A 56,540-nucleotide genomic window follows, 5' to 3' on the forward strand; every position below is an offset into this window, starting at 1 on the left:
TCAATCACCAGATTCGCGGCTTCACGCCGATACTCCGGCGTGTACTTCTTGCGCTGTTGGCTCACAATGAACATCCTCTCCTACGGACACAACATCCGTACAAGTTGGGTGTCCACTAAACGAGGGTAACCTCACCAAATCTTCCACTCTGCTTTTATATCTATTATGTTTGCGCTGGTAAGGACGTTTTGACGTATTCGTCAAAACCGAAAAAATCTCGAAAGTGGAAGATTTGGGACATTCGCCTTCTAGAGGGGAGGGTGGAGTCCGCTGAAGAATTCCACTAAGGCGTATTCGCTAAGGCATACCATGGAATAAAGCGTGTTTCGAAGCGCTGAATATTAAGAAGGTTACGAAAGCTACGTCAAAGAGAGGCGAACGTCATGAGCACATACACCTACAACGTCACTGGAATGAGCTGCGGGCACTGCGAGAACGCCGTCAAGGAGGAAGTTTCCAACCTTCCGGGCGTTTCGAACATTGAGGTCAGCGCAGACAAGGGGCTGCTGACGTTCGAGCACGACGGGGCAGCAGGGGAGCTGACGGATCAGCAGGTCATCGACGCAGTCGACGAGGCCGGCTACGAAGCCACCCGCGCATAGCGCCCCGCCGCTAGAAGGGACGCAGCCCCGCGATGCTGTAGAACTGGTGGCCCAGGAAAAGCAGCGCCGAATCGTCGGAGATCTCCGACACGTCCAGAACCTCCGCCGCCACCAGCGTAGATTCCCCCGCCTGGGCCGTATCTGAAATGCGCGCCCGCATCACGGCTCGGGAGTTCGGCAGCAGCGGCTCGCCCGTCTCGGCGGTCACCCACCCTTGAGATTCCGCGAAGCGGTCCGCGCCCGAGGTGGCGAAGGAGTGCGCTATGGGGGACTGGGCGTCATTAAGAAAGTGCACCAACATGCTGCTCGACCGCAACAGTTTACCTGCCGAGCCCGTGCGCTTCATCAGTGAGAAACTGATTGATAGTGGGTCGAGTGACAGTGAAGCAACAGATGATGCGGTCAGTCCGACGGGCTCGCCGTCGACGGTCGCGGTGATCAGCGTTACCCCCGCCGGATGTCCGCGGAAGACATCTCGAAACGCTGCTTCAAGATCGGTGTTACTCATTAGCATCACTAGACCTTTGGAAAAATTTGGGGTGACTGACGGGACTCGAACCCGCGACACCTAGGATCACAACCTAGTGCTCTACCAGCTGAACTACAGTCACCATTGCTGTTGAAAACAGCGGATTTCATGTTAGCCCACGCCCTGCGCCTTAACCAAAAGGCCAGTTCGCAAGGGGTGAAACTGGCCTAGATAGGGAAGCGCTCCGTCGCTGCCTTCGCCGCGGCTGTCGCGTCCGCGTTCGACGGGTCGGCCTCCACGAGCATCGCGCGGCGGTAGTAATCCAGCTCGCGGATGGATTCCTTGATGTCCGTCAGCGCGCGGTGCGCCATGCCCTTCGCGGGCTGGCCGTTGTACACGTGGGGATACCAGCGGCGGGCGAGCTCCTTCAGGCTGGAGACGTCGATCATGCGGTAGTGCAGGTACTGGTCCAGGTGTGGCATGTAGCGGTTGATGAACTTCCGATCTGCGCTGATGGTGTTGCCGGCCAGCGGCGCCACGCCTGCGGTGGGCACGTGTTTTTTCACGTAGTCGAGGACCTGCTCCTCGGCTTCTTCCAGTGTGATGTCGGAGGCGCGGATCTGTTCCGTCAGGCCGGATTCGCCGTGCATCTTCGTCACGACGGCATCCATGCGGGCGAGGTCGCGTTCGGTCGCGTGAATCACCAGGTCCAGCCCCTCGTCGAGCGGGGTAAGGTCCGCATCCGTCACAATCACCGCAATCTCGACGAGCACGTGCTGGTCCGGGTCGAGGCCCGTCATTTCGCAGTCGACCCACACGAGTCGATCGTTCTTGGCAACTTGATTCGGGGTGGTGTTCACGGATGTTCCTTTCTGTTGTTGATAATTCTATGCCTTTTTGGTGACGCCCCCTCGGGATCAGTCGCTTTCGGTTGCCATTTGGGCGTAGAACTTACCCACGATCGGCGCGGTGACCTTCCGTGGCAGGTACGTGGAGACGAAGTTCATGGCCTTGGACAGCGGGCCGGGGACTACGCGGAGTTTGTTCTTGGACAGGGCAGTCAGGGTGTCGATGGCGCAGTCTTCGTAGGTGGTCCAGAGGAAATCTGGTACGGCATCGTCAACTTCGGTGAGCTGCTCGTCTTCCTTGCGGGCCTCGCGCACCGGGCCGGGTGCCAGCAGGGTGCACTTGATGCCGTGGTCTCTGAGCTCGTAGTGCAGGGACTCGGTGAAGGTGTTGACCATCGCCTTGGTGCCGACGTAGGTGGCGTTTCCGGGGATGGCCATGTTGCCGGCGGCGGAGCCGACGTTGACGATGCCGCCCTCGCCGCGTTCCAGCATGCCGGGCAGCACGGCCTGGGTGAGTTCGTAGAGTGCGGTGGCGTTGAGCTCGAACTGCAGGCGCTCGTAATCCCAGTCGAGGTCCTTGAACTGTCCGAAGGTAGCAATGCCCGCGGAGTTGATGATGATGCTGACCGGGGTGGTGCGCAGCTCCTCCAGCAGCTCTGCGCGGGCGGAGGCATCCGCCAGGTCGACGGAGCGGATTTGCACGTCGCGGTTAGGGAATGCGTCCGCGATCTCTTGCATAGGGGCCACAGTGCGGGCGACTAGAAGGAGGTCGTAGTCGCGCCGGGCGAGCTCCTCGGCGATGGCCTTGCCGATGCCGGAGGAAGCGCCGGTGATCACGGCGTAGGAGCCCGGGGTGGGGGCGGGGAGGTCCAGCTCTACGGACTTCTGGGACTTGCCCAGGGGGAGGGAGCGGAGGGCGTCAATAGGGTTAAAGCGGCTATTCGCAGTCATGGCTACAACCATAGCGGGCGGCTCGGACAGGGGGTCGAGGTTCAGCGGGCGAGCTGAATTGGGCGGTGTTAGTTTAACCGCATGATCCCCGATATTCGCAGAGTCGGGCAGCACGCGACTCTCTACGCAACAGCACGTAACGAGCAGATTATTGACTTCATAATCGACCACACCGGCGAGGGGTGGCAGTACAACATTGAATCCTATGGCGGCATTCACCGCTTTGTGTTCCAGGGGCCTAAGGGGGAGCTAACAGCTAATGCCCACCTGATCGCTTCTGTCGCTGAGAACCCTCCAACGCTTCTGTGGCGATGGTCTGGGCAAGCTCAGGAAGGGAATACAGCCGGTCTGAATGTCAGCAACGCTGCGGAAGCGATGCGAAAGTGGGGCAACAACAAGATCTACCTGGCTTTGTTAATCAGGAGGTTCCATATCAGCCGGGCGAGGATGCTGTTACTTCGGTTGCGGGGGACGTTGGCGATGCCGCGTTTGAGATTTTTGGCCCACAGACCGTTTTCTTGTACGTCCCCATCAATCAGAGCGGCACATTCGCAACCTTCTTGCTGGATGGGTTTAGCATTCCTATACCAGAGATGACTATCGAAGAGATCTTCGTTAAGTGGGATCGCATACTTTCGCACTGCGATGACCCAGCGTGGAGTATCGAAGGTATTTCCCACATGCGACCAGACTGGCGAGTCGAAGAAGTTGAACCCGAGGAGTATCAGCGCGCGTGGAAAATCGTTGACGAAAAGGGCCGTTACTTCGTGGCCGAAATAACGGTTAACAGGGGAGAGCGCTACATGTCCCTTAGTAAGAAGGGACTTTTCACGGAAGAAGGTACCTGACGAGAACTGTCAGGCACCTTCGTGGCCAGAAAAGTGATGCAGTGGTTTAACGCAGGAGGCCAGCCTGCTTTGCAGCGGCGCCGATCAGGCCGATGCCTGCGGCAGCCACGGCGATCCAGGTGAGGGTCCAGCCGAACTGAGTGGCGCCGTAAGCAGTCTTGGCAGAGGAACCTGCCATGACGGATCCTGCAGCCATCTCTCCGGTCGCCTTGGTGTTCGGTGCAGCACCGGTTCCACGGAGGACGAACATACCAACTAGCTTTGCGGCTTCAATCTTCTGAGCGTCAGTGGGCGTACTCGGGGCAGCCTGAGCTGGGGCAGCAGCGAGGCTGAGGGCTGTCGCAGCAGCGACGGCAGCAGTAGCAAAACGCTTCATGGGGTCTCCTTTTGAGGTTTCAAAAACATGCAATTTCTATTGCAATCGCTCTTAGGTTAGACCAAGAAAAGGGGTCGACGCTCAGGAAACGTTAAACCCTTTCTTAGATGAGACGCGTTTCACATCCACGGCAACTCACAAGTAGGGGGCTGAGGCGCCAACGTGTCCACGATGCCGTGGCCGAACTGGCAACCTTGCCACGACTGAAGTGTCAATTATGTCGTGACTCATGACAATGGCGCCCCCGGCAGGACTCGAACCCGCGACACATGGGGTAGAAACCCACTGCTCTAATCCACTGAGCTACGGAGGCATACGAGTAGATGATAATGCACGCGCACGTGCGCTGAATTTGCGGGGCAGCCATACCGTAAGCGTGGCACAGCCGCGCAGGTCGGTACGGGGCAGCGTGGCACTGTCGCGGGGGTTCAGTGCGCCACCACTGTGACGCAACCAACAACACAAAACCGGGAAGTTCACCCTGTCCGGAGCGGAGGGTAAGGTTCCAAACATGTCCTCCCAGGCAGATCAGGAAGCTAAGCAAGCAGCGCAAGCCAAGCCCGCACAGGCGGAAGCGCAAACCCCGACCCAGCCCGCGAAGCTGGGCAACCCCGGCCTCGTGTACCTCATCGGTGCACTCGTCGCCGGGTGTTTCGGCGCGGTCATCGGCTACTCTTTCCTCGGCGAATCGCTCGCCCTGCTGGGCATTCCGGATCCCGGTCCGCTGACCACCATCGGTCTGCCCTTCGTCCGCGGCGCGGCGATTTTCATCGGCTGTCTGGGCCTCGGCGGGTTCCTCATGTCCGCCTTCGGCACGCCCCCGGACAAGCAGGGTTATCTCACCCTCGACGGCTTCCGTGCCGCACGCACGGGCACCTGGGGAATGATCGGTTTCGCAGTCCTGTCGATCCTGCTGATCCCCATGTACATGTCGGACATCTCCGGCAGCCCCCTCAAAGAGGTGCTCAAGCCCGAGTATTGGGGGATTGCGCTGGATCAGGTGTCGGCGTCAAAGGCTTGGCTCTGGGTTGCCATCTTCGCTGGCGTGGCCGGTGGGCTTTCGCTGCTCACGCGCAAGTGGATCTGGCAGCCGATCTTCCTGGCGCTGTCGGTTCTTTCGCTGATCCCGCTGGCGCTGGAGGGGCACTCCGCGGCGGGCGGTAACCACGACTACGGTGTGAACTCGCTGCTCTGGCACATCATCTGCGTCTCACTGTGGGTGGGTGGCTTGCTGGCCCTGCTGGCGCACGCGAAGCGCCGCGGCCCGCACCTGGCCCTCCTCGTCCAGCGCTACAGCACCTTGGCGCTGTTCTGCATCATTGCCGTTGCGATCTCCGGCTTCATCAACGCACTGCTGCGCGTCCACCTGGACGAGCTCTTCACCACCCAGTACGGCCTGGTCATCGTCGCAAAAATGGTCATGACGTTGCTCCTGGCTTGGTTCGGCTGGGAGCAGCGCTCCCGCATCATCCCGAAGCTACGCGAAGGCGAGGGCGAAAGCGGTAAAACCACCAACGCTCAGCGCAAGCCGTTCATCCGCTTCGCTGCACTGGAGATCTTCATCATGGCCGCCACCATCGGCATCGCCGTCTCCCTGGGCCGCATCCCGCCGCCGATCGAGCAGATCGTTGACCTCACGCAGCAGGACGTACTGCTGGGCTACACCCTCACCGAGCCGCCGAGTATCGGGCGTTACTTCACCATGTTCCGCCTGGACCTCATCTTCGGCGTGGGCGCGATCCTCCTCCAAGCCGGTTACATGTGGGCCTGGCTGAGCATCCGGAAGCGCGGCATCGAATGGCCCATCCAGCGCCTGATCTGGTGGACCGCCGGCAACGTCACCCTGCTGTTCGCCACCAGCTCCGGCCTGGGCATGTACTCCATGGCGATGTTCGGCCCACACATGCTGCAGCACGTGATTCTCTCCATGGCCGTGCCCGTGTTCTGGGTCCTTGGTGGCCCCATGACGCTACTACTGCGCGCCCTGCCCGCCGCCGGCCGCGACGGCGTGGCGGGCCCGCGCGAATGGTTGGTCGTGTTCATCAACAACCCGTTCTCGCGCTTCCTGACGCACCCTATTGTCGCCGGAACGCAGTTCGTTGTCGGCTTCTATTACCTCTATCTTTCGCCGCTTTTTGACGCCATTGCGGGTGAGCACGCCGGCCACCTGTTTATGATGCTGCACTTCATCATCTCGGGGTACATCTTCTATTGGGTGATCATCGGCGTGGATGCTGCACCGCGGAACCTCTCGCCGTTCATCAAGATGCTGACGCTGTTTGCGATGGTGACTTTCCACGCATGGTTCGGTATTGCGATGATGCAGATTTCCGAGCCGCTGAATGCGGAGTTTTATAACCAGTTGGACTTCCCATTCCCTGTGGACCTGGATCACCAGCAGTATCTGGGCGGCAGCATCACCTGGGCTCTGGGTGAGATTCCGCTGCTGGTGGTTTCCATCGCCCACGGATTCCAGTGGCTGCGTTCCGACCGGCGCGAGGCCAAGCGTTTCGACCGCCGTGAAGAGCGTACGGGCGACGAAGAGCTGGAGGCATACAACGCGATGCTGGCTGGGCTTTCCAGCGGACAGATTGATACTGGCAACCGCGCATACTACGGCGATGATTACCACGACCAGGACGTTCAGAGCTCCCTGCACTCGGCCAAGCACAAGTCGCAACACAAGGCCCAAAATCGGGGCCAGAGCCAAGCCCAGAGCCAAGCCCAGCGCCAGGCTCAGGAGCAGGGCAAAAAACAGGCTCAGGGCAAGGCCGAAACCAAAGCCGAGGACAAGCAATCCCGCGGAAAGTCGGACTAACACACACCCGGCCGCGAACTGTCAACCCCCTTCTTTTCAACCTGTGGATAAGCGCCTTGGATGGGCGGAGTTGTCCACAGGGTGGCGTCACGAAGAAAAAGAAAAACCCCGAAACGCGCTAACAATAAAGCCACGCGCCGGGGAACAAGCTTCGGTGCGACAACAAGGAAGGGGACAAGTCAGATGAGCAACAATCTGGCGCAGGCATATCTGGTGGGGAACGCGGTTGACCACCCGCAGATTCGGATCAAAGGGCTGGACGGCGGGCCCACACTCACCACGTTCCGCGTGGCGATGAACCACCGCTACCAAGGTGCGGACGGGCAGTGGAAGGACGGCGACCCGTGCTACATGGAAGTGCAGTGCTGGGGAGCGCTGGGCGACAACGTCAGCGCGACGGTGTGCAAGGGGATGTCCGTGATCGTCGTCGGACGCATCGTGCAGAGCACGTGGGAAGCCAACGGCGAAGATGGCCAGCCCGTGACCCGCAGCGTGCTGCGCGTGCGTGCGACTCACGTGGGTCCGGACCTGAGCGCCCGGAACGTGTTGGTGAACGTCCGCAAGGCTGTGGAGCAAAACGCACAGCAGGCCGTGGAACAGAACGTTCAGCAGAACCTGGCGCAGAACACGGCGCAGAACGGTGGCTCGCCGGAGCTGGTGGGAGTCGGCGCGGGCGGCCAGGAAGAGGAAGTGGAACCTGCGTTCTAAGCGCTAGTCTCAGCGCTAATCCAAGCGCTTAATGGGCGCTAAATGGTGAGGCCGACCTGGGCCGCTCGGGGGAGTAGCCCAGGTCGGCCTTCGCACGGTGGCACCACGTACACTGGGTGGGCGAATACATTGGGACACTAACCACGAAAGGTCAAAAGAGTTCACCGTGGGCGAGTTCATTTACACCATGAAGAACGTGCGCAAGGCGCACGGCGATAAAGTCATCCTGGATAACGTCACGATGGCGTTCTACCCCGGCGCCAAGATCGGCGTGGTAGGCCCGAACGGTGCAGGTAAGTCCTCCATCCTGAAGATCATGGCTGGCATCGATCAGCCCTCCAACGGCGAGGCTTTCCTGGACCCCGGCGCAACCGTCGGCATCCTGCTGCAGGAGCCGCCGCTGAACGAGGAAAAGACTGTTCGCCAGAACGTCGAAGAGGGCATGGGCGAGATCTTCGAAATCCGCCAGCGCTACGAAGAGATCGCCGAAGAGATGGCCACCAACTACACCGACGAGTTGATGGAAGAGATGACGTCTCTGCAGGAGAAGATCGACGCTGCAGATGCGTGGGAGCTGGACTCCAAGATCGAGCAGGCCATGGAAGCGCTGCGTTGCCCTCCGTCCGATGAGCCGGTGACCCACCTCTCCGGTGGCGAGCGCCGCCGCGTGGCCCTGGCGAAGCTGCTGCTTTCCGAGCCGGACCTGCTGCTGCTCGACGAGCCCACTAACCACCTGGACGCCGAGTCCGTGCTCTGGCTGGAGCAGCACCTGAAGGACTACAAGGGCGCCGTCCTGGCCGTCACCCACGACCGCTACTTCCTGGACCACGTCGCCGGCTGGATCTGTGAGGTCGACCGCGGCAAGCTGTACCCCTACGAGGGTAACTACTCCACCTACCTGGAGACGAAGGCCAAGCGCCTGGAAGTTGCCGGCAAGAAGGATGCGAAGCTGCAGAAGCGACTCAAGGAAGAGCTGCAGTGGGTCCGCTCCGGCGCCAAGGCTCGCCAGGCGAAGAACAAGGCCCGTTTGCAGCGCTACGAGGAGATGGCTGCCGAGGCGGAGAAGTACAAGAAGCTGGACTTTGAAGAGATCCAGATTCCGACTCCGCCGCGCCTGGGCAACCAGGTGGTCGAGGTCAAGGACCTGAACAAGGGATTCGACGGTCGCACCCTGATCAAGGACCTGTCGTTCACCCTGCCGCGCAACGGCATTGTGGGCGTCATCGGTCCGAACGGTGTTGGTAAGACCACCCTGTTTAAGACCATCGTTGGCCTGGAAGAGCCGGACTCCGGCGAGGTGAAGGTCGGCTCCACCGTGCAGCTGAGCTACGTGGACCAGAACCGCGAGAACATCGACCCGGAGCAGACCGTCTGGGAGGTCGTTTCCGACGGCCTGGATTACATCCACGTCGGCCAGAACGAAATGCCTTCCCGCGCGTACCTGTCCGCATTCGGCTTCAAGGGCCCGGACCAGCAGAAGCCTTCCAAGGTGCTGTCCGGCGGTGAGCGCAACCGCCTGAACCTGGCGCTGACGCTGAAGCAGGGCGGCAACCTGATCCTGCTGGATGAGCCGACTAACGACCTGGACGTTGAGACCCTGTCTTCCCTGGAGAACGCTCTGCAGCAATTCCCGGGCTGTGCAGTGGTCATCTCGCACGACCGCTGGTTCCTGGACCGCACCTGTACCCACATCCTGGCCTGGGAGGGCAACGTTGCCGAAGGCCAGTGGTACTGGTTCGAGGGCAACTTCGAGGACTACGAGAAGAACAAGGTGGAGCGCCTCGGCCCGGAGGCTGCACGTCCGCACCGCGTGACGCACCGCAAGCTGACACGCTAGTCGGGAAACTCGGCGGCGCAGCAGTGCGCCGGCACCGCGCGTGACCACAGCGCGCTGAAGTAGCTCGGCGGCGCAGGCCAATTTGCTGGCCTGCGCCGCCTTTCTCGTTTAAACCGTGTAACTACGTGAACCTGTGTGAACGATGTGGCAGTATTGGTTCACGAAACAAAAGTTATCTGTGAGGTTCTAAGCGAGGTTTGAAACGCAATGCCCTTCATCGAACACGAGGCCACCGGGACTCGCTGGCACACCTGCCACCGCGAGCTCCGCTGGTCTGACTTCGACCAATACCAGCACGTCAATAACGCCAAGTATCTGGAATTCGGCCAGGACGCGCGGATGGTCTTCCTCAAAGACGTGCTGATGGAAATGGACATTGCCGTGCCCCCGATGTTCGCGCGCCACACCACCATCGACTACCCATTCCCGCTGTCGCCGGGGGAGTCGGAAGTGGCCGTGGCCTCCTACTTCATCGACGTCGGGCGCAAATCCTGCACCATGCGCCAGGTCGTCCAGGATTCCGTCGGGCGGATCACCTGCACCATCGACGCGGTCATGGTGGGTATCGACGTGATGACTGGGAAGTCCCGCGAGTGGAGCGAACAGGACATCGACAACATCAACCAATTCTTGATCCCGGAGGACCACGAGGTGGTCACCGACCGCGCCACCACCGCCGCGCGCTTCTAGCGGCGCATGAATACTTGCGCGCTTGCAGTCCGGCGCTGTCCCCGCGGACTCGCTGACCCGCAAGCGCCCAGCCCGCGCGAGCTTCAGCTTTGGGGAGGGCTAAGGTGGGGGAACTATGGGCGTCACAATCGATTTACAGGGAACAATTGATTCGCGATCCGCGACCGCGGCAGTGAGTGCCATGCGGCGCGCGGGGGCGGTGATGAAGCGTGCGCTGGTGATGGATCCGGGTGCGCTGGTGCGGTTGAGCGCTGTGGGGGAGCGGTCGACGGATCTTTTTATTTCGACGCCCCTAGGCTGCGTGGTTTCCGTCCGAGTGCCCGGACAGGTCGTCGGCGCCGGAAGTGCGCACGCTGGCAGTGGCGGCACTGTGGCCTATGCCAGCGACGCGCTGGAGGCGATCGTCGCGTTTGAACCCGGCCAGCAGACCCTCGACCTGGGCGCGGACATGGACCTGATGTGGGTTGGCTCGCCGCCTCCGCAGCAGGGCTTCGAGCTGATCGACACGGTTCCGGGGGAAGTGGTGCGCGGCCTACACGCGGACATGGCCACGGAGAACGAGGCTAACTCCGGGCCGATGGGGATTGCGCGCAGCCTGCTAGAACAGCAGGTTCTCACAGTGCAGCGCGGTAATGACGCCACCGCCTCCGTTGCCCTGGAGGGGCGAACGATCGCGGCGCTCGGCGGCCTGCGACTGGTTCCGGAGCCGGGGGAGAAGCTGCGGGACTATGACTATGTGCGCGTGAGCGCCAGCGGGTCGTGGATTCGGGTGGATGCACTGGTTGGCAGCGTGTACGCGCCACGCCCCGGTGGACTGGCGCGGGTTCCCGGGCCACGCTAGAGGTTTGGGGAGCCGCCGCACGCGGGGGTGCTGCGACGTGAGCGATTTAGGAACCGGCGTACATGTCGTAGCCCAACTTGGTGCTCATGACCACGACAACGACGAGCAGCGCGATGCGGACAAAGCCGGTTCCCTTGGTAAGCACCAGGCGTGCCCCAATTTGCGCTCCCGCCACGTTGAAGACCGCCAGGCCGAGGCCCAGCAGCCAAAGCACGTGACCGCCGATGGCGAACACGGTTAGCGCGCCCAGGTTCGTGGCGATGTTGATGACCTTCGCCAGTGCGGCGGATTCCACGAAGGACCTGCTAAGAAGCGCGGTGAAAACGATAATGAGAAACGTGCCCGTGCCCGGACCGAAGAAGCCGTCGTAAGTGGCGATAGCTCCCACTGCGAACAGCGCGATGAGCCATCGGCGACGGCTCTGCGATGGAGCGCGTTGGGGTGTGCCAAAGCTGGGTTTGAGGGCGACATACGTGCCAACTGCCAGCAAGAGAATAATCACCAAAGGTCGCAAAACCTCGGAGCTGAGCGCCGCTACCAGCAGCGCACCAGAGGCCGAGCAGGCGAAAGCCAGCGGAACCCCATAGGCCACCAGGCGCCGATCGATCTTTTGGCGAATATCAGAGGACCGGAGCATGCGCGTGGCAGCCGATGAAGTGCCAAAAACCGCCGCGAGTTTGTTCGTCGCCATTGCCGAGGCTTCGGGGGTCGCGGGTGCGACGATCAAAATGAGGGGGATGAGGACGAGGCCACCGCCGCCGACGATGGCATCAATGAGCCCGGCGACGAAGGATCCCACTGCGAGGAGTGAAAACGCCTCGGCAGAAAGATCGGCTAACACTTTTAGAACTGATCGGGAGTGTTGACCAGCATCTGCGCGACCCGCTCCATGTGCTCCCACATGGCCGCACGGTGTGCGTCGGGGAGCTGTTCCTTGTCGATGGTGGCCATGGCGTTACCCATGAGCTCTAGCCAGCGGTCGCGGGCGGCCGTGTCGATGCGGAATGGGGCGTGGCGCATCCGCAGGCGCGGGTGGCCGCGGCGAGCGTTGAATTCCGCAGGGCCGCCCCAGTACTGCACCAGGAACCAGCGCAGTCGATCCTCGGCGCCTTCGAAATCCTGTTCCGGGTACATCGGCGCGAGGATATCGTCGGTGCGGACCTGGCGATAGAACTCGTGCACGATGGCGCGGAAGGTCTCTTCGCCAACAGCGTCGTAGAAGCTAGAAGTCATGCCTCCAACCTTATCCGTTCTGTGGAAACCGACGGGGCTAGTTAGGTGCAGCCACGCCCGCCGAAGGGGCGCAGCCCCGGCGATTACTTGCCGGCTGCGTCGAATGCGCGGGCAGCCTTGGCACGTGCCACCCGGTCGCGGCCTTCGGAAAGTACGCGGCGCAGGCCACTCGGGGTGTCCTCCGCCTTCACCAGTTCGGCGATGGCGGAATCCGTTGCGTCGCTGTGATCCCAGGACGGGTAGATGCCCTCCAGGGTGCGCAGCGCCATCTCGGAGTTCAGGGACTTCCACCACTCCACGGCGTGGGCAACGTAATCCGTGCTGAACTGTTGCAACAGGTCGGCGTGGCCGACGTGCACCAGGCCCGCGTTGCGGTGGCGCAGGCTCAGGTTGCTCTGCTGCGGAGCCTCCACGGTGAGGGCACGCCAGACCTGCTGCTTGGTCTGCTCGTCCGGCACGGAGGAACGCGCCTGCAGCGCCAATGCCGCACCGCTGGAGGACTTGTCCTGAGCCTCTTCGGCGGCAATCCGCGCCTCCACCTGATCGGCGTTTTCGCCGGTGGCACGGGCTGCGGCGGTCAGCGCAATGATGATCGCCCAGCGCAGGTCCTGGTCCACGTTCAGACCCGGAATCACCTCGGCGGCATCAGCCTCGCCCAGCAGCGCGAGCAGCACGTCCGCCGACTCCGCGGAGTGCACGCAGCCCACGTAGGCGCGAACGAACGCCAGCTGGGCCGGGCCTTCGGTCTCGCGCGCCGCCGCCAGGAAGGCCTTGCGCAGCTGCGCCCAGCCCTCGTCCGCCCAGTCCGGGTCGGCGTAGTTTGCAGCCGCCGTGCGGGCCTGAGCCAGAATCTGCTCCAGCACCGCCAGCTCGGTTTCCTCAGCCGCGCCGCCGGCAACCAGGCCAATGAAATCGCGCGCCCGCATCTGCGCATTGCGCGTCATCTGCCACGCCGCGGACCACACTAGGGCACGCGCCATCGGGTCCGTAATGCGCACGATGTTCGGCTTGCCGCCCTCGGCCCCGCCGCTATCCCCGCCGCCGATCGCCGTCGCCAGGGATCCCTCATCCAGCGCCATGTTGCCGTAGGCCAGGTCATCGTCGTTGACCAGCACCAGATCGCCGGCGGGCACGCCCACCAGCTCCGGAACTTCGGTGCGCTCGCCGGAAATATCCAGCTCCACGCGCTTGGTGCGCTTCAGCACATCCCCCTCAAAGCTGTACACGCCCACAGCAATGCGGTGGGTGCGGGTCTCGCCCGCGCCGGGCTGCGCGCCGGACTGCTCCACGGCAAAGGAAGTGTAAGCCCCGTCGTTTACCTCAAAGACCGGGGTCAGGGTGTTGATGCCCGTCGTGCGCAGCCACTGGTCCGACCAGTCGGAAAGGTCGCGCCCCGAAGCCTTCTCCAGCGCCCCCAGCAGGTCCGCGAACGTCGCGTTATCCCAGGCGTGCGCCGCGAAGTGCGCGCGGATGCCAGCGAAGAACTCCTCCAGCCCCACGTAGGCCGCCAGCTGCTTCAACACGCTGGCACCCTTGGCGTAGGTGATGCCGTCGAAGTTGGCCTCCACCGTCTCGATGTCGCCCGCGTCGGAGAACACCGGGTGGGTGGAGGACAGCTGATCCTGCGCATACGCCCACGCCTTCTCCTTGCTGTTGAACGTCACCCATGCCGTGTCGTACTTCGTGGCCCCAGCCTGGCTCATGGCGGCCGACCAGGTGGCGAAGGATTCGTTCAGCCACAGGTCGTCCCACCACTTCATCGTCACCAGGTCGCCGAACCACATGTGCGCCAGCTCGTGCAGGATCGTATCCGCACGGCGTTCGTACTGGTAGTGGCTGGCTGCGGAGCGGAAGATGTACTCGTCGCGGATCGTCACCGCACCCGCGTTCTCCATGGCACCCATGTTGTATTCCGGGCAGAAGATCTGGTCGTACTTGTAGAACGGGTAGCCGATGCCGAACTTATCCGCGTAGTAGTCGAAGCCCTGCTTGGTCACCTCGAACAGCTCGTCGGCATCCAGGTACTCCGCCAGCGACTGGCGGCAATACAGCGCCAGCGGTACGCGCATCTCCCCGCTGGTCTGCAGGTTCTTCTCCTTGGCCGCCGCGGACTCGGGGTGCTCGGTGATCGTGCCGCGCCACTCGTCGCGCACCACGTGCCACGGGCCGACGCAAAACGCAATGAGGTAGGTCGACAGCAGGTAATCCACGGTCGCACTGTGCTTTTTCTTATTGACGCCCTCAGCCTCCGCCACGGAAACCTCGTTGTTCGTCACCACGGTCCACTCGGCGGGCGTGGTGAGCTCGACATCATAGGTCGCCTTGATGTCCGGCTGGTCGAAGCAGGCGAAGACCCGCTTGGCGTCCGCCGTCTCGAACTGGGTGTACATGTAGGCCTGGTCATCGCTGGGGTCGAAGAAGCGGTGCAGACCCTGACCCGTGGTGGAGTACGGAATTTCTGCCTCCACCAGCAGCTCGTGCTGGCCACTAGACAGGCCTTCGAGCGGAATGCCCGTAGTGGCGTCATAAGTAAAGTCCCCAAGCTCAGCGCCATCGAGCTCCACCCGCGACAGCGAGTCCGCGCGCAGGTCCAGGAAGGTAGACCCGGCGCCGGAGGTGAAGGTAATGCGGGTCAGCGAGCGGAAGTGCTTGTTTTCCGGCTTCTCGCCGCCGGAAAGATCCAGCTGAATGGTGTAGTGAACATCGCTGATGAGGCTGGCGCGATGCTCGGCCTCGGTACGGGTTAGGTTGATGGAAGTCATGCAGACCACCCTAGTAGCCGCGCCGGACAGGGTTCCCGCGCCATGGCTAGAGTGGGGGACATGACCGATACAAAGAACCAAACCGTAACCATGTTCTTCGACGCCATCTGCCCCTTCGCCTGGGTTACCAGCCGCTGGCTGATGGAGGTCCAGGAGGTCCGCGACGTGGAGGTGAAGTTCCAGCCGATGAGCCTCTCCGTCCTGAACGAGGGGCGTGACCTGGACCCCGCTTACCGCGAGAAGATGGATGCCGCGTGGGCGCCGGCGCGCGTGGCTACCGCGATTTGGCAGCAGCACCCGGAGAAGCTCTCCGCCTGGTACACCGCCCTGGGCACCAAGATCCACAACGAGGAGCGCGCGGATGCAGCCGACCCGCACGGCTACGACGAACTGATCGCCGAGGCTCTGGAAGAAGCTGAGCTGCCCGCCGAACTGGCAAAGGTTGGTCACCTGGCCGCCGACGATGAAGGCTCTGTTGATGCGCCGCTGCGTAAGTCCCAGGACAAGGCGATCGAGCTGGTGGGCGACGAGGTCGGCACCCCGGTCGTGCAGCTGGGCGACGTGGCTTTCTTCGGGCCGGTCATCACCCGCATCCCGCGCGGGGAAGAGGCAGGCAAGATGTTCGATGCCTCCGTGACCCTGGCGGCGAACCCGCACTTCTTCGAGCTGAAGCGTTCCCGCACCGAAGCGCCGGTCGCGGAGTAGCGCCCGCGGTAGAACACTTGCGGAGTAGCGCCCGCCGGCAGCCAGCAACCGGCTAGACTGGCAGCATGCGTATTTACCTAGGTGCAGATCATGCCGGTTTCGAGATGAAGAACGTGATCAAGGATCACTTAACCTCCAAGGGCTTCGAGGTTGTGGACTGTGGCGCCCACACCTACGACGCGAACGACGACTACCCGGCCTTCTGCATCGCAGCGGCCAAGTCCGTGGTGGAGGACGAGGGCTCGCTGGGCATCGTGCTCGGCGGTTCCGGCAACGGCGAGCAGATCGCCGCCAACAAGGTTCCGGGCGCGCGCTGTGCGCTGGCGTGGTCCGTGGAGACCGCGAAGCTGGCCCGTGAACACAACAACGCCCAGCTGATCGGGCTGGGCGGTCGTATGCACTCCGAGGAGGAGGCGCTGGCGATTGTCGATGCTTTCGTCACCCAGCCGTGGTCCGAGGCGGAGCGCCACCAGCGCCGTATCGACATCCTGGCTGAGTACGAGCGCACGGGGGAGGCGCCGGCGCTGCCGGAGAACTAAATAACTACTTCTCCGCGAGATCTGCTCGCGAGAACTACTTCTGCGCGGTGGTGTCCGACGAGGTCGGGGCGCCATCGCGTTTTTGCTGCCATTCCTTGACCACGTTGGAATCCCACAGGGTCAGCCCGTTGTACTTGGCCACTGGCCGGGGTGCGCGACCGCGGCCTGCATAGCTGGTGAAGGTGCCACGAGCTGTGCCGGAGTACTCAGCGCACTGTGATGCTGTCCAGAGCTCCGTGCCGGTATTTTTGTCGACGATAATTGGTTCCATAAAACTAGAATGTACAGCCCATAGGTAACCCATACAATTAGAGTGGCGCATTTGCTACACCTGCATACCCCCGCAACTATGCAGGTTGTGGGCTATTTTCGCCAACTGTGCTGGGGTGATTTTGCTGGATAGCGGTGTGTATGGTGTAACATCGCACAACGTAACGGAAGCTAGCTTCCAGTGGGAATGTCGTATAGTGGCTAATACCTCAGCCTTCCAAGCTGAAGACGCGGGTTCGATTCCCGTCATTCCCTCCAAACTTTTAAGGCAGTTCCCCCCGAGCGCAGGCGAGCGCAACGACGGGGGAGCTGCCGTTTTGTATTTCCCAGCAACCAGCCAGTAAAGTAGCGGGCGCAACGTCCCTTCGGGGCATGCAAAGATCGGGATATGGCGCAGTTTGGTAGCGCACTCGCTTTGGGAGCGAGGGGTCGCAGGTTCAAATCCTGTTATCCCGACATTTTTTATTTTCACTCTTTTCTTTGTGACGCCACCCTGCGGTTCGTCGCATTGAAAAGGTGAAATGGGGGTTCGCAGTCCGGATCGGTGGGGGATTCGGCGATCCGCTTAGTGGCCAGGGAGCCTGAAAACCACACCCCAGCGTGATGCGCCTGGCGATGGTTCTATAAAATTGAGCACCGACCGTAAAAAGCGCTGCGAGATAAACGAGAGACCGCGGTGCCAAAGAAGCTATTAATACACAGGAGTGTGCATTCGTGAAGAGCTCTGTAGAAAAGCTGAGCGCCACCCGCACCAAGCTGACGATTGAGGTTCCATTCGAGGAGCTTAAGCCAGAGTTCGACAAGGCCTACGCAACCCTCGCGCAGCAGGTAAACATGCCGGGCTTCCGCAAGGGCAAGGTTCCGGCGAAGATTCTGGAAGCTCGCCTGGGCCGTGGCGTTGTCCTGGATCAGGTCATCAACGAGATGCTGCCTTCTCGTTACAGTCAGGCTGTCGAGGAGAACGACGTGAAGGCCCTGGGCCAGCCGGAGATCGAGATCTCCGAGCTGGAGGACGGCAAGCACATCACCTTCACCGCCGAGGTCGACGTTCGCCCGGAGATCGAGGTTCCGGACTTTTCCGCCATCTCCGTTGAGGTTGCACCGCTGAAGGCCGACGACGAGGCCATCGATGCGGAGCTGAAGAACCTGCAGGCTCGCTTCGGCACCCTGAAGCCGGCTGACCGCGCAGTGAAGAAGGGCGACTTCGTCTCCATCGACCTGTCCGCCACCATCGACGGCGAGACCGTCGACGAGGCCACCACCGAGGGCCTGTCCCACGAGGTTGGCAACGATTCCCTCATCGAGGGCCTGGATGATGCGCTGGTCGGCATGAAGGAGGGCGAGGAGTCCACCTTCACCTCCAAGCTGGTTGCCGGTGAGCACGCTGACGAAGAGGCTGAGGTTACCGTCAAGCTCGGTTCCGTCAAGGAGCGCGAGCTGCCGGAGCTGGACGACGACTTCGCGCAGCTGGCCAGCGAGTTCGACACCCTGGACGAGCTGAAGAAGTCCCTGAAGGGTCAGGTCGAGCAGCAGCTGAAGAACACCCAGGCCGGCGAGATCCGCGACAAGGTTCTGGCCGAGGCCCTGGAGCAGACCGAGTTTGAGCTGCCGGAGGGTGTTGTTAAGGAGCAGGTCGACGCTCAGATCCAGCAGATCATCCAACAGTTCGGCGGCGACGAGAAGGTCTTCGAGTCCATGCTGGCTGCCCAGGACATGACGCGCGAGAAGTTCGAAGAGGATGCACGCAGCTCCGCTGAGGATTCCGTGCGCACCCAGCTGTTCCTGGACGCAGTTGCGGACAAGGAGCAGCCGGAGGTTTCCCAGGAAGAGCTGATGGATCACATCGCCTTCACTGCAAACCAGTACGGCATGGACCCGAACCAGTTCATCATGCAGCTGCAGCAGGCCGGCCAGCTGGGCAGCCTGTTCGCTGATGTCCGCCGCGGCAAGGCACTGGCGCTGAACATCGCCCGTACCTCCGTGAAGGACACCGACGGTGCGGACGTTGACCCGAAGGAGTACTTCGGCGACGTTGAGGCTGAGGGCGACAAGGCAGACAAGGCGGAGGCTGACAAGGCGGATAAGGCTGAGGAGAAGCCGAAGAAGGCTCCGGCGAAGAAGTCGACCGCGAAGAAGAGCACGGCTAAGAAGTCCACTGCGAAGAAGAGCACGGCGAAGAAGTCGACTGCCAAGAAGAGCACGGCTAAGAAGTCCACCGCTAAGAAGTCGACCGCCAAGAAGTCGACCGCCAAGAAGGCTACGAAGTCTACGGCGAAGAAGTCCACTGCCAAGAAGACCACCAAGAAGGCAGCGGAGAAGAAGGAAGACTAAGAGTTTTCCCTGACCGCCGGGACCTCTACTCGAGGTTCTGGCGGTTTTCTTTTTGCCCCGTCCGCCATGCCTTACTCCGGCTCGCTGTCATACCGTGTGCTTACACACTGGACGCTGCCACCCCGTACGGCTACCAAGCCGTGCGCTGACAGCGAACAACCCCACCGGAAGGCACGCTTTGCCGACGGGTGTGACTAGGCTGGGGCGCATACAAAAGTGAACTTTCGTAAAACTTTCGGCAAGGAGCGAAGTTGAGTTCGGAAACCCCAAACCATAGAGACTCAGTCTACGAGCGCCTGCTGCGCGAGCGAATCATCTTCCTGGGCAGCCAGGTGGACGACGAGATCGCCAACGAGCTGTGCGCCCAGATTCTGCTGCTGTCCGCAGAGGATCCGACGCGCGACATCAGCCTGTACATCAACTCTCCCGGCGGCTCCGTCACCGCGGGTATGGCGATCTACGACACGATGAAGTACGCGCCGTGCGACATCGCTACCTACGGAATGGGCCTGGCGGCGTCCATGGGCCAGTTCCTGCTTTCCGCAGGCACAAAGGGTAAGCGCTACGCCCTGCCGCACGCCCGCATCATGATGCACCAGCCGTCCGCAGGCGTGGGCGGCACCGCCGCCGACATCGCCATCCAGGCAGAGCAGTTCGCCTACACCAAACGGGAAATGGCGGAGCTGATCGCGGAGTTCACCGGCCAGACCGTTGAGCAGATCACCAAGGATTCCGACCGCGACCGTTGGTTCACTGCCCAGCAGGCCAAGGAATACGGTTTCGTCGACCACGTCATCACCTCTGCGAAGGAGAGCTAAGACATGTCAGAGATGCAGATGCCAGAAATGCGATACATCCTGCCGTCGTTCGTGGAGCACTCCAGCTACGGCGCGAAGGAATCCAACCCGTACAACAAGCTGTTCGAGGAGCGCATCATCTTCCTGGGTACCCAGGTGGACGACGCTTCCGCCAACGACATCATGGCGCAGCTGCTCGTGCTGGAGGGGCTGGACCCGGACCGGGACATCACGATGTACATCAACTCTCCCGGCGGTTCCTTCACCAGCCTGATGGCGATCTACGACACGATGCAGTACGTCCGCCCGGACGTGCAGACCGTCTGCCTCGGCCAGGCCGCCAGCGCCGCCGCCGTGCTGCTGGCCGCTGGCACCCCGGGCAAGCGCGCAGCTCTGCCGAACGCCCGCGTGCTGATCCACCAGCCCGCCACCGGCGGTGTGCAGGGCCAGGTTTCCGACCTGGAGATCCAGGCCAAGGAGATCGAGCGTATGCGCAAGCTGATGGAGGAGACCCTGGCGCGCCACACCGGCAAGTCCGCCGAGCAGGTACGCATCGACACCGACCGTGACAAGATCCTGACGGCCGAGGAGGCCAAGGAGTACGGCATCGTCGACCAGGTCTTCGACTACCGCAAGCTGTCGGCGCAGAAGTAGCACCCGGCAAACACTAGCGACCCGCGGGGCTTTCAGCTTCCGCGGGCATTCCGGCGTGGCGCGGTAGAATCGAAGGCCTATGAGGGTGCTAATCTAGCTGTCCCGCAAGTTACCCGATCCAAGAAAGCCTGATGTCCCGCATGCCTGAAAGCGCAGAGCTCCTGAAGTGCTCCTTCTGTGGAAAGAGCCAGAAGCAGGTCCGCAAGCTGATTGCCGGCCCTGGTGTTTACATTTGCGACGAATGCATCGAGCTTTGTAACGAGATCATCGAAGAGGAGCTGCTGGCGGTCGATCCTGCGGAGAGCTCGGCGAAGCTGCCGAAGCCCGCGGCTATCGCCGAGTTCCTGGATAGCTACGTGATCGGCCAGGACGAGGCCAAGCGCACCCTGGCCGTCGCCGTGTACAACCACTACAAGCGCATCCAGGTCGAGGAGTCGAACGCCGCCGCCCGCCGCTCTGACGACGAGGTGGAGCTGGCGAAGTCCAACATTCTGATGCTGGGGCCGACCGGTTCGGGCAAGACCTATCTGGCGCAGTCGCTCGCCCGGATGCTCGATGTGCCTTTCGCCATTGCTGACGCCACCAGTTTGACCGAAGCCGGCTACGTCGGTGAAGACGTAGAGAACATCCTGCTGAAGCTTCTCCAGGCCGCCGACTTTGATGTGGCGAAGGCCCAGCGCGGCATTATCTACGTCGACGAGGTGGACAAGATCTCCCGCAAGTCGGAGAACCCGTCCATCACCCGCGACGTGTCCGGCGAAGGCGTGCAGCAGGCCCTGCTGAAGATCCTGGAAGGCACCGTTGCCGCCGTTCCGCCGCAGGGCGGCCGCAAGCACCCGAACCAGGAGTTCATCCAGTTCGACACGAAGAACGTTCTGTTTATCGTGGCGGGCGCATTCTCCGGGTTGGAGAAGGTCATTTCCGAGCGCCGCGGCAAGAAGGGTCTGGGCTTCGGCGCGGAGATCAGCGCGAAGTCCGAGGAAGATCCGAACCCGTTCCAGTTCGTGGAGCCGGAGGATCTGGTGAAGTTCGGTCTGATCCCCGAGCTGATCGGCCGCCTGCCAGTGCTGACCCACGTCGGCCACCTGGACGAGGACGCCCTCGTGCGCGTACTGACCGAGCCGAAGAATTCCCTGGTGCGCCAGTACCAGCGCCTGTTCGACATGGACGGCGTGCGCCTGACCTTCGAGGACGAGGCGCTGCGAGAGATTGCCCAGAAGGCACTGGCCCGCGAGACCGGCGCCCGCGGCCTGCGGTCCATCATGGAAACCCTGCTGCTGCCGACCATGTTCGCCATCCCTGAAGATGAGGAAACCGGCGAGGTCATCATCACCGGCGCATGCGCCCGCGGGGAGGCGGAACCGACCCTGCTGACCCACGAAGAGGTCGCCAAGCGGGATAAGAAGAGCGCCTAGTCGTGATATAGGTCCGATGGCGCCGAGGGGGCGTCATCAACCTCTTCATCCTCATGCCGCGCGTGGTTGTAGAGCGACGCGGCGACCGAGGTACCAATCACCGAAGAATGCGAAGCGTGGGTGTACGACGCGCCCTGGTTGGTGGGCATCGTGGTGGTGAGGAAGGCGATGACCGCATCGCACGTCAGGGTCCGCAGGCCATCCTCGTTTTCGGGGGTGCTGGAATCCATGCCGTACAGGGCATGGAACGTTGGGCCCTGGGTGACGGCGAAGGAGCACAGCGCGGTGATGAGTGCATAGGTATCCTCCGCGGAGACGCCGCTGCGAAAGGCGCCAATATCGTGGCCGCGCATTAGCACGCGATCCAGGTGCAGCACCACCGGGGAATCCTCTAAAACGCCTACGCGGTGGACGAGCTCCGGATCGCCCAGCAGATTCTCCGCCACAATCAGGCGCACTGCGTCCGGGTGGGTGGCAAAGCGCGTGTAGGTGGCGGCGACGAGCTTGCGCATCTCGCGGACAGGGGAGCTTTCCATCTCCGGGTTGTCATAACCATTTAGCGGCACGGGCCAGATGGAGGAGTGGGCATAACGCAGCGCTTCCTCGTACAGGCGAGCCGGGGAATCCAGCAGCTCGCAGTTCTGCGGCAGGCGTGCGGCCTGGGTGATCGCGGCCAGGTGTTCAGGAGTGAATGCGGCACCGACCCGGATGGCGATGGTCACGGCGGTGTTCATGGCCTGGATGTACTGCTGTTCGCCGAGGCCATACCAGGCCGCAGAGGCGGGAAGGTGGGGCTTATTCTGCACCAATTCAGTTTATCTATGAAGGGGCTGAGCCTGCAGCGATGTGCAGTTAATCCAGGCTCGTGCGGGGGTGGTTTGATGTGCGAATGCAGTGAGAGTGCAGGGTGTCGGGCAGGTTATTACAGTAGGGAGAGGATTTAAGAAAACTCTCACCAACGCATTGCTTAAGGAGCCCCGCGTGACCACCAACAACCAGAATGCCGTTACCGTCACCGTCACGGGTGCCGGCGGCCAGATCGGCTACTCCCTGCTGTTCCGCATCGCCAAGGGGGAGGTCTTCGGCGACCGCGTAGTGAACCTGCGCCTGTTGGAGACCGAGCAGGGCCTGCAGGCCGCCCGCGGCGTGGCCCTGGAGCTGGCCGACTGCGCCTTCCCGCTGCTGGGGGAGGTCACCATCACCGCCGAACTCGACGAGGGCTTCAAGGATGCCAACGCAGTCTTCCTGGTGGGCGCCAAGCCCCGCCAGAAGGGTGAGGAACGCGCCGACCTACTGGCCGCCAACGGCAAGATCTTCGGCCCGCAGGGTAAGGCGATCGCGGAGCACGCCGCCGATGACGTTCGCGTAATTGTCGTCGGCAACCCGGCCAACACCAACGCGGCGATCGTTGCGGCCCACGCCGAGGGCCTCGACCCGCGCCGCGTTACCGCCCTGACCCGCCTGGATCACAACCGTGGCCTGGCGCAGGTGGCGGACAAGCTGGGCGTGGCTGTGCGCGATCTGAAGAACATGACCGTCTGGGGCAACCACTCCGCCTCCCAGTTCCCGGACGTTGCGGAGCTGACGCTGAACGGTGAGAAGGTCGCCGACAAGCTAGATGCGGCGTGGGTAAACGATGAGTTCATCCCACGCGTAGCCAAGCGCGGCGCGGAGATCATCGAGGTCCGCGGGCGCTCCTCGGCAGCCTCCGCGGCAAGCGGCGCGCTGGACCACATGCGCGACTGGGTGAACGGCACCGCCGAGGGCGACTGGGTTTCCGTCGCACTGCCTTCCGACGGCTCCTACGGAATCCCGGAGGGTCTGGTCTTCTCCTTCCCCTGCCGCTCTGTTAACGGCGAGTGGGAGATCGTGCAGGGCCTGGAGATCAGCCCGGCGCAGCAGGAGCGCATCGACGCAAACATCAAGGAGCTGCAGGAGGAAAAGGCCGCTGTCGTGGAGGCTGGCCTGCTGTAGTTTCCTGCAGTTCTCGGTAGTTTTTCTGTAGTTTCCTAAGGAATAACTTTTTTCTGCATATCGCCACCCGGCCGCCTGGTCGGGTGGTTTTATGTTAGGCATGACGAATCCCACTGACACCACAGCCCCTATCCACTCCCAACCACTCCAGCACTCGCTTTTCAGCCAGCTCATCGCCCGCGCCGGGTGGCTGTTGCCCGCGATCCCCGAGCCGGTTCTGCGCATCTTCGGCTCCCGCACTAACTCCGACGGCGAACGACTGGATTCCGACGTGCGCGCCTCTAGCCTGGTCACCGACCTGATGCACCCGGCGGACTATTCCCAGCAGCCCGTCGAAGCCACCCGCGCGGTTGTGGAGGACGCCGCGTACATGGCCGGCGGACACGTCACCCAGGTCGGCTCCGTGGTGGAGGAGCGGATCCGGGGCGTGCGCGTACGCCACTACCGTCCCACCGGGGCGGTCTCGCCGGACGAGGACCTGCCCACCCTGGTGTACTTCCACGGCGGCGGCTGGGTGGTTGGTTCCCTCGACTCGCACGATTCCACCTGCCGCTGGCTGTGCGAAGCCGCCCGCGTAGCCGTGCTCTCCGTGGACTACCGCCTGGCCCCGGAGCATCCTTTCCCCGCCGCGCCGGACGACTGCTGTGACGTGGTTGATGCGGCCATGGCGGGCGAGGTTAAGGGCGTCAATAAGAATAGGGTGGCCGTCGGCGGCGATTCCGCGGGAGGCAACCTGGCCGCCGTGGTGTGCCTGCGCCGTAAGCGCGAAGGCCAGGAACAGCCGCGTGCGCAGCTGCTGTTTGTGCCGGTCACGGATCTTTCCAGGCTGGATACGCCCAGCCACAAGGAGTTCTCCAAGGGCTACTTCCTGACCCAGGCGCACATGCAGTGGTATCGCGACCAGTACCTCACCGACGACGTGCAGCGGCTGGACCCGGACGTTTCACCCCTGCTCGCCGACGACGTCAGCGGGGTGGCTCCGGCCTATGTCGCCGTCGCCGGGTTCGATCCGCTGCGCGACGAGGGCACGGCCTATGCCGAGAAGCTGCGGGAGGCAGGTGTGCCCGTTTCTTTCCGACGCCACCCCGGCCTGATCCACCCCTTCGTGAATTCTTCGGGCGTGTGGCATAACTCTGGGCGGGCGTTGGACGAGGCTGCGGGTGTGTTGCGGGCGATGCTCGAGATGTAAACGCTCAGTGGGTGAGCGGGTGGTAGGCGGGGTGTATGCCCTGTCCGGGCCGTCTACTAGACTTGGCAGACGTGAGTGACTCCAGTTCTAAGGCAAATGGCTCTAACCCGATTGGTGCCGACCGCTCGGCACAGCTACCCGCGGCATGGGACCCCGCCGCGGTAGAGGAAAACCTCTACCAGGGGTGGGTGGACTCCGGCTACTTTAAGGCCGATCCTTCCAGCGACAAGCCGCCCTTCAGCATTGTGCTGCCGCCGCCGAACGTGACCGGCCAGCTGCACATGGGCCACGCGCTGGACCACACGCTGATGGATGCGATGGCCCGCCGCAAGCGCATGCAGGGCTTCGAGGTTCTGTGGCTGCCCGGCTCCGACCACGCGGGTATCGCGACCCAGACTAAGGTCGAGGCCAGCCTGAAGGAAACCGAGGGCAAGGATCGCTTCGACTACGGCCGCGAGGCCTTCGTGGAGAAGGTCTGGGAGTGGAAGGACCAGTACGGTGGCGTGATCCAGCGCCAGATGCGCGCCATCGGCGATTCCGTGGATTGGTCGCGCGAGCGCTTCACCCTGGACGATGGCCTGTCCCGCGCTGTGCAGACGATGTTCAAGGAGCTTTTTGACGCCGGCCTGATCTACCGCGCGAATCGCATGGTGAACTGGTCCCCGGTGCTGCAGACTGCGATCTCCGACATCGAGGTTGTGTACTCCGATGACGAGGGCGAGCTGGTGAGCATCCGCTATGGCTCGCTGGACGATTCCGAGCCGCACGTGGTCGTGGCGACAACTCGTGTGGAGACGATGCTGGGCGATGTGGCCGTTGCCGTGCACCCGGAGGACGAGCGCTACGCGGACCTGGTGGGCAAGACCCTGCCGCACCCGTTCCTGCCGGATCGCCAGATGATTGTGGTGGCCGACGACTACGTGGACCCGGAGTTCGGTACCGGTGCGGTGAAGATCACGCCGGCGCACGACCCGAACGACTTTGCGATGGGCCAGCGCCACGACCTGCCGATGCCGGTGATCATGGACGAGACCGGCCACATTGCGAACACCGGCACCGAGTTCGACGGCCTGGAGCGCTACGAGGCGCGCGAGAAGATCCGCCTGGCGCTGGAGGAGCAGGGGCGCATCGTGGCCCGCAAGTTCCCCTACGTGCACAGCGTGGGCCACTCCGAGCGTTCCAAGGAGGCCGTGGAGCCGCGCCTGTCCGAGCAGTGGTTCGTCAAGGTTGACGAGCTGGCGAAGATGTCCGGCGATGCGATCCGCTCCGGCGACTCGGTGATCCACCCATCCTCCCAGGAGCCACGCTGGTTCGACTGGGTGGACGACATGCACGACTGGTGCATTTCCCGCCAGCTGTGGTGGGGCCACCGCATTCCGATCTGGTACGGCCCGAATGGCGAGATTGTGTGCTGCGGCCCGGACGACGAAGCCCCGACGGGCGAGGGCTGGCGCCAGGACGAGGACGTACTGGACACCTGGTTCAGCTCCGCCCTGTGGCCGTTCTCCACGATGGGCTGGCCGGAGAAGACCCCGGAATTGGAGAAGTTCTACCCAACAAGTGTGCTGGTGACGGGCTACGACATTTTGTTCTTCTGGGTCGCCCGCATGATGATGTTCGCCACCTTCGCCTCCAAGCACACCCCTGAGGTGCTGGGCGCCGGCAAGGACGGCCGCCCGCAAATTCCGTTCAAGGACATCTTCCTGCACGGCCTGGTGCGCGACGAGCACGGCCGCAAGATGTCGAAGTCCCTGGGCAACGGCATCGACCCGATGGACTGGGTGCGCGACTACGGCGCGGATGCGCTGCGCTTCACCCTGGCGCGCGGCGCCAACCCGGGCTCCGACCTGCCGGTGGGCGAGGATGCCGCACAGTCCTCCCGTAACTTCGCCACCAAGCTGTACAACGCCACCAAGTTCGCCCTCATGAACGGCGCGCGCGTGGGCGAGCTGCCTGCTCGCGAGACCCTGACGGATGCCGACCGCTGGATCCTGGACCGCCTGGAGGAGGTTCGCCAGCTGGTGGACGACGCGCTGGACCGCTACGAGTTCTCCCTGGCGAACGAGAACCTATACCGCTTCGCCTGGGGCGAGTTCTGCGACTGGTACCTGGAGATCGCCAAGGTGCAGATCCCGCGCGACTGGGACAGTGCCACGGAGGCACAGGTCCAGCGGGGCATCAGCACCCAGATCGTGCTGGGCCGCGTGCTGGACGCAGTGCTGCGCCTGCTGCACCCGGCCATGCCCTTCGTGACCGAGACGCTGTGGAAGGCGCTGACCGATGGGGAAGAGGGCTACTCCGACTCCCTGGTCACCGCCGACTGGCCGACCGCCGACCTCACCAACGGTGGGGCGCAGACTGATGCCGATGCGGTACGCCGCATGGCGGACGTGGACAAGCTGGTCACCGAGCTGCGCCGCTTCCGCAGCGACCAGGGTGTGAAGCCCTCCCAGAAGGTGCCCGCCGCCCTGGACTTCGCCGCCGCTGACCTGGCCGACTTCGAGGAGGCCGTGCGCTCCCTGGTGCGCCTGGAAACCCCGGAGGAGGACTTCGCGGAGACCGCATCCATCGAGGTGCGCCTGTCCCAGGCAACGATCGCCGTGCAGCTGGATACCTCCGGCACCGTCGACGTTGCCGCGGAGCGCAAGCGCCTGGAGAAGGACCTCGCGGCAGCTCAGAAGGAGTTGGATAACGCGGCGAAGAAGCTGGGCAACGAAAACTTCCTGTCCAAGGCACCGGAGAAGGTCGTCGAAGGAATCCGCGAGCGCCAGCGCGTCGCACAGGAGGAGTTCGAGCGCATCACTGCCCGCCTGGAAGGCCTGCCAAAGGCATGACCGACGACAAGTTCACCGACGGCAAGGTCGGGGATAGCTACCCGGAAGAGGTCACGCTCGACGATGCAGGCCTAGCCCTGCCTATCGACGGTGTGGGGGCGGACGAGCCCGAGGTGGCGTCAGTACAAGAACGTCCCATTACGCCCGAAGACCTGGCCGCGCTGGCGGAGGTCGACGCGGAGCTGAACCAGCGCTGGCCGGAAACCAAGATCGACCCGACGCTCGAGCGCGTCGAGATGCTCATGGACCTGCTCGGCCACCCGGAGCGTGCGTTCCCGGTGATCCACGTGGCGGGCACCAACGGCAAGACCTCCGTGGTGCGGATGATCGAATCGCTGATGCGCGCCTTCCACCGTCGCACCGGGCGGACAACCAGCCCGCACCTGCAGATCGTCACCGAACGCATCGCCATCGACGGCAAGCCACTACACCCACGCGACTACGTGGATACGTGGCGCGACATCCAGCCGATGGTGGAAATGGTGGACGCGAAGAGCCAGGCCGAGGGTGGCCCGCAGATGAGCAAGTTCGAGGTGATGGTGGCCATGGCCTACGCGGCCTTCGCCGACGCGCCGGTGGACGTTGCCGTGGTGGAAACCGGCATGGGCGGGCGCTGGGACGCGACGAACGTGGTGAACTCCGACGTTGCCGTGATCACCCCGATCGGGCTGGATCACACGGACTACCTCGGCGACACGCTAGAGGAAATCGCAGGCGAGAAGGCAGGCATCATCAAGGCCCGCTGGGATGCCGAGGATCTGCTCACCCCGCCGGACAACGTGACGATCGTCGCCGAGCAGGAGCCAGCGGCCATGCGAGTGCTGCTGGAAGAGGCCGTGGCGAAGGATTCCGCCGTCGCCCGCGCCGGGAGCGAGTTCGGTGTGATCTCCAGCCAGATTGCCGTCGGCGGGCAGACCGTGACCATCCGCGGCCTGGCTGGCGAGTACACAGACATCTTCCTGCCGCTCTCCGGGGAGCACCAGGCGCGCAACGCCGCCGTGGCTCTGGCTGCCGTGGAGGCGTTCTTCGGTGCCGGAGCCGAGCGGCAGCTGGACGTGGACACGGTACGGGAAGGCTTCGCCTCCGTCGCCTCGCCCGGCCGCCTGGAGCGCGTGCGCTCCACCCCGAGTGTGTTTATCGACGCCTCGCACAACCCCCACGGGGCGAAGGCCCTGGCTGCGGCCATCGACCGCGACTTCGAGTTCCGTCGGCTGGTCGGCGTGGTCGGAGTGCTGGGGGACAAGGATGCCCGCGGCATCCTGGCCGCCCTGGAGCCCGTGATGGACGAGATCGTGGTGACGGAGGTGAACTCCCCGCGCGCCCTGCCGGTCGACGTGCTGGCCGAGTACGCGCGGGATGCCTTCGGTGAGGAGCGCGTGCACGTATCCGCGAACCTGCCCGGAGCCGTGGAGGTCGCCACCCAACTGGCCGAAGACGACGAGGATGGCGTGCTGTCCGGCGCTGGCGTGCTGATCACCGGCTCGGTGGTGACGGCAGGGGAGGCCCGCACGCTGTTCGGCAAGGAACCGGCGTAGGCAGTCAGCACAGGCGCCGGGGCACTCGCCGGCGCCAGGAAAATTTTTTAAACGGAAGATCTACCAAGGAGCTGCAGAATCGTGGCACAGAACCCGGACAACCGCAGTAAGGCTGGCGAGGGCAGTGGACAGGGCGAGTACGGTCCGCTGGGCCCCGGCCAGGCCCCGGCGAACGACCCGCTGAAGGGGCTGCGCGGCGTGATGGCCGGAACGCACATCATGGAAGCCATCGTGATCCTGCTGGTGCTGACCGTCATCACCCGAGTGGACGCCGGTTCCGCCGCCACGACCTTCAACTTGGTCTACGTGATCGGCCTGGGGGTTGCGATGATCGTCGCTGCCTTCCTGCAGAAGGCCAAGTGGGCCGACTGGTTGAACATTGCCCTGCAGGTGCTGGCCGTCGCGGGCTTCATCGTGCACCCGGCGATGGGGGCGATGGGCGTGATCTTCGCTCTGTGCTGGTGGTACATCTACCACCTTCGCTCGAACCTGATGCGCCGCATGGAGCGCGGCCTGCTGCCCTCCCAGCACCTCGATGAGGAAGGTAACGTGCGGCGCCCGGCTACCCCCGCTGACTAGTCTTTATGACGCCACATTTGCACCACCTTTAACATCGGTAACACTCACCTGGGAATACCCTTAAATAGGGGTAAGTCTCCCGCTACCCCCGAATGTGGTTTATTATCCGGTGCATGACGTTAACGCGCCGTGCATTTTTCCGTTCTTCCACCGCGTTGGGAGCCGCCGTTGGTGGCTCCCTCCTCTTCGCCAACCGCAACAACATGGGGGTCTTCTCCTCCGCCGACGACGCACTCCCCGGTGCAGATGCCGCCGGAGCTGCCGGCGCCCCCAATCCTGCCGAGCAAGAGGGCTTCACCGGAACGGGAATTGGCGTCAACCAAAAGGGCGAGCTACCCGGAGGCACCGGGTACCTCACGATCACCTTTGCCCCCGCAGCGACCGAGGCAACGCAGGCGACCCTGCGCTTCGAGTTCCCGGACGGCCGCACCGAGGATCGCGTGGTCCAGCCCGAGGCGCACGACCGCGAGGGCGATGATTCCGCACTGAAGTCCGAGCCCGTAGAGCTGCCCAAGGGTGCCGCTGCCGTCTGGCTGCCCGGCGAGGTTAACGACCCGGCGACGCGCCTGTTCCTCCACATTGTGGAGGCTCCGAAGGGGCAGGAAGAACAGATCTTCGGCGCGGGCATTGCACCCTACGCTGCACCGATGGGGCTGCCCTCCAACCCGGCTGAACTGCAAAGCAGTCTGGAGACCGGAGCTGCGGGCTTGGCCGGCTCCCTGGCACTGGCGGGCACCATCGCCGGAATCCTGCAGTCCAGTGGCCTGGCCAACCCGGGTGCTCCGGCTCCGGGTGGCGGCGCTGGCATCGGTGGTGCGAACGTGATCAACGGCCTGCGCGTGGTTTCCCGCCGAGAGTGGGGTGCCAATGAGTCGCTGATGGGGTGGACTCCCCGCTTCACCCGCGCGCAGCTCATTACTGTGCACCACACGGCGATGGCCACTCCAGTTAACGGTGACTATGCCGCGAACGTCCGCAGCATCTACGCCTTCCACGCCTCTTCGGCGAATGGCGGTCGCGGATGGGGCGACATCGGCTACCACCTACTGATCGCCCCGGACGGCACGGTGTTCCAGGGGCGCACCACCGGCACGGATGGCCAGGCGGTATTCCAATCCGGCAGCCTGGGTGCATCCCCTATGTCCGTCACCGCAGGTCACGTGTACAACGCGAACGACGGCAACATCGGTGTGTGCCTGCTGGGTAACTTCATGCAGCAGGCTCCTACCCCCGCCGCGATCAACTCCCTGGTGCGCGTTCTTGGCCACCTGTGCCGTGGGCTGGGCCTGGACCCGCGCGGCCACGTGCGCTACGTAAACAACGCGGCCCGCCTGAACCTTACCCGCCGCACGATCACCGGCCACCGCGACTGGGGCGACGTCTCCACCGCGACTGCGTGCCCGGGTGACCGCGCCTACGCGCTGATGAATCAGGTGCGCAGCCGCGTGTAGCGCCGGGGTGTCGCGGCGCTGTGGTGCGGTGACGCCACGTGTAGAATCACTGGCATGACTGAACGCACTCTGATTCTGATTAAGCCCGACGGTGTTAAGAACGGCCACGTGGGCGAAATTATCTCCCGCATCGAAAAGAAGGGTCTGAAGCTCGTGGAGCTGGACCTGCGTACCGCTGACCGCGAGACCGCGGAAAAGCACTACGCTGAGCACTCCGACAAGCCTTTCTTCGGCGAGCTGGTGGACTTCATCACCTCCGCTCCGCTGGTTGCCGGCATCGTTGAGGGCGAGTCCGCTATCGCCGCTTGGCGTCAGCTGGCCGGTGGCACCCACCCGGTGGAGAAGGCCACCCCGGGCACCATCCGCGGCGACTTCGCCCTGACCGTCGGCGAGAACGTTGTCCACGGCTCCGACTCCCCGGAGTCCGCTGAGCGCGAGATCGGCATCTGGTTCCCGAACCTGTAAATAGTTAGACAAATTAACCGCGGGCGCAGCGCGTCCGCGGTTTTTGCGTATCTGGGGCTTATGTCCGGGGCTTAAGGCTTAGCCGCCGTGGCGTTCCTGGAAGTCCTGCGAGCCTTCCTCAGTCAGCGTGACCCATTTCCGCGCCCCATCGGCAGAGCGTAGCTCTCGAATCTTCACGGCCTTGCCTTGTTGGACCAGTTTGTCCAGCGCCTCGTTCACGCTGTGAGCGGTCCAGCCGTAGTGTGACAGATCCTCCTTCAGGGCGTCGCTCAGAATTTGCAGGCCGCCCGGCACGCAGCGGCGGCAGTAGAGGAAAGCCTGCAGCCACTCAGTGGGGTTCTTAATCTCCATATCCTGTTGTAGCTTCTTCGGGTCGGTGTAGCGGGCGGGGCGCCAGGCGTCAAAAGTAATGACCCAGTACATCAAGCCCGCGGTGATCAGGGCGGCAATAGCGGCGAAGCCCCACCTGCCCTGGCCACTAAACATGCTTGCGGCCTGCGATAGGCCGAAGACGAGTGCTAGCACCAGCACTAGGCGGCCTTCTTCTTTCCAGCTGAAGGGAGTACGGGCGGCTTCGGCGTCTGTCTTCATGGGGGAGTAGGTGTTGTCGCGCACGCCGCTCCGCCGCAGGTAGCGCCACCACACGACGCAGGCCAGGATGGCGGTGGCGAGGATCCCCAGCGCCGGCAGTGGCCCGGTAACCGGTGCGCAGAGGATGAACATCGTCAGCGCGAGAATCAGTGAAACCACGAACTGCGCGGCCTTGCTGGGGCGCATGCCGTTCTGGACATCGGTGAGCACTGTCCGGTCGAAGGCGACGGAGGGGCGGGAGGGGTTGGGCATAGCGTTCAGTGTAACAGCCGGGCGCTTTAGCGCAGGGTTGTCGGATGGGTTGTCGGATGGATGCGTGGCGATATGAGACAATGGGGGACAGATCGGATGCCCACAACGACGATGCGGCATGGCGATCAGGAAAACTTTGAAGACTTTAAAAGGAGATTTCGTGGCGACTATCAGCCCGGAAATTGCAGCTCAGGCTGCGAAAATTGATCGAGAGAGTGTGGGGGAGAAGGTTCGCGTCCACACCGTTGCCAAGCAGTTGGGGATCCGCGCGACGGACTTCCTGGGCATTCTGGCGGACCACGGCATTGAGGGGAAGAAGACGGCCTCGTCGCTGACTCAGGCACAGGTCTTTTCTGTTTTGGACGCCCTCAGTGCCAACTCTGAGCCGTCTCAGGCAGACGAGAAGCCTGCGAAGAAGGCTACTAAGAAGACTGCCAAAAAGACTGCGAAGAAGCAGACGAAGAAGGCTGCCAAGAAGACTGCGAAGAAGTCTGTCGAGCCTGCAGAGGAAAAGCCCGCCGAGCAGAACGAAAAGGTGGAGCAGACTGCGGAGGAGGCCGCTGAGAAACCAGAACAGAAGCCGACCAAGCGAACTGCTAAGCGCTCTGCGAAGAAGACGGCGAAGCGCGTCGTAAAGAAGTCTGCCAAGAAGGCCGATAAGGCCGATAAAGCAGGGCAAGCAGAACAGGCGGAGCAAGCTGAGGAGACAGAGCAGAAGCCGGATCAGACTGAAGCGCAGGTAGCGAAGCCGCAGGAGGAGAAGGCTCAGGAAGAGAACTCTATACCGAAGCCGGTGCGCCGCCGCCGAGTCCGCCGAGTCGTGCGCCGCGTGGGAAGTGCGCGCCGGGCGGAGGAGCGGGCGTCACAAGAAAAGGGCGAACGCAACAACGACCGCGGTGACGTACCGGAAGAGACCCCCGCGAAGAATGTCGCGCCCGAGGATCTGCACCCGGCCGAGCGCGCCACCGAAGATCTGGTGGACGAGCCGGTGAAGATGAAGGGCTCCACCCGCCTCGAATCGCAGCGCCGCTGGCGGGCGAAGAACCGCGACAAGAACTACAAGGCCATCACCCGCGCCGAATTCCTGGCGCGCCGCGAGTCCGTGGAACGCACGATGATCGTCCGCGACTCGGAGCGCACCGACCACAAGGGCATGATGACGCAGGTCGGCGTGGTGGAAGATGGCCAGCTGGTCGAGCACTTCGTGGCGGATGCGACGCACCAGTCGCTGATCGGCAACGTGTACCTGGGTCGCGTGCAAAACGTGCTGGGCAGCATGGAGGCAGCCTTCGTGGACATCGGCACGGGGCGCAATGCCGTGCTGTACGCAGGTGAGATGGATTGGCGTTCGCCGCACCTGCACTCCAAAAACCGCAAGATCGACCAGGCGCTGCGCCCGGGCGACCAGATCCTGGTGCAGGTGCTGAAGGACCCGATCGGCCACAAGGGCGCGCGCCTGACGAACCGCATTAGCTTCGCGGGCCGCTACCTGGTGTACTTCCCGGCGGGCACGACTGCCGGTATTTCCCGCAAGCTCCCCGCGGGCGAGCGCAAGCGCCTGAAGGACATCCTGGGCGAGGTCATCACTGGCGATGGCGGCGCGATCATCCGCACGGCTGCGGAGAACGCGACGGAAGAGCAGATCACCGAGGACGTGCAGCGCCTGGAGAAGCGTTGGCAGGAGATCCAGAAACTGGAGAACAAGGAGCGCAACTCCAAGGGCTCCAAACCGGTGACGCTCTACGAAGAGCCGAACATGCTGATCCAGGTTGTGCGCGACGTGTTTAACGCGGACTTCTCCGAGCTGATCATCGACGGCGATAAGTCCTGGCAGGCTGTGCGCGACTACCTGGGTCGCACCTCCCCGGAGCTGATGGACCGCGTGAACAAGTGGAACCGTGGCAAGCACGACGGCCAGGATGCCTTCGCGCCGCTGGACCTGGACCAGCAGCTGGAAAAGGCAATGGCCCGCAAGGTGTGGCTGCCATCGGGCGGCTACCTGATCATCGACCACACCGAGGCCATGACGGTCATCGACGTGAACACCGGCTCCTTCGTGGGCAGCGGCGGCAACCTCGAGGCCACGGTCACGGAGAACAACCTCGAGGCGGCCGAGGAGATCGTCCGCCAGCTGCGCCTGCGCGACATCGGCGGCATGATCGTCGTGGACTTCATCGACATGCTGCTGCAGCAGAACCAGGATCTGGTGCTGCGCCGTCTGTCGGAGTTCCTGGGCCGCGACCGCACCCGTCACAAGCTGGGCGAGGTGACGTCGCTGGGTCTGGTGCAGCTGACCCGCAAGCGCCTCGGCACCGGCCTGCTGGAGACGTTCTCCACCCCGTGTGAGGCCTGCGAAGGCCGCGGGTTCATCATGCACCCGGACCCGGTGGAGCAGAAGGACCCGGAGCCGCGACGCGACCACGGGCACCGCAAGGAGCGCCAGCAGGCTAAGAACCAGGGGAGGAACCAGAACCAGTCCAAGAGCCGGAACCAGGGCAAGGATCCGGAGCGGAACCAGCGCGAGGACAAGCGAGCACACCGCGAGGACAAGCGAGCACACCGCGAGGACAAGCACGCGCAGCGCGAGGACAAGCAGCCCCAGCAACAGTCCCAGCAAAGTGAGCCCCAGCAGGGCGAACCCCAAAATGACAAGGCCCAGAATGACAAGCCTCAGCAGGGCACGCGCCGTCGGGTGCGCCGCGTAGTCCGCCGCGGCAACCCGCACGCCGCCCAGGCCGCGGAGCGAGAGCAGCAGCGGGGGCGCAACGCCAAGGCATCTAACAGCGACATCGACAGCATCGTCGCCAGCGCCCGCAAGCGCTCCGCCCAGGAGGACCCGGACGAGCCCTCGGCAGCCAACAACGCCGAGCGCCCGGAGTACTCCGGGGAGGGTGCAGGCGCGAACAAGACCACGAACAACAGGTCCCGCCGTCGCCGCCGTGTAGTGCGTTCGGCGCACACCGGCGCGCGCACTGATCGCTCTGCTCGCACCGACCGTGCTGCTCGCAGTGCTCGCTCTTCTTCGGGTCGGGACGCCAACTCTTCCGCCGCCAACCGATCCAGCTACGAGGAAGCCAAGCGCGAGTTCGAGGAATCTCCACGCCGGAAGCGGCAGACACGGGGCAACTCCAAGTCTGACTTTGCCCCGCGGCCGGAGGACTTCGGCGTCACAAAAAATAGCGCCGAGAACAAGACCAAGAACACCCGTTCGCGTGGTCGTCGCCGGCGAGTGGTGCGTAAGACGAACTAGTTCCGAGCGAAAGCGAAGGGATTTGGTTTTTAGCCCCCTGACCGGGTAGTCTTAACCAGTCGCTGTTCGTTCCGCCGGTGACCAGCCTTAACGCGCGCGTCGCCGGGGACTGCGCGAGTGCACTAGCTTCCAGCAGGGTGCGTTCGCACAGTGTGCACAAAAGTGCCCCGGGCACTTTTGGGGGAACGAACGCAGCTAAGCAAAAGTAACAGTCAGGATGCTTCCTTCCCGCAGGGGGCTGCCTGAGCCGATTAGAGAAATAAAGGGGTAGCCCTACATGTACGCGATCGTCAAGACCGGCGGAAAGCAGTACAAGGTTGCCGAAGGTGACCTCGTCAAGGTCGAGAAGATCGAGGGTGAGCCGGGTTCGTCCGTGGCTCTCACCCCGGTTCTCGTCGTCGATGGCGCAAACGTCACCACCGGTGACAAGCTGGCATCTGTAAATGTCAACGCTGAGATCGTGGAGCACGTTCGCGGACCGAAGATCCGCGGCATGCACTACCGCAACAAGACCGGTTACAAGCGCCGCTACGGCCACCGTCAGACCCTCACGGTTCTGAAGGTCACCGGTATCAAGTAAACTACCGAGACACTTTGATTTTCTTCCTTAAGGAGGGAGAGACTAATGGCACACAAGAAGGGTGCATCTAGCTCCAACAACGGCCGTGACTCCGAGTCCAAGCGTCTCGGTGTGAAGCGCTTCGGCGGCCAGCAGGTCAAGGCCGGCGAGATCCTGATCCGCCAGCGTGGTACCTCTTTCCACCCGGGCGTAAACGTTGGCCGCGGTGGCGACGACACTCTGTTCGCCCTGAAGGCCGGCTCCGTCCAGTTCGCCACCAAGCGCCGTCGTCGCGTGGTGAACATCGTCGAGGACGAGGCAGTAGAGGCCTAAGCCTTCGCCAGCATTCGGCATAGCTTTCGGCGGAGACCCGCACAGAGCTTGAAAATCCAGTGGACGCAGTCAATGCGTGCACTGGATTTTTTCGTGCCTCGATACAGCCATGAAAGCCATGATTCTGGCCATAAAAATAGCCCCGGCAGGACCGGGGCTTGCCTTGAAGTAGCAATGCTACAAGTGGCTCGGCGCTGACTCCTCGACAGGGCAGATCACTGGCGTGCCAGCATCGTCAAGCACCTTCGCCCGCAGTCCGTAGACCTCTTCCAACAGCCCCGGGGTCAGCACCTCGGAAGGCTGTCCCTGCGCCATCAGGCGCCCACGGTGCAGCACAATAAGCTGATCACAGTAGCGTGCCGCTAGGTTCAGGTCGTGAATCGCAATCAGCGCGATCGAATCCTTTTGGGATACCTCTCGGCGGATGAGCTGCAGCAGCTCCACCTGGTGCCGCAGATCCAGGGCAGAAGTCGGCTCGTCCAGAAGTAGCACCTCGGGCTCGCGCACCAGCATTTGTCCCACGGCGACCAGCTGCCGCTGCCCACCCGACAGTTCGTGAACATAGCGCGAAGCCAGGTGCGTAATCCCCAGCCGCTCCAGCACTGCGGCTGCTTGTTCCTGTGCGGTTGCGGCCACTGCCCGGCGCGTCGATCGTTTCGTCGCCACGAGGATCGATTCGAAGGCCGTCAGGGAAGCACTAGAAAGCAGGTCTTGGGGCACATAACCAATCGCGTCGCGCCGGTTACTGCCGGATAGTTCCTCGCCGTTGCTGGTGATGCGGCAGGTGCCTGATGACGCCCTCTGTATCCCAGCGATCGTCTTCACCAGGGTGGATTTTCCCGCGGCATTGGGTCCCAATAGGCCGGTGATGGACCCCGGCTGAAAGCCGGAAGCCGATACTCCCTGCAGAACCGGATTCTTGCCGTAGCGGACGTGGATATCTTCGATAGTCAGCATGGGCTAGGACCCCCAGACGGTACGTCGGCGGACGAACACCAGAATGAGGAAGAAGGGAACCCCCACCAGGGACGTGATGATGCCGATCGGCACCGCCACGCCCGGAACCACAGTGATCGATACCGCGTGAGCAGCGGCCAGCAACAGAGCTCCGGCTGCCATGGATGCAGGGGCGAAATAGCGCTGATCCTCGCCGACGAGCATGCGGGCGACATGGGGGCCGACCAGGCCGATGAAGCCGATCACGCCCGCGAACGCTACCGCGCTGGCCGCCAGTAGGGAGGAGACTACGAGGGTGCTAACGCGCAAGCGCTGGACATTGATCCCCAGCGCTGCCGCGCGATCATCGCCCAGTCGTAGGGCTGTGAGCTTCCACGAGTTCAGGACGGTGAAAGGTATCGCTATTGCCAGCGCACCAACGATGATGGCGTTGGACGTCCAGTTCGCGCGCTGGAGCGAACCCATCGTCCAGAACACGATCTGCTGCAGAGCCTCGGTCGTCGCGCGGTATTGCATCAGGGAGAGCATTGCCTGGAACAGGAATACCAGCGCAATTCCGAGCAGAATCATCGATTCTGCGCTTGCTCCGCGCCACAATGAAGCGCCGGCCACGATAAACACCGCCACCAGCGAGGCCACCCAAGCCACGGCTGCGAGGTTGAACTGCGGGTTGGCCAACACCGTCCAGCCCAACACAATCGATGCGGCTCCGCCGAACGCCGCTGCTGCGGAGATACCAAGGGTGAACGGCTCTGCCAGCGGGTTATCCAGGATGGTTTGCATATGCGCCCCGGATAGGGAAAGCGAGGCGCCGATGAGGACGGCCATCACAGACGCAGGCAGACGCAGGTTCCACAGGACGGTGTGGGTTGTTTCATCCACTCCGTTGGGGTCGATGAGGGCCTTCCACAGTTCCATCAAACTCAGGTCAATGGGACCGACGATCGTGGCGATGGCGAAGGCTGCGAAAGCAGCGATGGACAGCGCGAGAATGGCGAGGATCTTCCGCCTGGCCTGGCGGCGATACTGTTTGACAACCGCGCTGGCTTCGGCCGGAAGTGCAGTATCGCGCCCGTCGGCTATCTCGCCTTCTTCCGTCGATGACTTTTCTGGGATTACAAGGTGGGACATGGGGGTTATTTCTTGGGGTTAGCTCTTGGTGGAGGTGAAGAACGTTCCGGAGTAGTCGAACGGCAGCCACTTCTTGTGGAAGTCCGCGAAGTCCTTCTCTACATCGAGTTCCTGGAATAGTTCGGGGTGCAGCCATTGTGCGAATTGCTCAAGGGCGAAAACGTTCAACGGGGAATCGTAGAACTGGTGGTAAACCGCGTGTAGCTTGCCCTCCTTGGGTGCCTTCAGAGCATTAAAGCCAGGCGTGGCAAGCAGTCCCTTGAGAGTCTTTTCAGATACGTCGGGCTTGGCGGTGTAGCCGAGCTCCACGTGCGGCAGTACCTCGGGCTTCTCGGGATCCTTGGCCCACGCGCCACCGGTGGCAATGATCTGCTCTGGCTGTTCAGCAAGGACCTTCTCTGCGGTGAGGTCCCCGGATTCTGAGTCCAGCAGATCGTCGCCGATGTTCTTTCCGCCCGCAGCGTTGACCAGATCGCCGAGGTTGGAGTTCTTCACCGTGGCACAGCAGTCCTTCATGCCCGCCGCGCGCCAGACCAGGGTCTTCGGCTTGTTCTTTGCCTTGCTTGCGCGGTCGGTGATGTTCTTTACCTTGCCGTCGTAGAAGTCGTTGAACTCCTTGGCCTTGTCTTCCTTGCCTAGGAGCTGACCGTAGAGGCTCATCGTCTTGGTGGTGTTCTCCAGCGGCTTCTGGCGGAAGTCGCTGAATACGTACTTCAGTCCAGCCTGGTCCATCTTGTCCAGCAGGCCGGATTCTTCGGCGGCCTTCTTGTGATCCAGGGAAAGCACGGTGACGTCCGGCTTGTGGGCAAGCAGGTTCTCGACAGTCACATCGCCTTTGGAGATGTTTCCAACGGTCGGGAGATCACTGTACTTCTTGTCTACCTTGGAGAGCTTCTCTTCGAAGGTGGGGGCGGCGGAGTGCATGTCGGAGCCGATGGCCACGACGTGCTCCGTCGGGTTCTCCTTGTTTAGGATGGAGGTGGCGAACAGTCCGCGACCTTCTGCGAGGAGGATCTTTTCTGGGCGAGAGTCGAAGGAGACCTGTCGGCCGGTCACGTCGGTGACGGTGATGGAGGAGCCGGACTTCTTCGCATTGGAAGAGTCGCCGTCGCTGGGGTTAGATGCGCCACAGGCTGCGAGGCCCAGGGCAGCGGTTGCTGCCACGACGCCGACGCAGACTTTGCGAAGCGGAGAAAAACGCATTGTTGTTCCTTATATGAGGGGTGCGAGAGCAAGGATTTAACCCACTCTCATGCTTAGCTTATCCTTACCATTTGCAAGGGTAGGCTAACTATAGTTCATATATCTCTATGGAGGAAACACCGGGTTTGGATTCGTCACTCTTTTAGGCCACCACTCCAAACACAGATAGACTCGGAGCTCAAAGAATTAATTGGGGCGAAAAGAAAGCAAGGGAAAGCTATGCCACAATTCGTTGATCGCGTCGTTCTGCATCTGCAGGCCGGTGACGGTGGCCACGGCTGTGCTTCCGTGCACCGCGAAAAGTTCGTTCCCCTCGGCGGCCCCGATGGCGGTAACGGTGGCCACGGCGGAGACATCATTCTGGAAGTATCCCCGCAGGTCCACACCCTGCTGGACTTTCACTTCCACCCGCACATCAAGGCCCAGCGCGGCAACAACGGCGCCGGCGATCACCGACACGGTGCGCGCGGGGAAGACCTCGTACTCCAAGTGCCGGAGGGCACCGTGGTGCTTAACTCCAAGGGTGAGGCGGTTGCCGACCTAACAGGCAAGGGCACGCGGATGATCGTCGCCGCAGGCGGACACGGCGGGTTGGGAAACGCAGCGTTGGCGTCCAAAAGCAGGAAGGCCCCGGGCTTCGCGCTACTGGGCGAACCCGGCGAGGCAAAGGACGTCATCCTCGAACTCAAGTCCATGGCAGACGTCGGTCTGGTGGGCTTCCCGTCGGCAGGTAAGAGCTCGCTGATTTCCGTGCTGTCGGCTGCGAAGCCGAAGATCGCGGACTACCCGTTTACGACCCTGGTGCCGAACCTGGGTGTGGTCAACGTTGGCCACGAGGTGTTCACCGTCGCCGACGTGCCGGGTCTGATCCCCGGCGCTAGCGAAGGCAAGGGCCTGGGGTTGGACTTCCTGCGCCACATCGAGCGCACCGCCGTTTTGGCCCACGTTGTGGACGCCGCCTCGCTGGAGGCAGACCGCGATCCGGTCGCGGACATCAAGGCCCTGGAGAAGGAGCTGGCCAACTACCAGGAGGAGCTGGCGAGCGACTCCGGGCTGGGCGACCTACGCGAGCGCCCGCGCGTGATCATCCTGAACAAGATGGACGTGCCGGATGCCGCCGACATGGCCGACCTGCAGGAGGAAGAGCTCAAGGAGTTCGGCTGGCCGATCTTCCGCATTTCCACCGTGGCGCACAAGGGCTTGGACGAGCTGAAGTACGCGCTGCTGGACATTGTAAAGGCCCACCGCAAGGCCAACCCGGTCGAGGAAAAGCCCGCGCAGGTGATTACCCCGAAGGGGCTGCGCAAGCGCTCCGGCGGGCGATTCGCCGACTTCGAAGTGGAGGCCGACCCGTCCGCCGAGGATGCCTTCATTGTTCGCGGAGAGAAGATCGAACGCTGGATCCGCCAGACCGACTTCGAAAACGACGAGGCCGTGGGCTACCTGGCCGATCGTCTGGCGAAGGCTGGCGTGGAGGAAGCACTCTACAAGGCCGGCGCGGACGCAGGCAGCGAGGTAACGATCGGGGAAATCACCTTCGAGTGGGATCCGCAGACCGCCGCCGGTGTGGACGTCATGCGCAGTGGGCGCGGCACCGACATCCGCCTGGAGCAGAACACCCGTGCTACCCCGGAGGAACGCAAGCGTGCCTCGCAGGCCCGCCGCGGCCTGATCGACGAGAACGATTTCGGCGACGGGGAGGTCGCAGAGCGCGAACGCTGGCAGGGGTAGCCACGTTGAACCAATCTGCACAACCCCGGGAGCGGGGCTGGCATACTGGTAAGTATGTCATCCTCCGATTCCGACATTGCAGACGAAAAAGAGTTCAGTTCAGCCCAGTCCGCGTTTAGCTACGCAGGACCGGGGGAGATGACTCCCGAATTAGCCACGCCCGTGCCTACCTACGGGCAAAGGCCAGTGCACGAGCCGGGCCCAGTTGTGCCCGCGACGTCCATTGAATTCCCCGAGCCGGAGGCGGACGAAGACGATCCGGCGATGGGGCACGATTCCTCTGTCCGCGCCGACATCGCCCACGCCCGCCGCCTGGTGGTGAAGATCGGCTCTTCCTCCCTGACCGACGACGACGGCCGTGTGGATCCGAACCAGATCGACATGATCGCCGACGCGCTGGAGGCGCGCATGGCGCGCGACACCGACCTCATCGTCGTTTCCTCTGGTGCTGTGGCCTGCGGCATGGGTCCACTGGAGCTCGCCCAGCGCCCCACCGACCTGGCTACCAAGCAGGCCGCCGCGTCTGTCGGCCAGGTGCTGCTGGCTCAGGAGTGGGCGCGTAGTTTCGCCCGTTACGGTCGCACTATCGGCCAGGTTCTTCTTACTGCTTCGGACGCCGCAGAGCGCGACCGCGCACGCAATGCCCAGCGCACCATTGACCGTTTGCGCCAGCTGAAGGCCGTGCCGATTGTCAACGAGAACGATACGGTCGCTACCTCTGAGATGCGCTTCGGTGACAACGACCGCCTGGCCGCTTTGGTGAGCCACCTAGCCTTCGCGGATGCTTGCGTGCTGCTGTCCGACGTGGACGGCCTGTACGACCGCAACCCGGCCGAGCCGGGCGCCCAGTTCATCGCCGAGGTGAAGAGTTCCAAGGACCTGAAGGGCGTGGCTGCAGGTGACGGTGGCCGCCTGGGCACCGGCGGCATGGCGGCGAAGGTATCGGCTGCCCGCCTGGCCTCGCGCGCAGGTGTGCCGGTGTTGCTGACTTCCACGGAGAACATCGGTGCGGCCCTGGATACTGCGGAGGTAGGAACCTGCTTCTGGCCGGACCAGGATCGCCTGAGCGCATGGAAGTTCTGGGTGCTGTACGCTGCAGATTCTTATGGCCAGCTGCACCTGGATGCCGGCGCGGTTCGCGCCGTGACGGAGAATCACAAGTCCCTGCTGTCGGTGGGCATCACCAAGATCGAGGGCGATTTCTCGCAGCGCGACGTGGTGGACCTGGTGGGGCCGGACGGCAACATTGTTGGCCGTGGTGAGGTGGCATACGATTCCGCCATGCTGCACGACCTGATTGGCCAGTCGACCTCCGACCTGCCGGAGTTTGCCCGCAGGCCGGTGGTGCACGCCGACTACATGTCTCATTACGCTAACCGAGCGCAGCTAAAGGGTTAGTAGGGGCGTGATCTCTTGGCCCGGAGGGGCTGAAGCCGCGTTAGCTGCGCGGCGGTTCCGTTGTGTGGCGAAGCAAGCCCCTACATGGACTTCGCATTAAAGGAGAGGACGCCTGCGCTAAGAGCCGTCATTCCCAGGCAGTTGATCCAGAATTCTGATCCGAGGAAGTTCGCCTTAATGTGGGCAGTGATCGCTGAAAGGAAGTAGCCCAGTACACCTATTGAGACGGTTGTCGCGATTGTAGCGTTGCCGGTAGCCGCACCGTAAACCAGTCCTGTGGCTGCGAGAGACTTGATCGCGATTAGCGTCCACCACCAATCTTCGGGGAACTTAACGCCCTCCAGCCAACGGCGTATGAATTTAGGCGGCTTGACGGAGATCAATGCATCACCGGCGAGAACGGCGGCCAAAAGGTAGCTGCCGCCTGTTGCTAGGGAACTCATTCGGATTCCTTTCTGCGAAAGTCGAAGACAAAGCAGTTCATGAAAATATGCTTCAACTTCGGGGAAGTGGTGCTTTAAGTCACACTACCCTCAAGGAACCGACGTTGTATTCAGGTTTCCAACAACGTGCCGCAGCTTAGGGGCTAGTTCGCTAGCATGGGTTGGTATGACAAACTCCAACGAAGCTAAAGAGAACACCCTTTCCCCGGAACGCCAGGCAGAACGCGACGAGGTTCTAGCCAAGGCTAAAAAGGCCAAGGAGGTCAGTTCCCAGCTGCTGCTGAACACCCAGCAGAAGAACGATCTGCTGGCTGACGCAGCAGATGCGCTGGAGGCTAATGCGGCGGACATTATCGCCGCCAACGAGAAGGATATTGCAGCGGGCAAGGAGCGCGGCTTCGCCGACTCCCTGCTGGACCGTCTTGCCCTGGACACCGAGCGTATTTCCGGTATTGCCGGCGGCCTGCGCCAGGTCATCGGGCTATCTGATCCGGTGGGTGAAATCGTCCGCGGACACACCCGCCCCAACGGTCTGCGCATGAAGCAGGTGCGCGTGCCACTGGGTGTGATGGGCATGGTCTACGAGGCTCGCCCCAACGTCACCGTCGATGCTTTCGGCCTGGCCATCAAGTCCGGCAACGTGCCGCTGCTGCGCGGCTCCAAGTCTGCCCGCCACACCAATGAAAAACTGGTGCAGATCCTGCAGGATGTTGCCGAAAACCACAACCTGCCGCGTGAGCTGGTGCAGCTGTTGCCGTGCGATACCCACGACTCGGTGCAGGACCTGATTACCGCCCGTGGCCTGGTGGATTTGGTTATCCCACGCGGTGGCGCTGGGCTGATCAACGCTGTGGTTCTGGGTGCTACCGTGCCCACTATCGAGACCGGTACGGGCAACTGCCACTTCTACGTCGACTCCTCTGCGGACATTGAGGAAGCTACCAAGCTGGTTATCAACGGCAAGACCCGCCGCTGCTCCGTCTGCAACGCCACCGAGGTTGTACTGCTGGATTCCGCCCTGCCGGACCCGGACAAGATCTACGTCCTGGAGGAACTGCAGAAGGCCGGCGTGACCCTGCACGGTGAGAAGAAGCAGCTGGATCCGCTGATCAACGATGTCGTTCGGGCGGAGGAAACCGACTGGACCGACGAGTACTTAAGCTTTGACATTGCAGTGGCCATCGTCGACGGCGTGGAGGAGGCTGTGACCCACATCAACCGTTATGGCACCAGCCACACCGAGGGCATCGCTGCCCGCGACTACAAGACCACCAGCTACTTCGAGCAGTACGTCGACGCAGCCGCTGTCTCCATCAACACCTCCACCGCCTGGACAGACGGAGAGATGTTCGGCTTCGGCGCGGAGATTGGCATCTCCACCCAGAAGCTGCACGCCCGCGGACCGATGGGGCTGCCGGAGCTGACAAGCACCAAGTGGGTCATCAACGGCGAAGGCCAGGTTCGCCCCTAAGTGTGGCGGTGGCGCTCACTTTGTCAGTTGAGAAGTGGGCGTCATAAAGAAAGAACAGCTACACCACCAGAGTAAGGCCCGCGCCGAGCGCCAGGACCAGACACATCGGTATCTCCCACATGCCGACCTTCTTGGGCGTCCACTCGCGGGGGTTAGCCTTGGCGATCGGTGGGATCAGCTTGGCGCGCAGGGCAGCGGCGGCCATCACCAGAATCATCAGCGGGCCGCTGGCGGTGTAACCACCGTCGATAGCGGCCGTGACCGAGGTGATGAGCGTGACCAACAAAGCGATGCGGTGATAGCGCAGGGAGACCCGCTCGAAGGGTGCATTATCCCTCTCGCGGATGATGGTCTTCACGTAGAAAATCGTGCCCGTGAAATACAAGCCGATGACCAGCGTGGTTACCCATATGGCGACGGGCGCCTCGCTGAAGAACCACGGCAGGACGGAGAAACCGCTGGCCGAGACCGCGACGATGTACATGAGGGCGCTGGCCACCGTGGTGGAGATACCGGAGATGAGGCTGCGGGGGCGCCTCCTGAAGACCTCCATCAGAGCCACCGCGATCAGCGGCACAAACGGCACGCACCACCACAGCAATCGCGGCTGCAGATACAACACAATCACGGTGAAAATGGCTGTGAGGGCACCGTACGTCAGCGTGGGCCAGAGGTAAGCGCGACGGCGGGCAGGGGCGCGGGTTTTGAACCACAGGCCGAAGGCAAAGAACGTGAAGTAGCCGAAGATCCAGGCCAGAGGCATGAAAGTCAGCGCCAACCACTGCACCGGATTGCCGTAGGACGGAGCGATAACAGCGGCTGTGATTAGCCCCGTGGCGATCGGCAAAATGAGCATTGCCCATGCACCGTGCTGGTTTGGGACCCAAGCGTTCGTACTCATCGCTAGATCGGACACTCCCTGCTGTTTCACCTATAATTTGGGCGATCGTACGCCCGCACCTCTTAAGACTAGAATCTTCCGGCGGGAAACATAAAGCCCCAGGCGGCCGGAAGCGCGGCCCGGAAGAAGAGAAGGCAGAATCAACAGTGCAGCAGACCACCACACAGCCCACCCGGGTCGGCATCATGGGCGGCACGTTCGACCCCATCCACAACGGGCACCTGGTGGCCGGCAGTGAGGTCGCGGACCTGTTCGACCTGGATGTGGTGATCTACGTGCCCACCGGCCAGCCATGGCAGAAAAAGCACAAGCAGGTTTCTGCGGCGGAGGACCGCTACCTGATGACGGTCGTCGCCACAGCCTCGAACCCCCGTTTCTTGGTCTCCCGGGTGGATATTGACCGCGGCGGGGATACGTACACCGTGGACACCCTGGCGGACATTCGCGCCCAATACCCCGAAGCCGAGCTGTTCTTCATTACCGGCGCCGACGCACTGCAGAAGATCGTGACCTGGCGGGATTGGGAGAAGATCTTCGACCTGGCGCACTTCGTGGGTGTTACCCGCCCCGGCTATGAACTGCCGAAGGGTGACGAGGGCAGCGACGATCCGCTATCGCAGGAAGTCGCCGCCGGGCGCCTGTCCTTGGTGGAGATTCCCGCCATGGCCATCAGTTCCACCGACGTGCGCGAGCGGGCGACGAATGGCCGACCCGTGTGGTACCTGGTGCCCGATGGCGTGGTGCAGTACATCGCCAAGCACGGCATGTACGTTTCCAGCGAATAGCTGGCGGGTTGCTAAACTGGATGTGTTTTAAACCAATTATGAAGGGCTGAAATTTTTTGACTGCTACTGCAGATTCGATCGCGCTCGCCGGAGTGGCGGCGCGCGCAGCGGCCGAGAAGTTGGGGGAGGACATTCTGGTCCTCGATGTCTCGGACCGTTTGGCCATTACGGACGTGTTCGTTATCGTCAGCGGCGATAACGAGCGCATGGTGAACTCCATCGTCGACGAGGTGGAGTACGAGGTGGGCCAGGACGGGCCTAAGCCAACCCGCCGCGAGGGCCGCGGCGAGGGCCACTGGGTGCTGCTGGACTACGGCAACGTTGTGGTGCACGTCCAACGCAAGGAAGAGCGCGAGTTCTACGCGCTGGATCGCCTGTGGCGCGATGCCCCGCAGATCGAGGTCGAGGGCGTGGAGCAGGTGGACCGCGGAAGCAACTGGGATGCCGATGCAGAGGTGGACGTTCTGGAGGCCACCAGCATCGACGACCTGCCGCTGGCCGGCCCCGCCCCGGACGCGGACGAGCTGTAGAAGCTGATAAGTCTTCACCATGGGCGAGCGCAGGGTCTTTTTGGTCCGTCACGGGCAGACGGAATACAACGCCAAGGGGCGTATGCAGGGACAGCTGGATACTGACCTGTCCCCGGTGGGTGTGCAGCAGGCCAAGGTCACCGCGCAGATGCTGGGGGATAAGCGCATCGCGCGGGTGATCGCCAGTGACCTTAAGCGCGCCTACGATACGGCGTTGATCCTGGCCGAGCCCTTCGGTTGTGAGGTGACGACCGACACCCGCCTGCGGGAGACGGACCTGGGCCAGTGGCAGGGAGCCTCGCGCGAAGAGGTAGATCGCGACTTCCCCGGGCAGCGTGCGTATTGGCGCCACGATCCGCAGTGGGCTCCGCCGGGTGGCGAGACGCGCCTGGAGGTAGCCGAGCGCGCCTACGCCGTGATCGAGGAGATCATGGCTACCGATGTGTTCGACGAGGGCGACGTGATGATCGTCGCCCACGGTGGCACAATCGGTGCGCTTACCGCCCGCCTGCTGGACCTTCCGGTGCGCTACTACCCGGTGTTCACCGGTCTGGGTAATGCCTGCTGGTCGCAGCTTTTGGCCCGCCCGCGCTTTACTGGCGAGGCGGCGGGCACCACTCCGGTGGCGGTCGACGGAAGCACGGTGCCGCTGGTGCCTTCCAGCCGGGCTGACTGGTGGAAGCTGCCGCAGTGGCACCTGGAGGGCTGGAACTTGGGCGTGGCCACCGACGCGAGCCCGGACGAAGGCGCCCTTCCAGGTGCTGCCCCTAGTTCTTTTGGTAATGACGCCACCCGCTCCAACCCGCACAACCCCAGCGAAGGTAGGTAGGTAGTGACTGTCCAGATCGTCACCGATTCCTCCTGCTGCCTGACGAAGGAGCTTGCGGAGAAGGCCGGCATCACTGTGCTGGACTTGCACGTGGAGGGCGAAGGCGAAGAGCAAACGACCTCGAGCCTGAGCAGCCTGGAGCTGACCGCGAGCTACGCCCGCCTGATGGAGCGCGGCAGGGATGCTGGCGTGCTGGCTTTGCACCTTTCCAAGCAGCTGTCCGCGACCTATGCCAATGCGTGCGTGGCGGCGGGAGTGTTCGACGGCCAGGTGAAAGTTCTGGATACCAAGAGCATCGGCATGGTTTTGGGCTTTGCCGCGCTGAGCGCCGCCGAGGCCGCGCGCGAAGGTGCGGACCTGGATACCGTGGTGGCGGTGGCCGAGGAGTCGCTGAAGAACTCCTCCCTGTGGCTGTACGTCCACCAGCTGGACGTGCTGCGCAAGGGCGGGCGCCTGTCGGTGGGGCAGGCGCTGCTGACCTCCACACTGGCGATTAAGCCGATTCTGCAGGTGACCGAGGGCAAGCTGACATTGGCGGCGAAGACCCGTACCCAGGCCAAGGCTATGGACCGCGTGGTGGATCTGGTGCGCCGCCTGGTGATTGACGAGGCCGTGGCGGGCAAGGGCAACCCGCGTGACGTGCAGATTGCCGTGCACCACAGCGATGCCGAGGACCAGGCAGTGGACCTGTCGGCGCGGCTGGGGGAGATGATTGAGCAGCTGAACCAGCTGGAGGCCCCAACCGAGCCGCCGGAGCCGCGCCCGCACTCGCTGCGCAGGCAGGTTCGGATAGAGACCTGGAAGTCCTTGCCGCAGGTAGAGGTCAGCATCGTCAGCATTCCGGAGGTCCTGCAGCTGCACGTGGGGCAGGGGGCACTGGGTGTGGCGGCGACGCTGCGGGGTGCGGCGGAGAACGCCGAGGCGACCGAAGCAGCGGCAGAGGCGGCCGACACAGAAGCAGACGATTCTGCCGAGGAAGCAGCAGATAAGTCCGCCGAGACTGCAGAGGCGCCCGATGCACCCGTGGCGAACGGCGAGAAGGCCGAGGATAACGGCGCAGAGAGCAGCGACACCGAGTAACTCAGAAGGGGCTACAAGGAGCTTCTACTCGCCGGTTATCCACAGGGGAGGGGTTTTCCACAGCTTCCTGGGGTTTTGGTGTGCCGGTTGCGGTATCTGACGACTGGCGGTCTATAGGGCATGTTCTGATCGGCGCATGTCCACACGACGTATGAGGCAGAGTTCTGCTGACAAGGTTCGCGCCCGCGCCGAGGCTTTAGCCCAGCCTATGCCGGAGCATGAGCTCGCCAACGTTGACCTAGACACGCACACGGTCATAGGCAGCACGGCATCCAGGGGGCTTATCGTCACGGTGGTCGTGGCTGTCCTCATCAGCGTCACGTTCTTCGCCTGCCAACGGCAAGGCCCGGACGATGGAGCGGGAGCGGGTGGCGCCGACATGCTGGCGAGCACTAACGCTCCCGGGGTAGCCGATGGAACCGCAGAAGCAGGTGGCGGTGGCGCAGTGGCGGCAACTGGCACGGGGGAAGCCACAGCGGGGGCCGATGGCCAGGCCGACGGGCAGGACGATAACCAGGAAGTCGTGGTGAGTGTGCAGGGGATGGTGCATCACCCCGGGCTGCTTCGGGTGCAGGCGAGCACCCGGGTGGGCGAGGCCATAGAAGCCGCAGGCGGCGGTTTGCCTAAGGCGGTCGTGTTGGGCATCAATCTGGCGGAGCCGGTCAGCGATGGCATGCAGATCGTGGTGGATGATCGTGGCTCGCGCGTGGTGTACGCCGGTGGAGCGCAAGCCGCGCCGGGTGGAGCCGGAGGCGCAGGTGCGGACGGGACGAAACCTGGTGGGGCAGGCAGCGGGTCAGCAGCGCAGGGAGGTAAAGCCGACGGCGCAGACGGCAAAGTGAACCTCAACACCGCCGACGCCGCGCAGCTGGAAACCATCAGCGGCATCGGGCCCGCCACCGCCGAGGCCATCATCGCTTGGCGAGAATCCAACGGCTCCTTCACCAGCATCGAGCAGCTCCTGGACGTCCGCGGCATTGGCCCGGCGAAGTTCGAAGCGATGCGCGATGCCGTCACTATCTAGCTCGCTAGTGTTGGGCGCGCCGGAGCCGTTCAGTCCAGAGGCCGTTACCAAAGCCCGCGGTGTTGATCTGCGGCTCGTCCCCGTCGCGCTCGGCTGCTGGCTCATGGCCGCCGCGATCATCCTCACCCGCAGCGTCTGGCCACTTGTCGTAGGAGGACTCATCACGCTCGCCAGCGTTGCGTGGTGGTGGCACTCCCGCCGCAGTTACAGAGCCCCGTGGCGCCGCCTTTTCGCGCGCAGCGTTGCGACTGTTGGAGCTGTCGCCAGCGCGGTGGGCCTGGGCGCGTGGTGGCGGATCGTTCTTATTGACGCCCAGCCGCTGCTGCAGGATCTCTCCACTACAGCGGGCAGCGTGCAGCAGCGGGTAACGGTGGCGGGCCTGCCGAAACAAGTCGCGGAGGGGACGGTGCTGGTCCCCGTGGACGTCGACGGCCTGGGGGAGGTGCCACTCTTTCTGCGTCCCGACTTGGCCGGTGCTGAAGGCGACTTCACGGGCTTACAACCCGGCATGAGCTTCGACATTGCCGCCACCATGCGCCCTGCCCGCGGGGCAGAGATGGTTCCCGTCACCCTGTCCGCCACCCGAGCGCCGGAGAACATCACCGACCCGGAGGGCATATGGGGCGTCACCGCCTGGCTGCGCAGAGGCTTCCACGCGCTGTGCGCAGACCTGCCGTGGGAAGCCGGGAAGATCCTGCCCGGCATGGTGATGGGGGACGTCAGCATGCAGGATTCCACTCTGCGCAACCAGTTCACCGTCACTGGGCTAAGCCACCTCAGCGCGGTCTCGGGCTCCAATGTCGCGGTAGTCACTGGAGCCGCGTTGGTGCTGGCCACGGCCTGCCGGGCGGGGCGCCTCACCCGGCTGCTGGTGGCAGCCGGCGCCCTCGTGGCCTTCGTGCTGCTGGTCGGCCCGGAACCCAGTGTGCTGCGCGCGGCGATCATGGGCAGCGTCGGCCTGGTGGCGGTGGCCTCGGCGCGCTGGACGGACATCATCGCCTCCTTGAGCGCGGCCATTATCGCGCTGATGGTGCTTTCCCCAGGCATGGCCATTAGCTACGCCTTCGTTCTCTCTGCGGCGGCAACGGCGGGCATCGTGGTGGTGCTGCCTTGGTGGTCAAAAGCCGTGCTGGCAAGGATTCCACTGATTCCCTGGCTGCCCGTCCATGAGCGCCCCACCCAGCTGCAGGCGATGGTGGTGCGCATGGTTCTGGTGGCTATCGCAGCGGACCTGGTAACCATTCCGATCATCGTCCACATGACGGGGAAAGTCTCCCTGGTCGCGGTCGTCTGCAACCTGGCGGTGACGGCGGTGGTTCCAGTGATCACCGTACTCGGGCTCATGGCAGCACTGCTGGCGGCGATCTATCCACCGGTGACGATGCTGCTGGCCAAGCTCATTGTCGCCCCCGCGGTGCCATGCGCGGCATGGGTGCTGCAGGTGGCCCGCACGGGGTCTGGCGCGCCGATGCTCGCCACCCCGGGCGGATGGCTATGGGCGGGTATAGCCAGCGCTCTGCTGGCGGTCTTGCTGGCGAGCGTGCGCTACGCCAGCTACTGGCGCACCCTCCGCTGGGGCTGGGCCACGCTTATGTGCGGGGTGCTGATGATAGGGGTGTGGGGACGAGGGGGCGTCATAAAACTAGAAACACCAGACGCGCCCGCAGCAATCCAGACAGAGCCGGTGGACCTAGCCGGTAAGGCAGTGTTTCAAGTTCGTGACGACGATCAGGCGATGCGGCAGCTACAAGCGATCGACGCAGTCGTGGCGGAGAAAGGAGGAGCGCAACAGGTGGCAGTGATCGTGACGCAGTGTGGAAAAACCCACGACAGACCCAGCTTTATGCCCAACGGGGTGCCCGTGTACTACCCGTGCAAGGACAAGGTGGAGATCCGTTAGAAGTCGCGCGCGCAGATCTGGCAAGATCGAACCCATGAACCGCCCCGAGCATCCCGCACCCATCAACCTGATCGTCGGCGGCGATGACTTCCTGGCCGAACGGCGCAGGCAGGGCATCGTCGACCAGGCGCGGGCCGCCAGCGGAGACCCGAACCTGCCGGTAGAGATGCGCAAAGCCTCTGAACTCAGCGCACCCGAACTGGCCGAACTGCTAAGCCCCAGCCTGTTCGCCGAGGACCGCATTGTGGTCGTCACCGGCGTGGAGGACACAGGCAAGGAGATCGTCGGGCTGCTGGAACAAGCCATCAAAGACCCAGCCGACGGGGTGGTGCTGATCATCGTGCACACCGGCAAAGGCCGCAACAAGAAGCTGGTGGATAGCTGGCCGAAACTCGGTGCGGTGGTATTCCAAGCCGGGGCACTGAAGGGCCGCGAACAGCTGGCCTTCATCGACCAAGAGTTCCGCAGCCAGGGCGCGCGCGTGACCCGCGAAGTGTGCGAACTGCTGTTGGACGTGGTGGGCAGCGACCTACGCCAGCTGGCCAGCGCCATCAGCCAGCTCATCGCCGACACGGACGGCCACGTAGATGCTGCAGCGGTGAAGCGCTACTACCAGGGCAAAGCGGAGGTCAGCGGCTTCGAAGTAGCCGACTACGCCATCGCCGGAAACGTCCGCGCCGCAGTGGCGCTGGCGCGCCGGGCGCTACAGCTGGGCGTGGCGCCGGTTCTGCTGGCCAGCGCGCTGAGCTCCGGGATCGCAGACATTGCAAAGGTGGCGGGCGCGGGCAACATCAACTCCCGCCGGGATGCGGCGAAGTTCGGCATGGCACCGTGGAAGCTGGACAAGACGATCCGCACCGCCCGGCGTTGGACCACCCCCATGATCGCGCAGGCGGTGCAGATCACCGCGGAGCTAGACGCGGGAGTGAAGGGGCACAGCGCCGACCCCGACTTCGCGGTCGAGGACGCGGTGCGCAAAATCGCCTACGTCGCTGGCGGGCAGCCAGAGCGCAGATTGCGCAGCGGGTACAGCGCTACCGGGCGTTAAAGCCCTTCCACACGCCGCAGTGCACAGCGTCGTCGTAGCGCGACTCGAAATCGTACTCACGGGTTTCCTCCCATGCGTCCACGCCACCCTCCAGGTGGGAGCCGATCAGCGCGCCAGTCAGTGAAGCGCGAGTATTGCGGTTGCCCGGCCAGTTCACGGCAACGTGCAGGAAGTCGTGCGGGGCGTACTGATCCTGATTATCCAGGTACAGTTGCGCCAGCAGTAGGGCGGAGGCGGTGCAGGAGCCTGCGTCCCACCCACGACCCAGAATCTGCACGAACTTGCCGCTATGGCGGTACAGCTCCTCGAAGTCGCCCTGCTGCAGGAACGGGGTGAGGTGCTCGTGCACGGCGCTGACGCGCGAGATCAGCTCACTCAACGGAACGTCGGGGCCGGTCAGATCTGTGATCAAAGCCTCGTCCAGGTCCGTGAGGATGTCCAGCTTCTCCTCGTTGGTCAGCAGGCTATCGTTATCGAAGTTCTCGTCGCCGGCCAAGCCTTCTGCGACGTCGAGCAGGCGGGTGCCCTTCTTAGCAGCCAGCATGCAGGCCACCATCGCGCACGCGGCGCGGGCCACGCCCGAGTCGTGAGTCAAGATGCCCTGCAGGACGGACCAGCCCACGCCCTCATCGGCGGGAGCGAGCAAAGCACTGGCCGCCACGCGCATCACGGCACCGGCGCCACCCGAGTGCGTCGCTACGTCGTCCCAGTGCTCCGCACCGAGCAGGCTCAGCCGGTCCAGCGACTCGGTGTTCGAAGCCCCGGGGTGGCGGTCGTAATCCCGGTCGCCGTGGTAGTTGATGAAGTGCTGGCCGATGGCCTGCATGCCCTCTTCACGGTCCAGGTCCCCGTCGTCAATCTCCGCCATAGCGGCGCACAGGGCCAGGGTCATCTGCGTAGCGTCGCTGATCACCAGCGAATCGGGTAGCGGGGTGCGCTCGGGCTGCGGCTCGTTCTGGTACGGGTAACCCCACGCATCGCCCAGGGCGGTGCCGAGTAGGGCTGAGCGGAAGCGATCCTTCATCCCTTTGTCGAACTCCTTTGAAAAGTCATTAGCAGCGGTCAGCTGTGGCTGTATCCAGCCCTAATCTAGCTCTTAAGCTTAGGACATAACGAAAACCCGCACCCGGGGGAGGTTGTTACTGTTGTTGCTTTGTGACGCAACGTCTCAACCTCTGTAGAAGGGTGCGGGCCTCGATTCAGGCAAGTGCCGGCTGGAGAATCTTTTGGATAAACCTTAGGCCATCTTGTTGAAGCGAGCGGCCATGCCGGACTTCTTGTTTGCCGCGTTGTTGCGGTGGATGGTGCCCTTGGTGACGGCCTTGTCGTAGAAGCGGGAAGCGACGCGCAGCTGAGCCTCAGCGGCTTCCTTGTCGCCAGCCTCAACGGCGGCGTTGAACTTGCGGGTCTCGGTGCGCAGGCGGGAACGGATAGCCTGGTTGCGCTTGCGAGCGATCTCGTTGGTGAGAACGCGCTTCTTCTGCTGCTTGATGTTTGCCATGGTGGCGTGCCTCTTCTTTCAAAAAGTCTTCGGAAAAAATCTGTTCAGGGGAGCGGGCTCCCGCCGCGGCCGCGCGGTCTCTAACACCCCACCCAAGGTCCTGTGGGATGCGGCGTGGCCTCGCAGTGCGTCTCTATAACGGCGCTGGCACTAGGGGTTAGCGCTAGTGGCTGCTACGAGCAGCACTGTGAACTCGGGAAATGTTAGCAGCAGGGGAGCAGAAAAGGCAAAAAGCTCCGGGCGGGTCTTTTTAGCCCCAGCCGTACTCCTGGCGCAGCACGTTGGCTACTCGATCGAAACGGCGGGAGGGTAGCGGGATGCCGCGGCGTTGGATGTGAGATTCCGGCACCTGCAGCACCTTATCTATACGCACCCAGCTATCGCGGTCCGCGCCGGAGCTCCACGGGCCGGTTCCTATGGGAACCCAGATAGGCTGATCAGCGTACTCCTCGCGGGAGGAAATCAGCAGGGTGAGAAGCCGGTGGCTCTTGCGCCCGACCACAAGCACTGCGCGCCGCTCGGGGGGCACTCCCTTCTTCGGGCGGATGTCTGCCCACACGACCTCACCAGCATCCGCCTGCCCGTCCATGTCCGGGATGTAGGTGACCGGGCGGGCGAGCTCCCGGCTGGGAGTCTTGATGGTTTCGTCCCGGTCGCCTGCCAAACCGGCGTACTCCGCCCCCATTCCCAGGTGTGCATTAAGTTCGGCAATACCGCGCTTCAGAGCCTGCCGGCGCGTGAAATGGCGGATATAAAACCGCTGGAAGAACCCCTTGATGGCCCCAATGGGATTGCGGGATTTCCCCCGTGGGGGCGTCACATCCACAACACTTCCTTCGGAACCAGCCATAGGTGACAGATTACCCGAACCACGTGCGCACAGTAATAAGGTTCGCAGCTAAACCCCGTCTGCTACTTCCGGGCCGATGCATAGTAGGGTTACGCATAAGCGAAAGAGGAGGGCAAATGGCAGCCAAGCAGAAGAATTACGCCACAGAGACGTTTACGGACCCAGAGAGGATCCGCAACTTCTGCATCATTGCCCACATTGACCACGGCAAGTCCACCCTGGCGGACCGTATCCTGCAGATGTCGGGCGTGGTCGAGGACCGCGACATGCGCGACCAGTACCTCGACAACATGGACATCGAGCGCGAACGTGGCATCACTATTAAGGCGCAGAATGTGCGCCTTCCCTGGGTGCCGAAGACCGGCGCGCACGCGGGCGAAGAACTGGTGATGCACCTGATCGATACGCCTGGCCACGTGGACTTCACCTACGAAGTCTCCCGCGCCCTCGAGGCGTGTGAAGGTTGCATCCTGCTGGTCGACGCAGCACAGGGCATCGAGGCGCAGACGCTGGCGAACCTGTACCTGGCGATGGAAAACGACCTGGAAATCATCCCGGTGCTGAACAAGATCGACCTGCCCGCGGCGGACCCGGAGAAGTACGCCCTAGAGATCGCGCACATCATCGGCTGCGAGCCGGAGGACGTGCTGCGCGTATCCGGCAAGACGGGCGAAGGCGTGTCCGAGTTGCTGGACAGGGTCTGTGAGCTCGTGCCCGCCCCGGTCGGCGACGCCGATGCGCCGGCCCGTGCCATGATCTTCGACAGTGTCTACGACATCTACCGCGGCGTGGTGACCTACGTGCGCATGATGGACGGCAAGCTGGAATCCCGCCAGAAGATCCAGATGATGAGTACCGGCGCGACCCACGAAACCCTGGAAATCGGCGTGGTCTCCCCAGAGCCGACGAAGACCAAGGGGCTCGGTGTGGGCGAGGTTGGCTACATCATCACCGGTGTGAAGGACGTCCGCCAGTCCAAGGTGGGCGATACGATCACTTGGGCCGTCAACGGCGCGGAAACCCCGCTGAAAGGCTACCAAGAACCGACCCCG

General features: G+C 63.1%; 52 protein-coding genes, 4 tRNA genes and 1 pseudogene (1 of these 57 running past the window's edge). 37 read left to right on the forward strand and 20 right to left on the reverse strand.

Features of this window, described 5'->3' with window-relative positions; translation table 11 throughout:
- The first annotated feature begins 383 nt into the window (after positions 1 to 383).
- Positions 384 to 602, forward strand: a complete 219-nt coding sequence (locus MHX52_RS07680) for a heavy-metal-associated domain-containing protein (RefSeq protein WP_035005376.1) — start codon at positions 384 to 386, stop codon at positions 600 to 602.
- 10 nt (positions 603 to 612) lie between these two features.
- Here the strand turns inward: MHX52_RS07680 and MHX52_RS07685 are convergent, their stop codons facing one another.
- From MHX52_RS07685 to cmrA, 4 genes are all read right to left on the reverse strand, one after another.
- Positions 613 to 1,110: a flavin reductase family protein gene (locus MHX52_RS07685; RefSeq protein ID WP_239317519.1), complete on the reverse strand. Its 498-nt coding sequence runs from the start codon at positions 1,108 to 1,110 to the stop codon at positions 613 to 615.
- 27 nt (positions 1,111 to 1,137) lie between these two features.
- A tRNA-His gene (locus MHX52_RS07690) sits at positions 1,138 to 1,213 on the reverse strand.
- A gap of 85 nt (positions 1,214 to 1,298) precedes the next feature.
- The gene (gene orn / locus MHX52_RS07695; protein ID WP_370642232.1) at positions 1,299 to 1,931 is read right to left on the reverse strand and encodes an oligoribonuclease; all 633 of its coding nucleotides are present in this window, start codon (positions 1,929 to 1,931) and stop codon (positions 1,299 to 1,301) included.
- A 57-nt stretch (positions 1,932 to 1,988) separates the two neighbouring features.
- Positions 1,989 to 2,792 carry a mycolate reductase gene (cmrA, locus tag MHX52_RS07700; RefSeq protein WP_049049716.1) on the reverse strand — a complete coding sequence of 268 codons (804 nt, stop codon included), beginning with the start codon at positions 2,790 to 2,792 and terminating at the stop codon, positions 1,989 to 1,991.
- Between the two features lie 159 nt (positions 2,793 to 2,951).
- Between cmrA and MHX52_RS10435 the strand changes: the two are divergent.
- Positions 2,952 to 3,209: pseudogene (locus MHX52_RS10435) on the forward strand (DUF6882 domain-containing protein); the annotation flags it as partial.
- A 44-nt stretch (positions 3,210 to 3,253) separates the two neighbouring features.
- Complete coding sequence (locus tag MHX52_RS07705) at positions 3,254 to 3,718, forward strand: hypothetical protein (protein WP_049049697.1); 465 nt, start codon at positions 3,254 to 3,256, stop codon at positions 3,716 to 3,718.
- 46 nt (positions 3,719 to 3,764) lie between these two features.
- On the opposite strand, the gene MHX52_RS07710 is transcribed toward MHX52_RS07705, so the two are convergent.
- Both MHX52_RS07710 and MHX52_RS07715 read right to left on the reverse strand, forming a co-directional pair.
- Complete coding sequence (locus MHX52_RS07710; RefSeq protein WP_049049698.1) at positions 3,765 to 4,094, reverse strand: hypothetical protein; 330 nt, start codon at positions 4,092 to 4,094, stop codon at positions 3,765 to 3,767.
- Positions 4,095 to 4,330: 236 nt separating this feature from the next.
- Positions 4,331 to 4,407 (reverse strand) — tRNA-Arg (locus MHX52_RS07715).
- A 198-nt stretch (positions 4,408 to 4,605) separates the two neighbouring features.
- Between MHX52_RS07715 and MHX52_RS07720 the strand changes: the two genes are divergently transcribed.
- The 5 genes from MHX52_RS07720 (at position 4,606) to MHX52_RS07740 (ending at position 10,988) form a co-directional block, all read left to right on the forward strand.
- Entirely contained in the window at positions 4,606 to 6,912 is a 2,307-nt protein-coding gene (locus tag MHX52_RS07720; protein WP_239317521.1) for a cytochrome c oxidase assembly protein, read from the forward strand.
- Positions 6,913 to 7,095: 183 nt separating this feature from the next.
- Positions 7,096 to 7,620, forward strand: coding sequence for a single-stranded DNA-binding protein (ssb, locus tag MHX52_RS07725; RefSeq protein ID WP_035005371.1), 525 nt, complete (start codon positions 7,096 to 7,098; stop codon positions 7,618 to 7,620).
- Positions 7,621 to 7,786: 166 nt separating this feature from the next.
- Positions 7,787 to 9,457 carry an energy-dependent translational throttle protein EttA gene (gene ettA, locus MHX52_RS07730; RefSeq protein WP_049049701.1) on the forward strand — a complete coding sequence of 557 codons (1,671 nt, stop codon included), beginning with the start codon at positions 7,787 to 7,789 and terminating at the stop codon, positions 9,455 to 9,457.
- A gap of 207 nt (positions 9,458 to 9,664) precedes the next feature.
- Entirely contained in the window at positions 9,665 to 10,147 is a 483-nt protein-coding gene (locus MHX52_RS07735; RefSeq protein WP_035005369.1) for a thioesterase family protein, read from the forward strand.
- Between the two features lie 115 nt (positions 10,148 to 10,262).
- The gene (locus MHX52_RS07740; protein WP_239317523.1) at positions 10,263 to 10,988 is read left to right on the forward strand and encodes a hypothetical protein; all 726 of its coding nucleotides are present in this window, start codon (positions 10,263 to 10,265) and stop codon (positions 10,986 to 10,988) included.
- A gap of 46 nt (positions 10,989 to 11,034) precedes the next feature.
- On the opposite strand, the gene MHX52_RS07745 is transcribed toward MHX52_RS07740, so the two are convergent.
- From MHX52_RS07745 to pepN, 3 genes are all read right to left on the reverse strand, one after another.
- Complete coding sequence (locus MHX52_RS07745; protein ID WP_049049703.1) at positions 11,035 to 11,829, reverse strand: TSUP family transporter; 795 nt, start codon at positions 11,827 to 11,829, stop codon at positions 11,035 to 11,037.
- 2 nt (positions 11,830 to 11,831) lie between these two features.
- Positions 11,832 to 12,221, reverse strand: a complete 390-nt coding sequence (locus MHX52_RS07750) for a globin (protein ID WP_239317525.1) — start codon at positions 12,219 to 12,221, stop codon at positions 11,832 to 11,834.
- Between the two features lie 83 nt (positions 12,222 to 12,304).
- Positions 12,305 to 14,983, reverse strand: a complete 2,679-nt coding sequence (pepN, locus tag MHX52_RS07755; RefSeq protein ID WP_239317526.1) for an aminopeptidase N — start codon at positions 14,981 to 14,983, stop codon at positions 12,305 to 12,307.
- Between the two features lie 42 nt (positions 14,984 to 15,025).
- On the opposite strand from pepN, the gene MHX52_RS07760 reads away from it, so the two are divergent.
- Together MHX52_RS07760 and MHX52_RS07765 are read left to right on the forward strand one after the other, a co-directional pair.
- The gene (locus MHX52_RS07760) at positions 15,026 to 15,688 is read left to right on the forward strand and encodes a disulfide bond formation protein DsbA (protein ID WP_080722709.1); all 663 of its coding nucleotides are present in this window, start codon (positions 15,026 to 15,028) and stop codon (positions 15,686 to 15,688) included.
- A 65-nt stretch (positions 15,689 to 15,753) separates the two neighbouring features.
- Positions 15,754 to 16,227 carry a ribose-5-phosphate isomerase gene (locus tag MHX52_RS07765; protein ID WP_005296514.1) on the forward strand — a complete coding sequence of 158 codons (474 nt, stop codon included), beginning with the start codon at positions 15,754 to 15,756 and terminating at the stop codon, positions 16,225 to 16,227.
- A gap of 34 nt (positions 16,228 to 16,261) precedes the next feature.
- Here the strand turns inward: MHX52_RS07765 and MHX52_RS07770 are convergent, their stop codons facing one another.
- Complete coding sequence (locus tag MHX52_RS07770; protein WP_035005364.1) at positions 16,262 to 16,498, reverse strand: hypothetical protein; 237 nt, start codon at positions 16,496 to 16,498, stop codon at positions 16,262 to 16,264.
- A gap of 182 nt (positions 16,499 to 16,680) precedes the next feature.
- Between MHX52_RS07770 and MHX52_RS07775 the strand changes: the two genes are divergently transcribed.
- The 6 genes from MHX52_RS07775 (at position 16,681) to clpX (ending at position 21,694) form a co-directional block, all read left to right on the forward strand.
- Positions 16,681 to 16,755 (forward strand) — tRNA-Gly (locus MHX52_RS07775).
- A gap of 124 nt (positions 16,756 to 16,879) precedes the next feature.
- Positions 16,880 to 16,953: transfer RNA gene (locus MHX52_RS07780), tRNA-Pro, on the forward strand.
- A gap of 258 nt (positions 16,954 to 17,211) precedes the next feature.
- Positions 17,212 to 18,828 carry a trigger factor gene (gene tig / locus MHX52_RS07785; RefSeq protein ID WP_239317527.1) on the forward strand — a complete coding sequence of 539 codons (1,617 nt, stop codon included), beginning with the start codon at positions 17,212 to 17,214 and terminating at the stop codon, positions 18,826 to 18,828.
- A 251-nt stretch (positions 18,829 to 19,079) separates the two neighbouring features.
- A complete protein-coding gene (locus tag MHX52_RS07790) occupies positions 19,080 to 19,646 on the forward strand; it encodes an ATP-dependent Clp protease proteolytic subunit (protein ID WP_011273208.1) in 567 nt (188 codons plus the stop codon).
- 3 nt (positions 19,647 to 19,649) lie between these two features.
- Complete coding sequence (locus MHX52_RS07795; RefSeq protein ID WP_005296507.1) at positions 19,650 to 20,279, forward strand: ATP-dependent Clp protease proteolytic subunit; 630 nt, start codon at positions 19,650 to 19,652, stop codon at positions 20,277 to 20,279.
- Between the two features lie 140 nt (positions 20,280 to 20,419).
- Positions 20,420 to 21,694, forward strand: a complete 1,275-nt coding sequence (clpX, locus tag MHX52_RS07800; RefSeq protein WP_011273210.1) for an ATP-dependent Clp protease ATP-binding subunit ClpX — start codon at positions 20,420 to 20,422, stop codon at positions 21,692 to 21,694.
- Here clpX and MHX52_RS07805 read toward each other — a convergent pair.
- Positions 21,691 to 22,500, reverse strand: a complete 810-nt coding sequence (locus MHX52_RS07805; RefSeq protein WP_237746315.1) for a hypothetical protein — start codon at positions 22,498 to 22,500, stop codon at positions 21,691 to 21,693. The two genes, clpX and MHX52_RS07805, sit on opposite strands and share 4 nt — an antisense overlap.
- A 175-nt stretch (positions 22,501 to 22,675) precedes the next feature.
- Here MHX52_RS07805 and MHX52_RS07810 point away from each other — a divergent pair, with 175 nt between their 5' ends.
- The 7 genes from MHX52_RS07810 (at position 22,676) to ndk (ending at position 31,721) form a co-directional block, all read left to right on the forward strand.
- Positions 22,676 to 23,668: a malate dehydrogenase gene (locus MHX52_RS07810; RefSeq protein ID WP_239317528.1), complete on the forward strand. Its 993-nt coding sequence runs from the start codon at positions 22,676 to 22,678 to the stop codon at positions 23,666 to 23,668.
- 100 nt (positions 23,669 to 23,768) lie between these two features.
- The gene (locus tag MHX52_RS07815) at positions 23,769 to 24,857 is read left to right on the forward strand and encodes an alpha/beta hydrolase (protein ID WP_239317530.1); all 1,089 of its coding nucleotides are present in this window, start codon (positions 23,769 to 23,771) and stop codon (positions 24,855 to 24,857) included.
- Between the two features lie 35 nt (positions 24,858 to 24,892).
- Positions 24,893 to 27,691, forward strand: coding sequence for a valine--tRNA ligase (locus MHX52_RS07820; protein WP_239317532.1), 2,799 nt, complete (start codon positions 24,893 to 24,895; stop codon positions 27,689 to 27,691).
- Positions 27,688 to 29,226 (forward strand): folylpolyglutamate synthase/dihydrofolate synthase family protein, encoded by a 1,539-nt coding sequence (locus MHX52_RS07825; protein WP_239317534.1) that lies wholly within the window; start codon positions 27,688 to 27,690, stop codon positions 29,224 to 29,226. Before MHX52_RS07820 ends, MHX52_RS07825 begins: the two co-directional genes overlap by 4 nt.
- A gap of 81 nt (positions 29,227 to 29,307) precedes the next feature.
- Positions 29,308 to 29,805, forward strand: a complete 498-nt coding sequence (locus tag MHX52_RS07830) for a DUF4233 domain-containing protein (protein ID WP_035005357.1) — start codon at positions 29,308 to 29,310, stop codon at positions 29,803 to 29,805.
- Positions 29,806 to 29,918: 113 nt separating this feature from the next.
- A complete protein-coding gene (locus tag MHX52_RS07835; RefSeq protein ID WP_239317536.1) occupies positions 29,919 to 31,256 on the forward strand; it encodes a peptidoglycan recognition family protein in 1,338 nt (445 codons plus the stop codon).
- 54 nt (positions 31,257 to 31,310) lie between these two features.
- Positions 31,311 to 31,721, forward strand: coding sequence for a nucleoside-diphosphate kinase (ndk, locus tag MHX52_RS07840; RefSeq protein ID WP_005296491.1), 411 nt, complete (start codon positions 31,311 to 31,313; stop codon positions 31,719 to 31,721).
- A 78-nt stretch (positions 31,722 to 31,799) separates the two neighbouring features.
- On the opposite strand, the gene MHX52_RS07845 is transcribed toward ndk, so the two are convergent.
- A complete protein-coding gene (locus tag MHX52_RS07845) occupies positions 31,800 to 32,564 on the reverse strand; it encodes a hypothetical protein (protein ID WP_239317538.1) in 765 nt (254 codons plus the stop codon).
- A 118-nt stretch (positions 32,565 to 32,682) separates the two neighbouring features.
- Between MHX52_RS07845 and MHX52_RS07850 the strand changes: the two genes are divergently transcribed.
- The 3 genes from MHX52_RS07850 (at position 32,683) to rpmA (ending at position 36,706) form a co-directional block, all read left to right on the forward strand.
- Positions 32,683 to 35,814 carry an Rne/Rng family ribonuclease gene (locus tag MHX52_RS07850; protein ID WP_255721500.1) on the forward strand — a complete coding sequence of 1,044 codons (3,132 nt, stop codon included), beginning with the start codon at positions 32,683 to 32,685 and terminating at the stop codon, positions 35,812 to 35,814.
- A 277-nt stretch (positions 35,815 to 36,091) separates the two neighbouring features.
- Positions 36,092 to 36,394 (forward strand): 50S ribosomal protein L21, encoded by a 303-nt coding sequence (gene rplU, locus MHX52_RS07855; protein ID WP_034985382.1) that lies wholly within the window; start codon positions 36,092 to 36,094, stop codon positions 36,392 to 36,394.
- Positions 36,395 to 36,439: 45 nt separating this feature from the next.
- Positions 36,440 to 36,706: a 50S ribosomal protein L27 gene (gene rpmA, locus MHX52_RS07860; protein WP_035005351.1), complete on the forward strand. Its 267-nt coding sequence runs from the start codon at positions 36,440 to 36,442 to the stop codon at positions 36,704 to 36,706.
- Positions 36,707 to 36,883: 177 nt separating this feature from the next.
- Here rpmA and MHX52_RS07865 read toward each other — a convergent pair whose 3' ends face one another.
- The 3 genes from MHX52_RS07865 to MHX52_RS07875 are packed head-to-tail and all read right to left on the reverse strand — an operon-like array spanning position 36,884 to position 39,997.
- Positions 36,884 to 37,663 carry an ABC transporter ATP-binding protein gene (locus MHX52_RS07865; protein WP_034973311.1) on the reverse strand — a complete coding sequence of 260 codons (780 nt, stop codon included), beginning with the start codon at positions 37,661 to 37,663 and terminating at the stop codon, positions 36,884 to 36,886.
- A 3-nt stretch (positions 37,664 to 37,666) separates the two neighbouring features.
- Positions 37,667 to 38,794, reverse strand: coding sequence for an iron ABC transporter permease (locus MHX52_RS07870; protein WP_080721334.1), 1,128 nt, complete (start codon positions 38,792 to 38,794; stop codon positions 37,667 to 37,669).
- A gap of 18 nt (positions 38,795 to 38,812) precedes the next feature.
- Entirely contained in the window at positions 38,813 to 39,997 is a 1,185-nt protein-coding gene (locus tag MHX52_RS07875; RefSeq protein ID WP_034973309.1) for an ABC transporter substrate-binding protein, read from the reverse strand.
- Between the two features lie 219 nt (positions 39,998 to 40,216).
- On the opposite strand from MHX52_RS07875, the gene obgE reads away from it, so the two are divergent.
- Both obgE and proB read left to right on the forward strand, forming a co-directional pair.
- Positions 40,217 to 41,728: a GTPase ObgE gene (gene obgE / locus MHX52_RS07880; RefSeq protein ID WP_239317541.1), complete on the forward strand. Its 1,512-nt coding sequence runs from the start codon at positions 40,217 to 40,219 to the stop codon at positions 41,726 to 41,728.
- A gap of 138 nt (positions 41,729 to 41,866) precedes the next feature.
- On the forward strand, positions 41,867 to 43,126 hold the full coding sequence (gene proB / locus MHX52_RS07885; RefSeq protein ID WP_370642234.1) for a glutamate 5-kinase: 1,260 nt from the start codon (positions 41,867 to 41,869) through the stop codon (positions 43,124 to 43,126).
- Positions 43,127 to 43,206: 80 nt separating this feature from the next.
- Here proB and MHX52_RS07890 read toward each other — a convergent pair whose 3' ends face one another.
- Positions 43,207 to 43,569 (reverse strand): DoxX family protein, encoded by a 363-nt coding sequence (locus MHX52_RS07890; protein WP_239317543.1) that lies wholly within the window; start codon positions 43,567 to 43,569, stop codon positions 43,207 to 43,209.
- Between the two features lie 166 nt (positions 43,570 to 43,735).
- Between MHX52_RS07890 and MHX52_RS07895 the strand changes: the two genes are divergently transcribed.
- Complete coding sequence (locus tag MHX52_RS07895; RefSeq protein ID WP_049050243.1) at positions 43,736 to 45,040, forward strand: glutamate-5-semialdehyde dehydrogenase; 1,305 nt, start codon at positions 43,736 to 43,738, stop codon at positions 45,038 to 45,040.
- Between the two features lie 58 nt (positions 45,041 to 45,098).
- On the opposite strand, the gene MHX52_RS07900 is transcribed toward MHX52_RS07895, so the two are convergent.
- On the reverse strand, positions 45,099 to 45,941 hold the full coding sequence (locus tag MHX52_RS07900) for a YwiC-like family protein (RefSeq protein ID WP_239317545.1): 843 nt from the start codon (positions 45,939 to 45,941) through the stop codon (positions 45,099 to 45,101).
- 146 nt (positions 45,942 to 46,087) lie between these two features.
- Here MHX52_RS07900 and nadD point away from each other — a divergent pair, with 146 nt between their 5' ends.
- The 7 genes from nadD (at position 46,088) to holA (ending at position 53,137) form a co-directional block, all read left to right on the forward strand.
- Positions 46,088 to 46,726, forward strand: coding sequence for a nicotinate-nucleotide adenylyltransferase (gene nadD, locus MHX52_RS07905; RefSeq protein WP_080722707.1), 639 nt, complete (start codon positions 46,088 to 46,090; stop codon positions 46,724 to 46,726).
- Between the two features lie 56 nt (positions 46,727 to 46,782).
- Complete coding sequence (gene rsfS / locus MHX52_RS07910) at positions 46,783 to 47,256, forward strand: ribosome silencing factor (RefSeq protein ID WP_005296457.1); 474 nt, start codon at positions 46,783 to 46,785, stop codon at positions 47,254 to 47,256.
- A 19-nt stretch (positions 47,257 to 47,275) separates the two neighbouring features.
- Entirely contained in the window at positions 47,276 to 48,085 is an 810-nt protein-coding gene (locus MHX52_RS07915; protein ID WP_070487374.1) for a histidine phosphatase family protein, read from the forward strand.
- Positions 48,086 to 48,088: 3 nt separating this feature from the next.
- Positions 48,089 to 49,165, forward strand: a complete 1,077-nt coding sequence (locus MHX52_RS07920) for a DegV family protein (protein WP_239317547.1) — start codon at positions 48,089 to 48,091, stop codon at positions 49,163 to 49,165.
- A gap of 151 nt (positions 49,166 to 49,316) precedes the next feature.
- Positions 49,317 to 50,189, forward strand: a complete 873-nt coding sequence (locus MHX52_RS10385; protein ID WP_304504283.1) for a ComEA family DNA-binding protein — start codon at positions 49,317 to 49,319, stop codon at positions 50,187 to 50,189.
- A complete protein-coding gene (locus MHX52_RS07940) occupies positions 50,173 to 52,089 on the forward strand; it encodes a ComEC/Rec2 family competence protein (RefSeq protein ID WP_239317550.1) in 1,917 nt (638 codons plus the stop codon). The genes MHX52_RS10385 and MHX52_RS07940 overlap by 17 nt, the downstream gene beginning before the upstream one ends.
- 34 nt (positions 52,090 to 52,123) lie before the next feature.
- Complete coding sequence (holA, locus tag MHX52_RS07945; RefSeq protein ID WP_070487373.1) at positions 52,124 to 53,137, forward strand: DNA polymerase III subunit delta; 1,014 nt, start codon at positions 52,124 to 52,126, stop codon at positions 53,135 to 53,137.
- Here the strand turns inward: holA and MHX52_RS07950 are convergent.
- The 3 genes from MHX52_RS07950 to MHX52_RS07960 all read right to left on the reverse strand — a co-directional run bounded on the left by MHX52_RS07950 (position 53,124) and on the right by MHX52_RS07960 (position 55,488).
- The gene (locus MHX52_RS07950) at positions 53,124 to 54,161 is read right to left on the reverse strand and encodes an ADP-ribosylglycohydrolase family protein (RefSeq protein WP_239317552.1); all 1,038 of its coding nucleotides are present in this window, start codon (positions 54,159 to 54,161) and stop codon (positions 53,124 to 53,126) included. The genes holA and MHX52_RS07950 overlap by 14 nt on opposite strands.
- A 213-nt stretch (positions 54,162 to 54,374) precedes the next feature.
- On the reverse strand, positions 54,375 to 54,638 hold the full coding sequence (gene rpsT / locus MHX52_RS07955; RefSeq protein WP_005296442.1) for a 30S ribosomal protein S20: 264 nt from the start codon (positions 54,636 to 54,638) through the stop codon (positions 54,375 to 54,377).
- 250 nt (positions 54,639 to 54,888) lie between these two features.
- Positions 54,889 to 55,488 (reverse strand): type II toxin-antitoxin system PemK/MazF family toxin, encoded by a 600-nt coding sequence (locus tag MHX52_RS07960; RefSeq protein WP_035005334.1) that lies wholly within the window; start codon positions 55,486 to 55,488, stop codon positions 54,889 to 54,891.
- Between the two features lie 116 nt (positions 55,489 to 55,604).
- Between MHX52_RS07960 and lepA the strand changes: the two genes are divergently transcribed.
- Positions 55,605 to 56,540: the 5' portion of a translation elongation factor 4 gene (gene lepA, locus MHX52_RS07965; RefSeq protein WP_035005333.1), read on the forward strand. 915 nt of this gene lie beyond the right edge of the window; 936 of the gene's 1,851 nt are visible here — the first part of the coding sequence; the start codon lies at positions 55,605 to 55,607; its stop codon lies off the right edge, out of view.

It is taken from the genome of Corynebacterium sp. ACRQJ, from assembly GCF_022346045.1.
Classification (GTDB): domain Bacteria; phylum Actinomycetota; class Actinomycetes; order Mycobacteriales; family Mycobacteriaceae; genus Corynebacterium; species Corynebacterium evansiae.

Excerpts from the sequence above, each read along its gene's own strand:
- MHX52_RS07680 (WP_035005376.1), top strand. The coding sequence starts at position 384 with ATGAGCACATACACCTACAACGTCACTGGAATGAGCTGCGGGCACTGC.
- MHX52_RS07685 (WP_239317519.1), bottom strand. The coding sequence starts at position 1,110 with ATGAGTAACACCGATCTTGAAGCAGCGTTTCGAGATGTCTTCCGCGGA.
- MHX52_RS07710 (WP_049049698.1), bottom strand. The coding sequence starts at position 4,094 with ATGAAGCGTTTTGCTACTGCTGCCGTCGCTGCTGCGACAGCCCTCAGC.
- MHX52_RS07720 (WP_239317521.1), top strand. The coding sequence starts at position 4,606 with ATGTCCTCCCAGGCAGATCAGGAAGCTAAGCAAGCAGCGCAAGCCAAG.
- ssb (WP_035005371.1), top strand. The coding sequence starts at position 7,096 with ATGAGCAACAATCTGGCGCAGGCATATCTGGTGGGGAACGCGGTTGAC.
- MHX52_RS07735 (WP_035005369.1), top strand. The coding sequence starts at position 9,665 with ATGCCCTTCATCGAACACGAGGCCACCGGGACTCGCTGGCACACCTGC.
- MHX52_RS07740 (WP_239317523.1), top strand. The coding sequence starts at position 10,263 with ATGGGCGTCACAATCGATTTACAGGGAACAATTGATTCGCGATCCGCG.
- MHX52_RS07750 (WP_239317525.1), bottom strand. The coding sequence starts at position 12,221 with ATGACTTCTAGCTTCTACGACGCTGTTGGCGAAGAGACCTTCCGCGCC.
- pepN (WP_239317526.1), bottom strand. The coding sequence starts at position 14,983 with ATGACTTCCATCAACCTAACCCGTACCGAGGCCGAGCATCGCGCCAGC.
- MHX52_RS07760 (WP_080722709.1), top strand. The coding sequence starts at position 15,026 with ATGGCTAGAGTGGGGGACATGACCGATACAAAGAACCAAACCGTAACC.
- MHX52_RS07765 (WP_005296514.1), top strand. The coding sequence starts at position 15,754 with ATGCGTATTTACCTAGGTGCAGATCATGCCGGTTTCGAGATGAAGAAC.
- MHX52_RS07770 (WP_035005364.1), bottom strand. The coding sequence starts at position 16,498 with ATGGAACCAATTATCGTCGACAAAAATACCGGCACGGAGCTCTGGACA.
- MHX52_RS07795 (WP_005296507.1), top strand. The coding sequence starts at position 19,650 with ATGTCAGAGATGCAGATGCCAGAAATGCGATACATCCTGCCGTCGTTC.
- clpX (WP_011273210.1), top strand. The coding sequence starts at position 20,420 with ATGCCTGAAAGCGCAGAGCTCCTGAAGTGCTCCTTCTGTGGAAAGAGC.
- MHX52_RS07815 (WP_239317530.1), top strand. The coding sequence starts at position 23,769 with ATGACGAATCCCACTGACACCACAGCCCCTATCCACTCCCAACCACTC.
- MHX52_RS07820 (WP_239317532.1), top strand. The coding sequence starts at position 24,893 with ATGCCCTGTCCGGGCCGTCTACTAGACTTGGCAGACGTGAGTGACTCC.
- MHX52_RS07825 (WP_239317534.1), top strand. The coding sequence starts at position 27,688 with ATGACCGACGACAAGTTCACCGACGGCAAGGTCGGGGATAGCTACCCG.
- MHX52_RS07835 (WP_239317536.1), top strand. The coding sequence starts at position 29,919 with ATGACGTTAACGCGCCGTGCATTTTTCCGTTCTTCCACCGCGTTGGGA.
- ndk (WP_005296491.1), top strand. The coding sequence starts at position 31,311 with ATGACTGAACGCACTCTGATTCTGATTAAGCCCGACGGTGTTAAGAAC.
- MHX52_RS07845 (WP_239317538.1), bottom strand. The coding sequence starts at position 32,564 with ATGCCCAACCCCTCCCGCCCCTCCGTCGCCTTCGACCGGACAGTGCTC.
- MHX52_RS07850 (WP_255721500.1), top strand. The coding sequence starts at position 32,683 with ATGGCGATCAGGAAAACTTTGAAGACTTTAAAAGGAGATTTCGTGGCG.
- rplU (WP_034985382.1), top strand. The coding sequence starts at position 36,092 with ATGTACGCGATCGTCAAGACCGGCGGAAAGCAGTACAAGGTTGCCGAA.
- rpmA (WP_035005351.1), top strand. The coding sequence starts at position 36,440 with ATGGCACACAAGAAGGGTGCATCTAGCTCCAACAACGGCCGTGACTCC.
- MHX52_RS07865 (WP_034973311.1), bottom strand. The coding sequence starts at position 37,663 with ATGCTGACTATCGAAGATATCCACGTCCGCTACGGCAAGAATCCGGTT.
- MHX52_RS07870 (WP_080721334.1), bottom strand. The coding sequence starts at position 38,794 with ATGTCCCACCTTGTAATCCCAGAAAAGTCATCGACGGAAGAAGGCGAG.
- MHX52_RS07875 (WP_034973309.1), bottom strand. The coding sequence starts at position 39,997 with ATGCGTTTTTCTCCGCTTCGCAAAGTCTGCGTCGGCGTCGTGGCAGCA.
- obgE (WP_239317541.1), top strand. The coding sequence starts at position 40,217 with ATGCCACAATTCGTTGATCGCGTCGTTCTGCATCTGCAGGCCGGTGAC.
- proB (WP_370642234.1), top strand. The coding sequence starts at position 41,867 with ATGACTCCCGAATTAGCCACGCCCGTGCCTACCTACGGGCAAAGGCCA.
- MHX52_RS07890 (WP_239317543.1), bottom strand. The coding sequence starts at position 43,569 with ATGAGTTCCCTAGCAACAGGCGGCAGCTACCTTTTGGCCGCCGTTCTC.
- MHX52_RS07895 (WP_049050243.1), top strand. The coding sequence starts at position 43,736 with ATGACAAACTCCAACGAAGCTAAAGAGAACACCCTTTCCCCGGAACGC.
- MHX52_RS07900 (WP_239317545.1), bottom strand. The coding sequence starts at position 45,941 with ATGAGTACGAACGCTTGGGTCCCAAACCAGCACGGTGCATGGGCAATG.
- MHX52_RS07915 (WP_070487374.1), top strand. The coding sequence starts at position 47,276 with ATGGGCGAGCGCAGGGTCTTTTTGGTCCGTCACGGGCAGACGGAATAC.
- MHX52_RS10385 (WP_304504283.1), top strand. The coding sequence starts at position 49,317 with ATGAGGCAGAGTTCTGCTGACAAGGTTCGCGCCCGCGCCGAGGCTTTA.
- MHX52_RS07940 (WP_239317550.1), top strand. The coding sequence starts at position 50,173 with ATGCCGTCACTATCTAGCTCGCTAGTGTTGGGCGCGCCGGAGCCGTTC.
- holA (WP_070487373.1), top strand. The coding sequence starts at position 52,124 with ATGAACCGCCCCGAGCATCCCGCACCCATCAACCTGATCGTCGGCGGC.
- MHX52_RS07950 (WP_239317552.1), bottom strand. The coding sequence starts at position 54,161 with ATGAAGGATCGCTTCCGCTCAGCCCTACTCGGCACCGCCCTGGGCGAT.
- rpsT (WP_005296442.1), bottom strand. The coding sequence starts at position 54,638 with ATGGCAAACATCAAGCAGCAGAAGAAGCGCGTTCTCACCAACGAGATC.
- MHX52_RS07960 (WP_035005334.1), bottom strand. The coding sequence starts at position 55,488 with ATGGCTGGTTCCGAAGGAAGTGTTGTGGATGTGACGCCCCCACGGGGG.